Annotated in this window: 45 protein-coding genes and 2 tRNA genes; 19 read left to right on the top strand and 28 right to left on the bottom strand. The window is 56.2% G+C overall.

Going from position 1 to position 49882, the window contains the following annotated elements:
- Positions 1 to 136 precede the first annotated feature (136 nt).
- The gene (locus tag M7Q83_RS10590; RefSeq protein WP_298338349.1) at positions 137 to 352 is read left to right on the top strand and encodes a hypothetical protein; all 216 of its coding nucleotides are present in this window, start codon (positions 137 to 139) and stop codon (positions 350 to 352) included.
- A 128-nt stretch (positions 353 to 480) separates the two neighbouring features.
- On the opposite strand, the gene M7Q83_RS10585 is transcribed toward M7Q83_RS10590, so the two are convergent.
- Complete coding sequence (locus M7Q83_RS10585) at positions 481 to 1917, bottom strand: amidase (RefSeq protein ID WP_298338347.1); 1437 nt, start codon at positions 1915 to 1917, stop codon at positions 481 to 483.
- 425 nt (positions 1918 to 2342) lie between these two features.
- Here M7Q83_RS10585 and M7Q83_RS10580 point away from each other — a divergent pair, with 425 nt between their 5' ends.
- Positions 2343 to 2960 (top strand): PadR family transcriptional regulator, encoded by a 618-nt coding sequence (locus tag M7Q83_RS10580; protein WP_298338345.1) that lies wholly within the window; start codon positions 2343 to 2345, stop codon positions 2958 to 2960.
- 26 nt (positions 2961 to 2986) lie between these two features.
- Positions 2987 to 4060, top strand: coding sequence for an inositol-3-phosphate synthase (locus tag M7Q83_RS10575; RefSeq protein ID WP_298338343.1), 1074 nt, complete (start codon positions 2987 to 2989; stop codon positions 4058 to 4060).
- Here M7Q83_RS10575 and M7Q83_RS10570 read toward each other — a convergent pair.
- The 8 genes from M7Q83_RS10570 to M7Q83_RS10535 all read right to left on the bottom strand — a co-directional run bounded on the left by M7Q83_RS10570 (position 4057) and on the right by M7Q83_RS10535 (position 11899).
- Positions 4057 to 5052: a peptidoglycan-binding protein gene (locus M7Q83_RS10570; protein WP_298338341.1), complete on the bottom strand. Its 996-nt coding sequence runs from the start codon at positions 5050 to 5052 to the stop codon at positions 4057 to 4059. The two genes, M7Q83_RS10575 and M7Q83_RS10570, sit on opposite strands and share 4 nt — an antisense overlap.
- Positions 5049 to 5381, bottom strand: coding sequence for a thioredoxin (trxA, locus tag M7Q83_RS10565; RefSeq protein WP_298338339.1), 333 nt, complete (start codon positions 5379 to 5381; stop codon positions 5049 to 5051). The genes M7Q83_RS10570 and trxA overlap by 4 nt, the downstream gene beginning before the upstream one ends.
- 73 nt (positions 5382 to 5454) lie before the next feature.
- Complete coding sequence (gene trxB / locus M7Q83_RS10560) at positions 5455 to 6420, bottom strand: thioredoxin-disulfide reductase (protein ID WP_298338337.1); 966 nt, start codon at positions 6418 to 6420, stop codon at positions 5455 to 5457.
- A 154-nt stretch (positions 6421 to 6574) separates the two neighbouring features.
- The gene (locus M7Q83_RS10555; RefSeq protein ID WP_298338335.1) at positions 6575 to 6910 is read right to left on the bottom strand and encodes a hypothetical protein; all 336 of its coding nucleotides are present in this window, start codon (positions 6908 to 6910) and stop codon (positions 6575 to 6577) included.
- 25 nt (positions 6911 to 6935) lie between these two features.
- A complete protein-coding gene (locus tag M7Q83_RS10550; protein WP_298338333.1) occupies positions 6936 to 7775 on the bottom strand; it encodes a DegV family protein in 840 nt (279 codons plus the stop codon).
- A complete protein-coding gene (murJ, locus tag M7Q83_RS10545; RefSeq protein ID WP_298338331.1) occupies positions 7772 to 9373 on the bottom strand; it encodes a murein biosynthesis integral membrane protein MurJ in 1602 nt (533 codons plus the stop codon). Before murJ ends, M7Q83_RS10550 begins: the two co-directional genes overlap by 4 nt.
- On the bottom strand, positions 9370 to 11199 hold the full coding sequence (locus tag M7Q83_RS10540) for a DUF6049 family protein (protein ID WP_298338329.1): 1830 nt from the start codon (positions 11197 to 11199) through the stop codon (positions 9370 to 9372). Before M7Q83_RS10540 ends, murJ begins: the two co-directional genes overlap by 4 nt.
- The gene (locus M7Q83_RS10535; protein WP_298338326.1) at positions 11180 to 11899 is read right to left on the bottom strand and encodes a GNAT family N-acetyltransferase; all 720 of its coding nucleotides are present in this window, start codon (positions 11897 to 11899) and stop codon (positions 11180 to 11182) included. Before M7Q83_RS10535 ends, M7Q83_RS10540 begins: the two co-directional genes overlap by 20 nt.
- Before the next feature lie 120 nt (positions 11900 to 12019).
- Between M7Q83_RS10535 and M7Q83_RS10530 the strand changes: the two genes are divergently transcribed.
- Positions 12020 to 13054 carry a histone deacetylase gene (locus M7Q83_RS10530; protein ID WP_298338324.1) on the top strand — a complete coding sequence of 345 codons (1035 nt, stop codon included), beginning with the start codon at positions 12020 to 12022 and terminating at the stop codon, positions 13052 to 13054.
- A 56-nt stretch (positions 13055 to 13110) separates the two neighbouring features.
- On the top strand, positions 13111 to 14499 hold the full coding sequence (locus M7Q83_RS10525; RefSeq protein WP_298338322.1) for a CCA tRNA nucleotidyltransferase: 1389 nt from the start codon (positions 13111 to 13113) through the stop codon (positions 14497 to 14499).
- A 91-nt stretch (positions 14500 to 14590) separates the two neighbouring features.
- On the opposite strand, the gene M7Q83_RS10520 is transcribed toward M7Q83_RS10525, so the two are convergent.
- From M7Q83_RS10520 to rpmH, 9 genes are all read right to left on the bottom strand, one after another.
- A complete protein-coding gene (locus tag M7Q83_RS10520; protein ID WP_298338320.1) occupies positions 14591 to 15499 on the bottom strand; it encodes a ParB/RepB/Spo0J family partition protein in 909 nt (302 codons plus the stop codon).
- The gene (locus M7Q83_RS10515) at positions 15492 to 16259 is read right to left on the bottom strand and encodes an AAA family ATPase (RefSeq protein WP_298338318.1); all 768 of its coding nucleotides are present in this window, start codon (positions 16257 to 16259) and stop codon (positions 15492 to 15494) included. Before M7Q83_RS10515 ends, M7Q83_RS10520 begins: the two co-directional genes overlap by 8 nt.
- Before the next feature lie 432 nt (positions 16260 to 16691).
- Positions 16692 to 16883, bottom strand: a complete 192-nt coding sequence (locus tag M7Q83_RS10510) for a hypothetical protein (RefSeq protein WP_298338316.1) — start codon at positions 16881 to 16883, stop codon at positions 16692 to 16694.
- A 534-nt stretch (positions 16884 to 17417) separates the two neighbouring features.
- The gene (locus tag M7Q83_RS10505; protein WP_298338314.1) at positions 17418 to 18032 is read right to left on the bottom strand and encodes an RsmG family class I SAM-dependent methyltransferase; all 615 of its coding nucleotides are present in this window, start codon (positions 18030 to 18032) and stop codon (positions 17418 to 17420) included.
- Positions 18001 to 18900, bottom strand: a complete 900-nt coding sequence (gene jag, locus M7Q83_RS10500) for an RNA-binding cell elongation regulator Jag/EloR (RefSeq protein ID WP_298338312.1) — start codon at positions 18898 to 18900, stop codon at positions 18001 to 18003. The genes M7Q83_RS10505 and jag overlap by 32 nt, the downstream gene beginning before the upstream one ends.
- A gap of 66 nt (positions 18901 to 18966) precedes the next feature.
- Positions 18967 to 19962, bottom strand: a complete 996-nt coding sequence (locus M7Q83_RS10495; RefSeq protein ID WP_298338310.1) for a YidC/Oxa1 family membrane protein insertase — start codon at positions 19960 to 19962, stop codon at positions 18967 to 18969.
- Positions 19946 to 20194: a membrane protein insertion efficiency factor YidD gene (gene yidD, locus M7Q83_RS14310; protein ID WP_366526403.1), complete on the bottom strand. Its 249-nt coding sequence runs from the start codon at positions 20192 to 20194 to the stop codon at positions 19946 to 19948. The genes M7Q83_RS10495 and yidD overlap by 17 nt, the downstream gene beginning before the upstream one ends.
- A gap of 25 nt (positions 20195 to 20219) precedes the next feature.
- Positions 20220 to 20594, bottom strand: a complete 375-nt coding sequence (rnpA, locus tag M7Q83_RS14305; protein WP_366526402.1) for a ribonuclease P protein component — start codon at positions 20592 to 20594, stop codon at positions 20220 to 20222.
- A 3-nt stretch (positions 20595 to 20597) separates the two neighbouring features.
- Entirely contained in the window at positions 20598 to 20732 is a 135-nt protein-coding gene (gene rpmH / locus M7Q83_RS10490; protein ID WP_298338309.1) for a 50S ribosomal protein L34, read from the bottom strand.
- 241 nt (positions 20733 to 20973) lie between these two features.
- Between rpmH and dnaA the strand changes: the two genes are divergently transcribed.
- The 9 genes from dnaA to M7Q83_RS10445 all read left to right on the top strand — a co-directional run bounded on the left by dnaA (position 20974) and on the right by M7Q83_RS10445 (position 33234).
- Positions 20974 to 22374, top strand: coding sequence for a chromosomal replication initiator protein DnaA (gene dnaA / locus M7Q83_RS10485; protein ID WP_298338307.1), 1401 nt, complete (start codon positions 20974 to 20976; stop codon positions 22372 to 22374).
- Between the two features lie 221 nt (positions 22375 to 22595).
- Positions 22596 to 23702, top strand: a complete 1107-nt coding sequence (dnaN, locus tag M7Q83_RS10480) for a DNA polymerase III subunit beta (protein ID WP_298338305.1) — start codon at positions 22596 to 22598, stop codon at positions 23700 to 23702.
- 3 nt (positions 23703 to 23705) lie between these two features.
- On the top strand, positions 23706 to 24767 hold the full coding sequence (recF, locus tag M7Q83_RS10475) for a DNA replication and repair protein RecF (RefSeq protein WP_298338303.1): 1062 nt from the start codon (positions 23706 to 23708) through the stop codon (positions 24765 to 24767).
- A gap of 381 nt (positions 24768 to 25148) precedes the next feature.
- Positions 25149 to 27077, top strand: a complete 1929-nt coding sequence (locus tag M7Q83_RS10470; protein WP_298338301.1) for a DNA topoisomerase subunit B — start codon at positions 25149 to 25151, stop codon at positions 27075 to 27077.
- Between the two features lie 8 nt (positions 27078 to 27085).
- Positions 27086 to 29545 carry a DNA gyrase subunit A gene (gyrA, locus tag M7Q83_RS10465; protein ID WP_298338299.1) on the top strand — a complete coding sequence of 820 codons (2460 nt, stop codon included), beginning with the start codon at positions 27086 to 27088 and terminating at the stop codon, positions 29543 to 29545.
- 101 nt (positions 29546 to 29646) lie between these two features.
- Positions 29647 to 30423 carry a tyrosine-protein phosphatase gene (locus M7Q83_RS10460; RefSeq protein WP_298338297.1) on the top strand — a complete coding sequence of 259 codons (777 nt, stop codon included), beginning with the start codon at positions 29647 to 29649 and terminating at the stop codon, positions 30421 to 30423.
- 181 nt (positions 30424 to 30604) lie between these two features.
- Entirely contained in the window at positions 30605 to 31405 is an 801-nt protein-coding gene (locus M7Q83_RS10455) for a hypothetical protein (RefSeq protein WP_298338295.1), read from the top strand.
- Positions 31406 to 31930: 525 nt separating this feature from the next.
- Positions 31931 to 32449: a chromate transporter gene (locus M7Q83_RS10450; protein ID WP_298338293.1), complete on the top strand. Its 519-nt coding sequence runs from the start codon at positions 31931 to 31933 to the stop codon at positions 32447 to 32449.
- Positions 32450 to 32652: 203 nt separating this feature from the next.
- Entirely contained in the window at positions 32653 to 33234 is a 582-nt protein-coding gene (locus tag M7Q83_RS10445; protein WP_298338291.1) for a chromate transporter, read from the top strand.
- A 95-nt stretch (positions 33235 to 33329) separates the two neighbouring features.
- Here the strand turns inward: M7Q83_RS10445 and M7Q83_RS10440 are convergent, their stop codons facing one another.
- Positions 33330 to 34010, bottom strand: a complete 681-nt coding sequence (locus M7Q83_RS10440; RefSeq protein WP_298338289.1) for a response regulator transcription factor — start codon at positions 34008 to 34010, stop codon at positions 33330 to 33332.
- Positions 34007 to 35479: an ATP-binding protein gene (locus M7Q83_RS10435; RefSeq protein ID WP_298338287.1), complete on the bottom strand. Its 1473-nt coding sequence runs from the start codon at positions 35477 to 35479 to the stop codon at positions 34007 to 34009. The genes M7Q83_RS10440 and M7Q83_RS10435 overlap by 4 nt, the downstream gene beginning before the upstream one ends.
- A gap of 74 nt (positions 35480 to 35553) precedes the next feature.
- On the opposite strand from M7Q83_RS10435, the gene M7Q83_RS10430 reads away from it, so the two are divergent.
- Positions 35554 to 36696, top strand: coding sequence for a universal stress protein (locus tag M7Q83_RS10430; protein ID WP_298338285.1), 1143 nt, complete (start codon positions 35554 to 35556; stop codon positions 36694 to 36696).
- A gap of 75 nt (positions 36697 to 36771) precedes the next feature.
- On the opposite strand, the gene M7Q83_RS10425 is transcribed toward M7Q83_RS10430, so the two are convergent.
- From M7Q83_RS10425 to kdpA, 3 genes are read right to left on the bottom strand one after another with little or no spacing between them, the layout of a single operon-like run.
- Entirely contained in the window at positions 36772 to 37308 is a 537-nt protein-coding gene (locus M7Q83_RS10425) for a potassium-transporting ATPase subunit C (protein WP_298338283.1), read from the bottom strand.
- Positions 37308 to 39347, bottom strand: coding sequence for a potassium-transporting ATPase subunit KdpB (gene kdpB / locus M7Q83_RS10420; protein ID WP_298338281.1), 2040 nt, complete (start codon positions 39345 to 39347; stop codon positions 37308 to 37310). The genes M7Q83_RS10425 and kdpB overlap by 1 nt, the downstream gene beginning before the upstream one ends.
- Entirely contained in the window at positions 39348 to 41036 is a 1689-nt protein-coding gene (kdpA, locus tag M7Q83_RS10415) for a potassium-transporting ATPase subunit KdpA (RefSeq protein WP_298338279.1), read from the bottom strand. It lies immediately after the preceding gene.
- Between the two features lie 328 nt (positions 41037 to 41364).
- On the opposite strand from kdpA, the gene M7Q83_RS10410 reads away from it, so the two are divergent.
- The 3 genes from M7Q83_RS10410 (at position 41365) to M7Q83_RS10400 (ending at position 43034) form a co-directional block, all read left to right on the top strand.
- Positions 41365 to 41904: an RNA polymerase sigma factor gene (locus tag M7Q83_RS10410; RefSeq protein ID WP_298338277.1), complete on the top strand. Its 540-nt coding sequence runs from the start codon at positions 41365 to 41367 to the stop codon at positions 41902 to 41904.
- A gap of 52 nt (positions 41905 to 41956) precedes the next feature.
- Positions 41957 to 42880 (top strand): hypothetical protein, encoded by a 924-nt coding sequence (locus tag M7Q83_RS10405; RefSeq protein ID WP_298338275.1) that lies wholly within the window; start codon positions 41957 to 41959, stop codon positions 42878 to 42880.
- Positions 42881 to 42960: 80 nt separating this feature from the next.
- Positions 42961 to 43034: transfer RNA gene (locus M7Q83_RS10400), tRNA-Ile, on the top strand.
- Between the two features lie 640 nt (positions 43035 to 43674).
- Here the strand turns inward: M7Q83_RS10400 and M7Q83_RS10395 are convergent.
- The 4 genes from M7Q83_RS10395 to M7Q83_RS10380 form a co-directional block, all read right to left on the bottom strand.
- A complete protein-coding gene (locus tag M7Q83_RS10395) occupies positions 43675 to 45117 on the bottom strand; it encodes an MFS transporter (RefSeq protein WP_298338273.1) in 1443 nt (480 codons plus the stop codon).
- A 403-nt stretch (positions 45118 to 45520) separates the two neighbouring features.
- Positions 45521 to 46027 (bottom strand): GNAT family N-acetyltransferase, encoded by a 507-nt coding sequence (locus M7Q83_RS10390; protein WP_298338271.1) that lies wholly within the window; start codon positions 46025 to 46027, stop codon positions 45521 to 45523.
- Positions 46028 to 46082: 55 nt separating this feature from the next.
- The gene (locus M7Q83_RS10385) at positions 46083 to 47102 is read right to left on the bottom strand and encodes an acetamidase/formamidase family protein (RefSeq protein ID WP_298338269.1); all 1020 of its coding nucleotides are present in this window, start codon (positions 47100 to 47102) and stop codon (positions 46083 to 46085) included.
- Complete coding sequence (locus tag M7Q83_RS10380) at positions 47099 to 48571, bottom strand: APC family permease (RefSeq protein WP_298338267.1); 1473 nt, start codon at positions 48569 to 48571, stop codon at positions 47099 to 47101. Before M7Q83_RS10380 ends, M7Q83_RS10385 begins: the two co-directional genes overlap by 4 nt.
- Before the next feature lie 268 nt (positions 48572 to 48839).
- On the opposite strand from M7Q83_RS10380, the gene M7Q83_RS10375 reads away from it, so the two are divergent.
- Positions 48840 to 48915, top strand: a tRNA-Ala gene (locus tag M7Q83_RS10375).
- 203 nt (positions 48916 to 49118) lie between these two features.
- On the opposite strand, the gene M7Q83_RS10370 is transcribed toward M7Q83_RS10375, so the two are convergent.
- Positions 49119 to 49817: a hypothetical protein gene (locus M7Q83_RS10370; protein WP_298338265.1), complete on the bottom strand. Its 699-nt coding sequence runs from the start codon at positions 49815 to 49817 to the stop codon at positions 49119 to 49121.
- Positions 49818 to 49882: the final 65 nt, after the last annotated feature.

The following is a 49882-nucleotide window of genomic DNA, read 5'->3' as shown; positions in this document are numbered from 1 at the left end:
CATCAAAACTGCATGGCATTGGTGGGTTCCTAGGGGCCTAGGTACAGGCGGGTGCACATCCACAACAACAAGGCAGGCTCCCTATGGGCATACTGGTGATAGTTGTAGTCGCCAAACCCATAAGGAGCCCTCAACCATGAAGGATAGTAACCAAGCCATGAACATACTCGAGGCCTATGACCTCTACCAGTCCTACAATCAAGCAGCCAGAGAGTGCCACTGCTCTCCCAATACCGTGCGTTCCCTCGTCGCTGCAAGGCGGGAGGGAACCTTGGCCACGAGAGGTGAGCGCGAAGCCCGATCATCGCTCGTTGAAACTGAAACATCTGGTTCTTGTCACCTCTCTCGTTGAGACGTCCAGATCCCCGATGCAGTCCACCTCAAGAGTCGATCAGGGTGCTCCTGGCCGATCAACGCTCTGGCTTATGACCAGACTCTGATTCGCCAAACGGCAATTAAACGCCGGATCTACGTGGGTCGTTACCCCTGCGATGCTGAGAACGGGAGTCGACGTTCACGCCAGCCAAATGCTCGCTCGAGTTGCGCCGCTAAACCGAGCAGCGTGTACTCGTCCCAAGGACCCGCCACCAACTGGATACCCACCGGTATGCCAGTCGCAGTCACGTGAACCGGCAATGAGATTGCAGGCTGCCCCGTCATGTTAAACGCAGAGGTGAATACCGCCATCTGCAGGACGGTGAGCGAAGAGCTCGACGTCTCCCCAGATGCGTGCAGCTCCTCGAGTACGGCACCAGCGCGAGGAGGAAGAATCGCCATCGTCGGGCTGAGGAGGATATCGAAGTCACTCCCCCATCGACTGAGGAATCCGCGCGTCCAGCGCTGTAGGTCGGCGACGGATTGCACGTAGTCGAGGCTCGAGACCCCTAGAGCTGCCTCCCGGTTCCGCTGGATGTGAAGATCCGTCTTTGTCCAATCCACATCGCGATAGCCTGCGAGGCCTGTGTTCACGATGTTCAGAAATGGACCCAAGAAGTCATCGATATTGGGCAGTTCGAACGACTCGATTACGTGGCCGAGGGATTCAAGTGTTTGAGCCGTAGCCTCGACCGCCCCTAGACATGCGGCATCGACTGGTAGGCCAAAGGGGGAGGTCGTCACCATGCCGATTCGTAGACGTGCTGGCTCCGCACCAATGGCGGTCGCAAAGGGTTGTTCAGGCGCAGGAGCGTTATACCACTGCAGTGGATCGGGTCCGGCGATCTGATCGAGCACCGCCGCCACGTCCGCGACGTCGCGACCGAGGACACCCTCGACCGAGCCACCCTCCCACGAAAAGTTACGGGACGGGACCCTTCCGCGAGCCACCTTCAGACCGACAAGTCCACAACAGGAGGCGGGAATCCGGATCGAACCTCCACCATCATTGCCGTGAGCGATGGAGAACATCCCGGCCGCAACTGCCGCAGCCGCCCCTCCGCTCGATCCCCCGGGCGTGAGATCAAGATCCCATGGGTTGCGAGTGACCCCATAACGGAGATTCTCCGTCACTGGAATCGGGCCGAACTCAGGAGCGTTGGTGCGTCCAAAGAGCAGAAACCCCGCCCGTTCGAAGGCGCGCACCACCAACTCGCTCTCGAGCTTGGGTTCATCTGAGACCGCCAACGAACCGTAGGTCGCTGGCCACCCCGCCACCTCGGTGAGATCCTTGATTGGGAGTGGCACCCCAAAAAAAGGGGGGAGTTCCTCATCACTCGCATGAACGAGCACATCCGCCATCGCCGCTGCGCGCCGTCTCGCCTCCTCGTCATCGGACCAGACAATAGCATTCACCTGTGGGTTGAGCGCTTGAATCCGTTCGGCGGTATCGGTCAACACTTCCACTGGGCTGATCTGGCGCGACCGGATCAGCCCAGCGAGTTCGAGGGCCGTCGGCATCTGATTGAAGAGTTCGGGCATGCACAAAGGCTACCACTTGGCGCACCAGCCAACAGGACACCCACCGAGAACAGCCTCACGTTGACAGGTGCTCCCGACCACACGACAACATTCCTGCCAAGATCGTTCACCGTCGAGATCGTGTGCGCCAGAGGGTATCGGCGAACCCCATGACGATACACCATCGCACCTTGTCATCAAGGACCTTGCAGTGGTGCACTCCCGCTGCGACGAGGAACCTGCTCCAACCGCAACCCATGGTCAGCGGTGTCTTACGCTATGCAACAACGGAGCTCGGTGGGCCCAGAGTTCCACGGTCCACAACGGTTTGACGTTGTGCACCGGCGATCGCTCCGATCGAGGAGACCGGCTGACGAAATTGTTCGCGCAGTGATATAACACTTCGCTATATTGCATTGGTACTACGACCGGCTATACTACTTGTCATGCGAACGAGTAACCATTCCAGCGGCTCAGCCACAGAGCTGCTCCTACTCGGCCTTCTCGCAGACGAGGGCATGCACGGCTACGAACTCAAACGGCGTATCGACACCGCTTTTGGCGCCCTGATGACCATGTCATGGGGATCGCTCTACCCTGCATTGGCCAAGTTGGAGCGTCGCGGACTCATTCGCTCGGAGGCAACCAACAACCCTGCGTTCGATTCGCGTCAACTCTCTGGAGCTCTCGCGGCAGAACTCGCATTACTCCAGCGTGGCGAACAACCCGCCAATGGGCGTCGCAATCGGAAGGTCTATACCATCACCGCCGCTGGCCAGACCTCGCTACTCGAGCTGTTGCGTGGCATCGCCATTGACGATGATCGTACCTTCTGGTTCGTACTGGCGTTTTCGGACCATCTCACCGAGGCTGAGCGCATCCGACTCTTCGAGCGACGGGTTGGCCTCATCAATGAACGCATGCGTGCCCTTGGCGAACTGTCCCCACGTTCAGACAGTTTGGGCCAGGTCAAGCATGGTCTCGAGTATCGTCTCGACGCTGAACTCCAGTGGATCGAGCGTGAACTCAAGGATCTTCGAGAGCAACCTACGCTCTCGCGGTAAGCAGAAGAAAGGAAATGGGGAAACCGATGTCAAAAGTACGCGTAGCAATCGCTGGCGTGGGAAACTGCGCTAGCTCACTCATCCAAGGGGTGCATTACTATCAAGGAGCGAACCCAGAGGACGAAGTCCCTGGTCTTATGCATGTCCAGCTCGGCGATTACCACGTCAGCGACCTGGAGTTTGTTGCTGCCTTCGACGTCGATGCCACCAAGGTTGGTGTCCCGCTCTCCAAGGCGATCTTTGCCGGTCGCAATAACACCATCAAGTTTGCCGAAGTTCCTGAGAGTCAGGTGATGGTCCAACGTGGACCAACCTTTGATGGCCTTGGCAAGTACTATCGGGAATCTATCGAAGAGTCTCCGCTCGAACCAGTCGATATCGTAGAGGCGCTGCGAGCTGTGCAGGCAGACGTGCTGGTCGCGTACCTACCGGTCGGTTCTGAGAAGGCACAGAAGTTCTATGCCCAAGCCTGCATCGACGCCAAGGTGGCTTTTGTCAATGCCATCCCGGTCTTCATCGCTTCAGATCCAGAGTGGGCAGCCAAGTTCACGGCCGCTGGCGTTCCTATCGTTGGCGATGATATCAAGAGCCAGGTTGGCGCCACAATCGTGCACCGCACGCTCGCTCGCCTCTTTGAGGATCGTGGGCTTGTGATCGACCGCACCTACCAGCTCAACGTCGGCGGGAACATGGACTTTAAGAACATGCTTGAGCGCGAGCGACTGGAGTCGAAGAAGATCTCCAAGACGCAGTCCGTCACCAGCCAGATCGACAACGGCATCGAAGCCGACGATGTCCATATCGGTCCCTCTGATCACGTCCCGTGGCTTGAGGATCGTAAATGGGCGTACATTCGGCTTGAGGGTCGCAACTTCGGTGACGTTCCCTTAAACATCGAGCTCAAACTTGAGGTGTGGGACTCCCCCAACAGCGCAGGGGTCATTATCGACGCCGTTCGTTGTGCCAAGATCGCCCTTGATCGCGGCGAGGGCGGACCACTACTCGGGCCATCTGCCTATTTCATGAAGTCACCACCTCAGCAGTTCCGTGATGGAATCGCGCAAGAGATGGTCAATGAGTATGCGCGCTCCCGCTCTTAGCTAACCGTCGGCTGGCCGACTCCAGGAGTGCCAGACTCGGGGTTCACCAGAAACTCCTCAATGGAAGCTGCGACTGCCTCCACCACTTCAGGGCCCAAGATGAGCCAACGGTGGGGGTGGTCGATAGCGATCGAGACCGCAGGCATCCTCGTCTCACGAAGGATCGGCAAGGTCATCCCACGGAGGCTGATCATCACCGGCAGCTCGAGATGCGAGAGACCGTCAGCGACCATTTGGGCTAACAACATGCCCGCGGGCGAGGTGTAGCGAAATCCGGAGTAGTACGCCACCTGCAACCCCGAGGTCGAGAAGTCAAAATAGGTCACGAGATCGAGTTCCCGCGTGTTGACGATGGCGGCGAGACGTGACTGATCAGTGTCGGCGAGCGCCACCGCTTTTGCTCCTCTTGCGCGCAGCCGCTGGGCAAGCAGATCTGCCTGCTGTTCAAGTGGAAGGGCAGCAAGGATTGCAACAGAGGCCTCTGACAACGGCTTTGTCCGGACGCGAAGGCGCTGTCGCTCGCGGACCCCATGAATATGCTCAGTGCTGCGTCCAAAGACACGCCGCAACTCGTCGACGGTTGCTCCTCCACAGATTCCATCGGCAGGAAGCGCTACATTCGATTGAAAATCCTGTAGGGCATCTCGCGTTCTCGTACCAAAGATACCGTCGACTCTGCCCGGATCGAACCCTAAGTTACCGAGTCGCTCCTGCAACCAGGCCACATCCTCACCACGGAAACTGGGATTTCGCAGATACAGAACTCGATCCCCAAAGGCAAATCCAGCCTCAACCAGGCTTCTCCAGGTGATACGATCGCAATCCCCTGTCTCAGGGATTCCGCGAGAGGACTGGAAAGCAACAATCGCATCGGATAGGCCTGCCAACCCTAAATCGGGGGGCAGGAAACCAAGCCTGACCAGACGCATCTCTACATCCGCCAAGCTCGCCTCTGAATTAGGGATCAGCGCAGCGGCTTCCTCAGCGCTCACCCCGCTAGCGCTGGGTCCAGCTCCTTCAGCAGTGCCTTCTTGGACATCGCTCCAACGATACGCTTCACCGGTTCGCCGTCTCGAAACAGCATCAGCGTCGGGATGCTCATGATCTCGAACCTCCGTGCCACCTGCAGTGCGTTGTCCACATTCAACTTCCCGATCACCAGCTGACCATTTTTGTCCTGGGCTATCTCCTCGAGAATCGGAGCAATCATCTTGCACGGTCCACACCACTCTGCCCAGAAGTCTACTAGTACCGGTGTCTGCGACGCCTTGATACGCTCATCAAAATTCTGATCATTGAGTTCAATAATCTCTATGCTCATCTTCTTCTCCATTCACTCACTGTGTAAATACTTGCATGTGCAACTATCAACATCGTCATCGCCGAAGTATTCCTCAGGCCTCTTGCCCAGCAAGGTAGTGCTCGACATCGAGCGCCGCTTGACAACCAGAACCAGCCGCCGTGATCGCCTGGCGATAGATATGATCCTGTACATCGCCTGCGGCGAACACTCCCCTAACGCTGGTCGCGGTAGAACCCGGCTGCGTCGCGAGGTAGCCAAGGTCATCCATCTCGAGTTGTCCTTTGAAGACATCGGTATTGGGTGCATGGCCAATCGCCACAAAGAGACCGGTAAAGTCATGGCGCTCTTCGGCTCCACCCGCTGGGTCCTGCACGGTCACACCAGCGAGCGAACCACCCTCTTCATGCAGCGCCGTCACCTGACGATTCCACAGGAAGGAGATCTTCGGGTTAGCAAAGGCCCGATCCTGCATGATCTTCGAGGCCCGTAGCGCATCGCGACGGTGGATAATCGTCACTGACTCGGCGAACTTGGTGAGGAATAACGCCTCCTCCAACGCAGAGTCACCACCACCAACGACCGCGATACGATGGCCGCGAAAGAAGAAACCGTCACAGGTCGCACACGTCGAGACACCGTGGCCGACCAGCCGTAGTTCGTTGTCGAGTCCGAGCATCAATGAACGGGCACCAGTCGCCACAATCACGGCATCAGCAGTGTAGGTCGGCTCGTCAGAGGTCGCATCGGATGCCCAAATGGCGGCGCGCCCACCAGAGAGGTCGACTCGAGAAGCTTTGGCCCCGTGCATTCTTGCACCAAAGCGCTCCGCCTGACTGCGGAAGTTACCCATGAGCTCTGGGCCGAGAATGCCGTCGACAAACCCTGGGAAATTCTCGATCTCCGTGGTCAGCATCAGCTGCCCGCCAGGCTGATCAGAGGTCGACGACGGCTCGCCTTCGAGTACGACTGGGCTGAAGTCGGCTCGAGCCGCATAGATGGCCGCCGTCAGGCCAGCTGGCCCCGAACCAATAATCACTACCTTCACATGCTCTGTCATTGGAGTCCTTTCTCCTTCACCACCGAGTTCGTCCGGCTTACTTCATCCACGCAGTTCGTGTGGTCAAGATTCGCACTACCACAGGAGCTGTCCCATTACTGGCAGCAGTCAATACCGCCCTCTGTGTCCTACGTAAGCTCGCGCGGGCGCCCCATCACGCCGAAGCGCCGGTGACAAGGCGATACTTGCCCATCTTGCGCCAGGCATACAGCGATAGCAACAAGGCGAGCCCACCGATCACGAAGTACGTGATCCACACCCGTCCCGCAAAGAGATAGGCATCGAGTAGTTTGACCAAAGCATCGACAGCCAACACGCCAGCAACCACCGCCAGTGCTAGGCCCAAGAGGCCGAAGATGATAGCGCGTGCGACCCAGAACAACGGCGACACTGCCTTGCTCTGTAGAAACTTGGCGATCTCGTCAACCCACTCCGCCGCGCGAGCAGCTAGGTCTCGCTGACCTTCTGCTTCGCCGTGATAATCAGCCACGTACCCTACCTCCTTCCCTACCATCCTACTTGGGTTCATGCTTGAGCACCGAGATACCAAGGGCACCTGGGCCAGCGTGGGTCCCAATGGTAGCGCCCATGACCGAGATCACCACCTCATCCACACCGGTCACCTCACGTACACGCGCTAGTACAGCATCGAGGTCGTTCGCCATCGCGTGGACGAGACCGACCCGCTCATAGGGTCCACCACCAGCAAACTTCTCCAACAGCGAAGTGATGGCGCTCTTACGAGTGCGCACCCGCCCCGCCGCCTCGATGGCACCATCACGCACCTCAATAAGCGGTTTGAAGGACATGACGGTACCCAATAGGGCACTCGCCGCACCGATTCTTCCTCCCCGACGAAGGTTCTCGAGGGTATCGAGCATACCGAAGGTCACCACTCGCTCGATCGTCGCGCTTACGATCCGCTGGCACTCCTCTGTATCCGCCCCAGCCTGCGCGGCGGTTGCCGCACTCACCGCCACCAACCCTTCACCAACCGTTAAGCTGCGGGTGTCAAAAACTGAGACGCGGCCCGAGTAGGCGCTCGCTGCAGCCAGTGCCGCTTGATAGGTCGCCGACAGATCCTTGGTCATAGTGAGGCAAATGACGTGGTTCGCACCGGCGTCGAGTTCGCTACTGAAGGCGGCATCAAACTCTCCTGGCGACGGGGCTGCTGTCTTTGGTAGATCGCTCGCACGCTGAGCGAGTTCCCAAAACCGTTCCCGCGAGAGCTCGGTTCCGTCCTTATAGTCGACCCCATCAAGACTAATCGTCAAAGGTACACGACGGATCCCTAGGGCATCAGCCAATTCGTTCGGCAGGTCGGACGCCGAATCGACCACTACCGCGACACTCATCGATGGATCTCCCTTCCTTGGCGGCCCAGTCTAGTTGCGAGCGCATTGAGAACCACGAAAACACCTGCACAGATCAGTAGTGCTCCCAAGGTCTGAAGGAAGAAACCAACACTCCTTGGGGCAGCGATCGAAGGTAGGGTTCTCCACAACACCAGTGCCGCGACGGCACCAATCATCGCGAGCCGCAACCACACCCGTACGACCTCCCCGGGCGCACGAAGCGCGTGCATCCTCATCAACACGAAGAGACCCAGCAACGCCGCCACCGTGTAGGCGATGGACAAGGAAGTGGTCAATCCGACGATTCCATATCGGTTGACCAACGCAAAGGCAAGCACAATGTTGAGCCCATTCTCGACGAGGTAGAGGACAAAAACGACTCGGGCATTGCGAGTCGCCTGAAGACCCTGCACAATCGAGAGGAAGAGAGCGAATCCTGGCAAGCCCACCGCGAATCCCTGTAGTGCCGCGGCGGTCAGGTTTACTCCAGCCATGCCAACCGCTCCATAGCGAAGCACCAGATCGAGTCCCACCGGGGCGCCAACTAACATGATGGCCGCAAGCGGCAGTGTTATCGCCACACTCGCCCGAAGCGCGCGGGTGAGGTTGGCGGCGAAGCCCTGCCGGTCACTCGTGGCCCACAGTCGAGCCAGCCGGGGTTGGAGCGCCGTCATAATCGAGAGCGAGACGATCGCATAGGGCAATTGGAAAAACAGATAGGCGTAGTTGTACGCGCTGATAAACCCGGGTCGAGGATCAGCGATGGCCTGGACCACAAAGACGGCGATCTGGTTGGCGATCACAAAACCAATGGTCCACGATGAAAGGGAAAACATCTCACGAACCGCCGGATCACGAAGCGCAAAGGATGGGCGGAACTCGATGCCCAGCCGCAACATGACCGGTAGCAGAACGAGCATCTGCGCCGCTACACCCGCGGTCGAACCGAGACCCAAAATGAGCACGGCATCCGGGTGGGCTAACACAATGCTAAGATTTGCACCCGGATAGAGTGCGGCGAAGGTCACGAGTGAGGCAACCGAGACGATGTTGTTCGCGATCGGAGCGAATGCCGCTGAGGCAAAGTTGCCTCGGAGGTTTAAGACGGCAGTGAACAGCGAGATGGCACCATAAAAAAAGAGCTGCGGCGCAAACAGGCGTAGCAACTCCGTGGCTAATTCCCGTTGCGCTAGTGCATAGGCGTGATGGTTCGCGATCGTATAGAGCCCAATGATCGCCGGTGCCAATAGTTCGAAAATCATCGTCGCCACCAATAGGCCGACGATCCCAAGAGTCAAGATCGTAGCTTGGGACTTGGTGCCCAACCGACGCCCCGCCACGCTAAAACGCGCCGAGAGCACCGGCAACAGAGTCGCCGAAATGACACCTCCTAAGAGGAGGTCATAGAGCATATTTGGGGTATTGTTGCCAAGGTTATAGGCATCAGCAAGCGGACGGACGCCGAGCACGACGGCGAGCACGATAAGACGTACCAATCCGGTCAGGCGAGAGGTCAGTGTTCCCGCCGCCAGCAAGGCCGCATTTTGACTAGCCGATTCCCGCGTCCCAAAGAGAAGACGCTTGAGTTGTGCGATCACTCGGTGCTCGTCTTCTTGTGGTGTCGACGAGCGGTGCGTACCCACCATGAGAGTAAGACCAGAGCAGCTCCAATCGTCAACACGATACCGACCGTGGAGAATCCAGTGGAGTGGACCGTAAGGACGTCGGTGATAAGCACCTGTCCGTTGGGAGCCGATACCACCGCGGTCACCGCAAAGGTTCCTAGCGCTTTCACCACGACCGGCAGACCCACTGTGGCCGTCCCCTTCGTTAGGTCCACGTTACGCTTCGACCCCTTGGGGAACGAGATCTCCGACGACCGGATCGAGAGCTGAACACGGATAGGAAATGGTAACTTCGAGGAGAGGGTGAGCGGCACCGACACACTATGCGAGGTAAGTGTGATGGTTTTGGAACCAACCAACTGCACATCGTCGAGCAGCCCCTGCTCTTGTTTCCCAAGCACGGGCAATGCCTGTGTGGCCACATGCGAGTCGCTTGAGGTGGCGAGCTGAGCCAAGCTGATGATCCCCACTAAGCCATCTCGCGTTCCGCTATCAGCTGACGCAATGGCGCTTAACCGAGCCAATCGCCGACGCTGTGCTTTGGCGAGCGCGCTGCAGTGCTTTGGTGTGGGAGCTAGCGAAAGATTTGCAAGCGAGATCTGACTGCTTGGCAGGGAGGCTGCGGTTTCGATCGTCATGGTTTTGAGTAACGGGCTTGCCCCAAGATGGTCAAGTATGGTGGTGATGTCCTCGATCTGCCCAGGTGTCGTGAGGTTCACCTCCATCACCGCCACCCTTCCACTCTGGGCCGGTGCTTGAAAATAGAACTGGGCGAGATCTGCCACCAGCCGTTGATATCCCAACGGTGTGCCCGCGTTGGCAAATTCGTTACCGAGCTGTCCACTCGCACCCAAGATCGTAAGCCCATCGGTGTGGATGTGGGCTGGGTCTGACACCGAGAGCACCGAGGCGAGTTGGCTCAATACCCCATCGGGAACGACCACCGAATCGATCTGTTGTTGGCCCAGGACATTAAGGGCATGACGGGTAGGGTATTGATACAGGACCGCCGTCTTGGATCCCGTCCCGTTGATTTGACCAGAGAGTCGAAGCCGTGCACCTAGACCGATAAACGAGGAGAACGCCGAACGAGAGCAGCTTGTAGCCGCAGCAGCGTACGGTGAAACAATACGCTGGTGCAGGTCAGGCGGACCAATCAAGCTGGCATATTTCTTCTGGAGCGCGATGGAAGTGCCGACTGCACCACCCAATGAGATCGATGCAGCGGCTGGCGAACTCGACAGACGCGAGAGGGCCGCATCAACACGCTTTGAGGTTGTCGGCAGCTCCATATGGAGGACTGGCGCAACTCCAAGTGGTGTCGTGATCGCGGTGCTTGACGGAAGGAACGGGATCCCCAAAATCAGCTGATCGAGGGTGACTCCTGTTTGGCTGTTGGCGAGGCGAAGTTCAACCGGATAGACCCCTGCACAGTTCGTGCCACAGGAGAGGTCGGCAAAGATCCGCGACGTCAAGTCATAGTCGCCCGACGAGCCCAACGACGAGAGCGCGCGAGGCCTTGACAGGGCCAGCGGCGAGCCAGCCGGACCGAGTTTGAGGGTCTGGCGCAGCTGAGAACGTGAGGATGTGCTCGGGTAGACGACAACAAACGCCTCCACATTCGAGGAGGGACCAGTCCAGGTGAAGTGCAGCGAGAGTGGTTGCGGGTTCACCAGGACACCGACATCCTGGGTCAGGGTTACCTTCGCTCTCACGGCCGTTAGGTCCGATCCGCTTCGCGGCAGAAAACTCAACAAAATCAGGATGAAGACGAAGCTGCTACGGAGAAGCAGGCTCAAAAATCGAGATACCCTCCGCCTGTTGCTCAAAACCGAGCTTGAGGTAGAGTCTGAGGGCGTTCTCGTTACGTTGTTGTGTATTGACTCCAACTCGCCGTGTTCTCCACCTCTTGGCCCACCGTAGTCCGTCGACGATAAGTCGAGTAGCAAAGCCGCGGCCCTGCCATTGAGGATCAACGGCGATCCTCTGCAGGTAACCTTCTCCACCACCTAAGCCAAAGATAGCGTAGCCCGCGAGAACATCGGAGTCGCCTACTGTCATCACCCTAAACCGACTTCTTGGTGTTGCGGCTACCGCCTCAGAGAGTGCGAGCTGATTCATTGCCCAAAACGGCTCAAAGCAAGCGTTGTCAACCCGAATCACCTCCTCAATGTGGAGTGGACTGGCTCGATGAAGCCTGCCAATACTGGCAGAATCCGGCACCTTAGGGAGCGCAAGCGCACATCTTCGAAAGAGCACGTGCAGTCGATCCAACTCCCGGAATCCAGCGTTGAGCAAGACTTGTTTCTGCGTGGCTCCTGTCGCCTGCACCAAAAAATGAGAGTAACCCATCTGTCGACCCACGGCTATCGCGCGCATCAGGATCTCCGGATCGCGCATCCACACCTGTGTGGGCGCCGCCACAAGCACCGCCTGTAAATTCCCATACCACGGCGAATATCGAACTTGGATACCACCGACACTTCTCAGCGCAGCCAACTAGCGTCAACGGTCCTTTCTTCAGTTGCCCTCCATCGGCGAAGGATCACTCATCCAAACCTTAGTTGCCGACGTAGCCCTGCCTGCAAACTCGCTGGACCAACCCGGTATCATGGGATGATGACCGTACTGTTCGGAACACATCCCGAATACCTAGAACACGATACCGGTCTGTTCCATCCAGAGTCGGCAAGCCGACTCGAGGTCATCGCTTCGGTGCTTGATCGTTTTCGAGATGCCATCGTCACCTTCAAACCCACCCCAGCAAGTGCCGCCTCGGTTACTCGGGTGCACGACAGCACCCATGTCGCCGAGATTCGCCAGCTCTGCCTCATGGGCGGCGGACCCATCGATGCCGATACGCAAGTGGGTTATCAATCCTACGATATCGCCCTTCTCGCCGCTGGTGCTGGTCTCGACGCTATCACGCGTCTCCAGCGAGGAGAGGGTGACGCAGCTTTTGTCGCGGTGCGGCCTCCAGGACATCATGCAACCACTGATACATCGATGGGATTCTGCCTCTTTAACAACATCGCCATAGCGGCACAGCAACTCGTTGACCAGGGCGAAAAGGTACTCATCGTGGATATCGATGCCCATCATGGGAATGGTACACAAGACATTTTTTACTCGCAGCCCTCTGTCCTCTATGTATCGATCCACCAGTACCCTCTGTACCCTGGTACCGGCAAGGTATTCGAGGTCGGAGAGGGCGCAGCGATCGGGACTACCATCAATATCCCGTTACCACCGCGCACTACCGGAGCGACGGCTCTTGCTGCCCTCGACACGATCGCTGCGCCGGTGATCACTACATTTGCTCCAACCTGGCTGTTGATCTCAGCAGGTTTCGATGGCCACCGTGACGATCCGCTCACCGATCTCGGTTACGGAGCGAACGACTACTACCATCTGACTCAGTGGGCACTCCAATTCGTGCCGCATGGGAAAACGGTGGCTTTTCTCGAGGGTGGGTACGATCTCGCTGCCTTGGCAGAATCAACGGGGGCATCCATAGAGGCGTTACTTGGTGTCTCCAGACGCCCTGATCCAGCCGACCCGACGGGAATCGTTGAGAACGACCTCATCTCAACCCTGGCGAGGATGCGTCAAGAAACGCTCCTGGCCCGTGGCCACGACGTGCTACCGCGTTGATGCGCCATCCCTCCGATCAGACGAACCCATAGACCCACGATAGGAATGTCCGCTGAGTGATCCCTAACCGCTTCGAACCTGTTATTCACACACTTGAACCCATTGCAGCACGATTTACGGAGCGTGGCTTTCGGCTCTACCTCGTCGGCGGCATCATCCGTGACTTACTTCTTGGCACCGTCGATGACTTCACCGATGTCGACCTTACCACGGACGCTGAACCCGACGAGATACGTTCGGCCCTGGCGGGGTTGGTACACTCAGTCAATCGAGCCGGCGAGCGCTTCGGGACAATAGCCTGTTCGCTGCAGGATTTACGGTTAGAGATCACGACCCACCGAGCCGAAGCCTACGTCGACACGAGTCGCAAACCCCAGGTGACATTTTCGACCTCACTCCAAGACGACCTAGCGCGTAGAGACTTCACCATCAACGCGATGGCTCTCGAACTAACTGCGCAAGAACCACGCTTGATCGACCCCTACCATGGTCTTGAAGACCTCCTTGCCCACCGTTTGCGTACACCGGTATCCCCCACCACCTCTTTTAGCGAGGACCCACTCCGCATGCTCCGAGCCGCTCGATTCATCGCACGCTTCGATCTTGTGCCGGAATCAGAGCTCATCGCGACCATCGAACAGCTCGCGCCTCGTCTCGACATTCTTTCACGTGAGAGAATCCGCGATGAACTCAATCGCCTACTGACGATACCCAACCCCACGCCCGGTCTTCAATTCCTCGTCAACACTCCGCTTGCCAGCAACTTTTTGCCGGCGCTCGCCAACCTTCGCCTCGAGCAGGACCCAGTCCATCACCATAAAGACGTTCTTGCCCACACCATCGCCGTGGTACAAAAATGCTCACCTCGGCTCCGCCTGCGCCTGGCAGCTCTCCTCCATGACATCGCCAAACCCAAGACACGGGAGATAGGCCCCGATGGTGTCACCTTCCATTTTCACGACGTCGTCGGTGCGAGAATGGCGACCGCCATCATGACAGAACTCCGCTACCCAAAAGAACTCACCCAGGAGGTGGCGAAACTGGTCGCCCTCCACCTTCGTTTCCATGGTTATGAGAATGGCTGGACCGACTCCGCCGTTCGCCGCTACATCCGCGATGCCGGCGAACTCTACGACGACCTCAACGAGCTGACCGTCTGTGACGCTACGACTCGCAATCAACACAAGCTGCAAGCGATGACGAGGCGGATGGAGGAGTTCAAACAACGGGTGGTGCAGCTTCAGGAATCCGAGGCCCTCGCCTCGTTGCGCCCCCCATTGGATGGACTAGCCATCATGGAGTTGCTCCAGATCCCACCATCACCGACCGTCGGAAAGGCCATCGCTTTTCTCCTCGAGACCGAACTTGAAGAGGGTCCACTTCCGCGAGACCAAGCCATCGAGCGTCTCCTCATCTGGTGGCAGCGCCAGTCTCACGACGCCTAACTCAGGTTACACACAGACAAAGGGTGCTTCATCCACAACCTTATGCACAGCTGTGTACAACCCTCATCTTGAACCTCGATCAAACCCTCAATTAAGACTCAAACCCAGGGTCCACGATCGCGGAAGCAATCCGGTGCAGATCGGCCAAATCAGCAAACTCGATCTTCACCACCCCTGAGCCCGCCTTCTTGGCTTCAATCACCACCGAAGTCAATAACGTCTCAGAAAGCAATCGTTCTACCTCTACCACCACCGCAGGGCGAACACTGGCCGCTGGCTTACCTCCATCCGTGCGAGAGGTCCCTTGGACGACGCTAGGTCTCGTAGCTGGCTGATCTTCGCCAGTGCTGCGTCGGACAAGCTCCTCAGCTTCCCGAACACTAAGCGCACCATCGACAATGGTATCTGCCAACTGCTCCTGGAGCTTGCGATCTGGCGAACCGAGCAGTGCCCGCGCATGGCCTGCCGAAAGGGAACCGTCGACCAGACGGCGTTGTACACTAGCTGGGAGTTGCAAAAGACGCAGGGCGTTCGAGACCGCAGACCTACTCTTACCCACACGCTGGGCAACTACCTCATGGGTGAGACCGAAGTCATCGATCAACTGTCGATATGCAGCAGCCTCCTCCAGGGCGTTCAGATCCTCACGATGTAAATTCTCCACCACCGCCGCTTGGAGCGACGAAAGATCATCCCGATCCTGGATCACCGCAGGAATCGTCGTCAACCCCGCCCGTTGGGCTGCCTGCCAGCGGCGCTCTCCCGCTACCAATTCAAACCCATCGTCGTGCCTTCGCACAAGAATCGGTTGCAGCACTCCTAACTCCGCAATCGAGAGCGCAAGTGCCGCCAACCCCTCATCTGAGAATACTTTGCGCGGCTGAAAACGATTGGGGCGAACCATTCCGATAGGAATCTCTTGCAATCCCTCGGCAAATCGGTCGCTTGGTACCGGAATCAGCGCTCCAAGCCCTTTACCCAACCCTGACTGCCTAGCCATTGGTTACTTCCTTCGCTAGATGTCGGTAGGCGATAGCCCCTCGAGAACCAGGATCGAATACCGTGATCGGCTTACCAAAGGATGGCGCCTCAGAGAGACGAACAGTCCGTGGAATGATCGTGCTACAGACCTTATCACCACAGTATTCGCGCACCTCTCGTACCACTTGTTCAGCGAGATTCGTGCGCGCATCGTACATCGTCATTACCACATAATCAATCGTGAGGGAAGGATTGAGTGAGGCCTGGATCAATCCCACGTTGCGAAAGAGTTGCGAAAGCCCCTCGAGTGCGTAGTATTCACACTGAATGGGGACCATCACTGTATCTGCCGCTGACAGCGCATTGATGGTGAGCAAGCCCAACGATGGGGGACAGTCAATCACTACATAATCAAAGTCTTCACGTACCGCATCGAGTGCCCGACGAAGCCGCAGCTCGCGAGAGAACGCTGATACCAGCTCTATCTCCGCGCCGGCTAGATCGATGGTGGCCGGGCAAAGGAAGAGATTTGCCACCATCGTGGCCTCTACCACATTCTCCATCGGCTCGTCCTTCATCAGCACATCGTAGACAGAGTATTCGAGCTCCCTGGGGCTGACGCCCAATCCAGTGGTCGCGTTACCTTGTGGATCGAGGTCGAGAACGAGCACCCGATGGCCAAGCTCTGCGAGCGCAGCTGAGAGATTCACCGCTGTCGTCGTCTTGCCGACCCCTCCCTTTTGGTTCGCCAGCGCAATGACTCTTGCTCCCTCGCTCACGATGCAATCTCCCTCACTCTATCACCACGCCGTCCGGTTCGTTTCACGTGAAACCCACCACTAACTTTCGCCAAGCGTGCCTCCCCTACCTGTTCCACGTGGAACCGACCAAAAAGAATCCTTTGACCTACCCTAGCACCTCGAGTACTCGACGACCCCTCTCTAGAAACATAGGACTGGATACACTCCCTGGTTTGGTGGCAATACCTTTATCACTATTACTGAACCTCCCCACGCGTGGATCACGCCTGTCGTCTCGGAGTTTCCATCACGACGCGATCAACCTCACGCTTCTGGTGTCTTCGGCTAATGCCACTCCCGTTTACCCCATGCGTAATTATCTATCTACCTCGACAGCGACCCCATCGCCTCATTGCGCACCCAGATGAGAACTCGACCCTCCAGGCACCCACAGCAGGGGGTGCGCTGCCATTACTGCAGGAGGTGTGCACCGAGAACCCTCTCTGCGGTAGAGCCGTTACGACCAATTCTGACTCCCGACCCACCATCGTGGCGGCGTATGAGCGAATCCGAATTCCCTATGTCGTCATTGTCCAGAGCAGTTGCGCCATCACCGACAAGCAACCCGCCGCCATCCTCTGGAACAGTCCCAATGCTGCTCATAGCTCATACCCCTCCGATCACGAGAGCGTTCACATCGAACCCACCATCTGCAAGGCACAAAACTTGCATGGTGGAACCGCGCGGCCGCACCAGACAAGGGTCCCACACCCGCCTTTGCAAGCACGCCCCTCAATCGAAAGCGCGCCTGCACATCACCTTTGGGCATGCTCCCGCTGCGCATCCCAAGATATCCTCCCTTAGCGCGAACGCGTTGACGGCCTGTCTGCGAGGATAGTAGTCTTGCCGAGGAGGCGAATGCAGCTCCCGACTGGCAGAGCAGGTGGAGCAGGCAGAGCACTAGGGATCAACGAGGACCAACCTCGTCATCCACCAGTACCATCTACCACACGCCCAGCTCAGTCCCCTTGGTGCCTGGCTGACCTGAGGGACGACCAGGCAGCACAACTGCGAATATCCATGCGCTCTCAACCGCGAAGCATCTGCGACCGACAGAGACAAACAACCCGAGATGCAGGTACTAGCGATCTCTCAGGGTGGGGCAGTAGGGGAGTGAAACCTCTCTCCGCATCAGCATTAAAACAACGGCTGCTTCCAGGCCTTACCCGCTCGTCGCGGATAACGGCGATCGCACGCTTGGCTTTTGGAGAGTACCGCAAAACTATAACGGCCCTGATAGACCTGGGATAGGCTCAACCCTAGGAGACCAAGCCCGTCTGATGGCCATCGCCCGCCCGTTGATTCCGGTGGTTCAGAGACGATAACCTTACCACCAGGCCTCAAGAAACCAGCAGCGACTTCAGCGGTAATCGCTGGGCTGGCAAAACTGCGCGCGGTCACGAATGAATACCGCTCGCGATGCTCGGAATCGTGCGCCAGCTCCTCCGCCCGTCGTACGATGACGCGGGCCCGTGCTGCGAGGCCCGCTTCATCGATGGCAGCCTCTAGAAAGCTCGCTCTCTTGATCATCACTTCTACCAGCGTCAAATTGATGGATGGAAGCTCGGAGAGCAGGATCAGACTCGGTAGTCCACCGCCGCTACCAAGATCAACTCCTGACTCTTGCGCAAACCCCAAGCTCTGAAGCACTTCGGCAAAAGCGTGGGAGTGGTCGAGGTGGAGATCGATATCTCCACCAACAAAACCCCAGGCCTGGGCCTTACGAATCGACTCTTGCAGTCGCTCCATCATCATCAGATTCCTGACTCGTTGACCCCTCGCGATACATCACGACGTAGCGATGCGGCTCGTCACCCTCAGAACGGGTAGCGACCTCCGCGATTTCCGCAACCGTGTCATGAATAATCTTGCGATCCGGTGCGGACATCTCTTCAAAGACCAACTCTTCACCGGTCTCACGAACTTTCGCAGCCTGATCTCGTGCAAACTTTTCGAGAGCCTCGCGCCGTTTCTGGCGATAACCAGCGATATCCACGCCGACACGGCCAGCACCCTCGCCAGCCCGTGTCTGTACCACCGACCGCGTCACCTCTTGCACAGCGGTCAATACACTGCCTCGTGGGCCAACAAGCGAACCGAGCCCTTCCCCATTGATCTCAAGCTCCATGGACTCTTCATCGAGATGCGTTACCGTCACCTCACCGGAAAGCCCGAACTCATGCATGAGCCCGGCAAGAAATTCCTGAGCTGCGTTGGCGAGTTCGACCCGACTGACTTCCTCACGCTCAGCTCGCGGTGCGGCATTCTCCTCTGACTCCACTTTCTTTGACTCCTTTGGTCTCTCGGTTCGTGGCCTCTCAGCCCTGGGCTTTTCGATTCTATCGCTCGAAGCCTCGCTGTTTGATACAGGCGATGGTGACGAGGCGGTACCTGCACTTTGTTGCCTTGGTTTCCTCGGCTTGCGCTCACGTTTTGGATTGGGGAACGACGGGCGGAGTCGGGCTCGAATACGCGCTGACTTCCTGCCAAACCCTAGAAAACTAGAGCGTCCTTCATCCAGGACCTCAAACTCTATTTCACTCTCCTCGACACCTAAGTGCTCGAGGGCGAGTTCCTTCGCCTCATCGAGATCCTTACCAGTGGTTTCAATCCACTCCATTGCAGCAGTTAGCTCCTTGTCTCTCTATTTTTTTGGCCATCACAGCCCCATCAGCTAGAAGATAGACTAGCGACGCTTTTTCTTCTTATTGGAACGATTATCCCGAGGCGCTCGCGGCTTTGGTGGATCGATTGGGCTCGCGTTGCTATCCGTTGATAGCGCCGGGGTAGCTCCAGGCAGTAATCTCCGCAGAATGTTGCGTTGCGGCGACGGTCTGCGAACGACCTCCCTCGCTTCGATCACTTGATTTTGCTTTCCCTCGGATGCCTTCCTGCGGGCCTCCACTGAATGCGCTCGGAGGGTGGGATCGTGTCGCCACATCAACTCTTGCTGCACGACGCGGAAAATACCAGAGACGAGGAAGTACACAACAACACCGGCTGGGATGTCTAGGTAGATAAATCCAAACACCAATGTCGATATTTGCTGGGTCTTCGATGCCATCGGATTCGCTGCTGCGGCGGCGGGGTTCTTGCCGGTAATCTGTTTTATCTGCAGGTACTGCAGACCGACAGAGATAATGACCAAGAGATAATACGGCAAGGAGTCGAGAAACCCCAGATGCAGATGCAACGCCGTCAGCGTAAGGTTCAGTCCCAAGAACTTCATCACGCCATGGTTAATCACCAAGTGTTTGTAAAGCAAGCTGGAATGAATAATGTACTTCGGCGAGGCGACGATCCCATGAGCGGTCTTGACGGTGTTGGTCAGGCCTCTGATGACATCATACATCACGATCAGCAACGGGAACTGGAGCAACATCGGCAAACAGCCACCGGCAGGGGAGACTTTGTTTTCCTTAAAAAGAGCTTGCTGGGCCTCGGCCAGACCTTGGCGATCACCCTTGAACTGCTTCTGTAGCTCTTTGATTTTTGGCTGAATCGCTTGCATCTGTAGCATCGATTTCGTACTCTTGATGGTCAACGGCGAGATGGCCACCATAACCGTGATCGTTAGGAGTGATATCGCGATGCCATAGCTCGGTATCAGTGCATACCAGAATGTGATAATGCCTGCGAGCAGGTCAAAGATCGGGCGTAGAATATCACCGAGTATGTTCATGATTCAACTTTCTCCCATGTTTTGCGCCATGCGTCTTTGGAGGAACAGGGTCATAGCCACTTGACCCAAACGGATTACATCGAGCGACTCTGCGAACACCGAGCCACACCCCTCGTAGACCGCCATATTCTTGGATCGCTTCTTTGGTATACTCGGAACAACTTGGTAGGTAGCGGCAAGGGGATGGACGACCACGTCGAACAAACTGATACCCATCGATTACCTTCACCATGAGGACCTGTAGGGGTGAGAGCTTCTTAGCGCTCATGCGTCACCTTCTTCGTACGGCAGCCGAGTCCTTCGACACACAGCCTAGTGAAGTCGTCTCTCAAACCTGCAAACGACACAGCATCACAGGGCAAGCGCGGACTGACGAAGTAGCTTCCCGCTGGAAAATCTAACGTCCTCAGCACCTCTCGAACCCTGCGACGGAACCGATTCCGTTCCACCGCATTGCCAAAGCGACGCGCCACCGCTATACCCAGCCGAGGAGTTCCTAGGACATTTCGGTCAGTGTCGATGCAAGTGTCGACAAGGAAGACCACATTGATATAACGACCGCGCCACCTCTTGCCCTGGGCAAAGACGCTATCGAACTCTGCGCGGGTCCGCAATGACTCGAGTTCAACCACCCACTATGCGGAGAGACGCGCTCTTCCCTTAACACGACGGGCCTTGATGATGGCTCGACCAGCTCTCGTCGCCATTCGGTGACGGAAACCATGCTTTCGTGATCGCCGACGATTATTCGGCTGAAATGTCCTCTTCACACTAACTCCCTTACCGCCGTCCTACTCCGGACGGGTACTCAACCCGTACAGCATAGCTGCTCTCACCCAACACAGTGGTGATAGAGGCTTCTTACTGGCTATCGTGAGCAATGAAATACCGCGAAGTGCTCAACAGCCCTGCAAAACTCATCTATGATGGTGCGTTACTCTGGACAGCAACAGTTTTCCACAGGTTCATATCCACAGGTTGACAACTCTGTGGATAAGAGAGGAGGGCCTCTTGCCAGAGCATGAGGATCTATGGAACAGCATCTCAGAACGCTTCCGTGACCACGTCGGTGAGGCGGCGTGGAAGACGTGGTTCATCTCCATCACGCCAGTGATGATCACGACTGAGGAGGTCGTGCTAGCGACTCCTTCACCGTTGGCCAAGGAGCGGCTTGAGACCAAGTATCGCGAAGTCCTCGGAACCCTCTTCTCAGAGGCGATCGGCCATCACGTTCCGGTGAAGATCCAGGTTCGAGCAAACGAGAATCTCGCGTATCGCGCTGACCGCACAGACCCCGGTATCGTTGAGGAGGATCTCTTTGGACAGAACCGAGCTCCCGTACGACAATCAAACGCTAAGGCTCGCCTCTCGAGCGCTTTTGACCCCCGTTACACCTTTGAAGCTTTTGTGATCGGATCCTCCAACCGATTCGCCCATGCCGCATCCCTTGCGGTAGCCGAGACACCGGCTGCCTCCTACAACCCACTTTTTATTCATGGTGGTGCTGGACTGGGCAAGACACACCTTCTTCATGCTATTGGTAACTACCTTCGACACAACTACCGTGATAAGTATGTGAAATATGTCTCCACGGAGACCTTCCTTAATGAGTTCGTCGATGCCATTCAACGTAACAAAACCTCTGACTTCAAGGCGCGCTATCGCGAATGTGACGTACTCCTTGTCGATGACATCCAGTTCCTTCAGAACAAAGAGGCTATTCAGGAGGAGTTCTTCCACACCTTCAACTACCTGTACGGCGCGCAAAAACAGATCGTCCTCACCTCTGATCGATCACCTAAAGCCATCGCCACCCTCGAAGAGCGTCTACGCAGTCGATTTGCGATGGGGCTCATCACCGATGTCCAACCGCCTGACCTTGAGACGCGATCCGCAATTCTCCAACGTAAGGCTGAAGACTCCGGATTCCGCCTCGACCCCTCCGTGATCGAGCTCATCGCCACCAATATCACCGACAACATTCGAGAACTCGAGGGGGCTCTTACTCGCCTCTCCGCGTACTCGAGCCTTAATCAGGTCCCTGTCACCCTCGATCTCGCCCAAATCGTCCTCTCCGATCTCATCACCAGCTCACAACGTCTGCAACCACGCGACCCCCGAGAGATCATCACCGTTACCGCGACCTTTTTCAATACCACCCCCACAGAACTGCTCGGACAGTCACGCAAGCGACCTATTGCGATGGCTCGCCAGATCGCCATGTACATCATGCGCGAACTCACTGAGTTGAGCTATCCCGAGATCGGTAGAGAGTTTGGAGGGCGCGACCACACCACCGTCATCCATGCTGTTCAAAAAGTACAGAGTGTGATGCAGACCTCAATAGAGACTTTTGAACAGGTGGATCAACTTTTCAAACTTCTTCGCGATCCCTCTCGACAACGTGGATAACTATGTGGATGCCGTGTGCACAACCCAGAAGTTTTCAACATCCCACCATGGTGGACTTCACTATAAAGGGAGACGCACTAGGATTCTCCACATTGCTGTGGATGACACACGAGAACCTGTGTATAACAAAACCGCCTCTCAACAGGGGTAATTGAGTTTCATCCACAATCCAGAACCCCTATTACTACTATTACCTTTATATCAACTAGAAAGGATGGCCTGTGCAATTCATCTCCGACCGTGAGCCGCTCACCGAGGCTCTCGCCAATGCCTCGAGAGCATTGAGTTCTCGAGGGTCGATAACTGGTCTGCGCTGGACAGTTGCAGCTGGTCTACTAGAGATCGAAGGGCGTGAGAGCGATCTTTCGATTCGGGCAACCGTGCCAGTTGATGGGGGCGACACCCGTTTCACTACCCCGGCATCACTCGCAGTCGATCTCATGAAGTCGTTACCGGGTGATCGCGTGGAGATTGTCGTGGAAGACGCTACCGTCTCCTTCCGCTCGGGTCGGGCTGAAGTATCATTGAACTTGCTCAATGAGTTCGAAGTTCCCCCTCTTGGAGTTGAGGATCATGCGGGAGTTACCGTACCCTCCGCTGAGTTGGCGAGCGGCATCTCACAGGTGGCGATCGCTGCCAGTCGTGACGATACCAGAGATCTGATCTATTCAGGCATGTTGTTTGCTTCATCACCAGAGGGTCTGCGATTAGTAGCGACAGATGGGATTCGACTCGCACTTCGGGATATCGCCGGCATCAATATGTTGAGTGACTCTGACAATGGCGAGGTGGTTATCCCCACGAGAGCAGTGCGCGAGCTTGAACGCATCCTCTCGAGCTCGGCATCCGATCAACTGCTCAACGTCAAGATCGGTGCACGAGAGGCGGTTTTCTCAGTTGGGGCAACGACACTTGCTACCCGCCTCATCGATGAACCATTTCGTGACTATCGACGACTAGTCGATGTTTCCTACTCGCGGGTTATGCTCGCTGATCGGTCACAACTTATCTCTGCGCTACGAACCTTACGTCGAATGGCGAAAGAGGCACGCAACTCTTCGATGCTCAGGATGACCATCACAGGAACTTCGTGCGAGCTGAGTGTGAAGATTCCTCAAATCGGTCAGGTTCATGAGGTCATCGATGTGAACTTCTCAGACGAGGAGTTCACCATCAGTTTTGATCCAGACCTTCTCGCAGAGGGTATCGACGGAGTCGAGTCGGAAGTGGTTCGTTTCGAGTTTCTCGAGTCGAATCGCGCCGCTAGCATTACCAACTCCGATTCCCGATCATTCATTTACCTCTTAATGCCTATCGTACAAAAGTAAGTCGTGAAGGTACTGAGTGTAGCGATCGAGCACTTTCGTAACCTCTCCTTCACTGAACTCAACTTTGCCCAGAGGAACTTACTCGTTGGGCCGAACGGAGCAGGCAAGACGAGTGTAGCTGAGGCGGTAGTGGTAGCGCTCAACGGTCGTTCCTTTCGCACCTTCGATAATCAAAGCTTCCTCCAACGAGGTAGCGAGTATTGGCGAACGCGTGCCCTAGTGAAGGTCGCAGACCACCTACCCCATCAGGTCATTATGGTTGGCAGTTCCCAACAACGCGAGCGCGTTCTGCTCGATGATCAACGGGTGAGAATCGCTCAGCTTGGAGCGATGTTTCCAGTGGTCAGTTTCGTACCTGAGGACCGCGATCTCGTCGTCGGTCTCCCGACAGTACGGCGAGAGTATTTAGATAGCATTCTGGCGCGATCGAGTCAAGCGATGCAACGGACATTATTAAGAGCGAACAAAATCCTAAAGCAACGACAGAATCTTATTAGGTCGAGTCAACCCGACATGGTAAGCCTCGATTTCTTCGATCAAGAACTGGCAAAATCGTCAACAATCATCGCAGATGAGCGAGAACGGATGTTGGGTTTTCTGTGCACGATGGTAGCGGGTTTTAATGCTAATATTTCGGGTACCAGCGAGGATCTAGATTTTCATTATGTAAGGAGTTGGAAGAACGAACCCCTCCAGGATCTCATAGAGGCTCGATCCGAAGATCTTCGAAAGGGAACAACAAGTGTTGGTTTCCATCGTGACGACTTCTCAATCGAACTCAACGGACTCCAGGCGAAATCAACGGCATCCCAGGGTCAGATTCGCTCGCTTGCTATCGCGCTACGGATAGGGAGTGCGCAGTTGTTGGAGCGAGAGATTGGTGAGTCGCCAATTCTCATACTCGACGACGTCTTCGCCGAATTTGATCAGCACAGATCAGCGAGGTTGCTCGATCTGGTTGGGCACTATCAGACGTTCGCCACAACCACTGACAGGTTGGCCGATGCTGATGGATGGACCGTCTTTGACATACAAGGAGGGAGTGTTGTATCTCACGCCCATTAACCACAGGCAGGCAAAGAACCCTGCTTCGATTCGAGCCGTTCTTCTAGCGGTAGTAGACGACTTACAACTCATCGATCCTGCTAAGTTGGTCGAGGTTCAGAGTATTCTTGAGGGTTTATTCGGCGCCGATGTAGCTCAGAGTATCGCTATCGACCTAGGAAGAAAAGGAGATATTCTAGTCACGACAACAAAGGAAATAGTGCCACTAGTGAAACTGCGATCCTCGCAGTTGGCGACACAACTAGAAGGCCATGGTTTCGGTGGACAAGTGCGTATCGTTGCTGTTCAAAAGGCACCTTGACGCCCCTCACCTAGTAGAATGATTACAAGCGATTTTTCTTGACTAGACAGTCGTGCAAGTTGAAGAAGTGAGGTGAGTGGGTGAGCGACACGGATAGCTCTAACTACACAGCGAAGGACATCATCGTCCTCGAAGGGTTGGAGCACGTTCGGATGCGTCCGGGAATGTATATCGGTTCGACAGGACCGAGTGGGCTCCATCACCTCGTCTGGGAGGTCGTCGATAATTCGGTCGACGAAGCGATGGCGGGCCAGTGTACAAAGATCGATGTCACAATCCTGGCTGACGGAGGATGTCGTGTGATCGATGATGGTCGTGGCATTCCAACGGATGCTCATCCATCTGATCCATCGAAGTCAGCCGCTGAGGTAGCGCTTACCCAGTTGAACGCAGGCGGTAAGTTCGGATCCGGCGGTTACAAAGTGAGCGGTGGTCTCCATGGGGTCGGCGTTTCGGTGGTCAATGCTTTGTCGCAACGTTTACTGCTTGAGATCGATCGGGATGGCAAGCACTTCGAGATGGAGTTTGTCGATGGTGGGAAGCCAACCGGTCCACTCAAGGAGATTGGTCCAGCGAAGCGGGGTCGTCGAGGAACGACTGTGACCTTCTGGCCGGATGTCTCTATCTTTGATGAGGTGGAGTTGCAGGCGCATCGGATCATCGAGCGGCTCCAGATCATCGCCTTCCTTAACAAGGGTGTGGAGGTTCGGTTTAGGGATGAACGTGTCGGTAAGGATACCGCCGATGTGGTGCTTAAATACGACGGTGGCATTGTCGACTTCGTCTCGCATCTCAATACCCCTAAAGACCCTCTCTTCAAGAAAGTGGGTTACTACGCAGCCTCCGAGGATGAACAGGAGGTGGAGGTCGCCTTCTCCTGGAATACTGGTTACTACGAAGCGATTCACTCCTACGCCAATGGGATCTCCACAGAGGAGGGTGGGACCCATACCGAGGGTCTCAAGAAGGCACTTACCCAAGTGGTCAACAAGTATGCAAGAGCAAAGAACCTCCTCAAGGAGAAGGATGACAACCTCGCTGGTGAGGATATTCGCGAGGGAGTAACCGCTATCGTTTCAGTGCGGCTCACCAACCCGCAGTTTGAAGGCCAGACGAAAACCAAGTTGGGAAATGTTTCCATTCGATCTTTGGTCGAAAAGGTAACGAATGAAAAGATGGCTGAGTGGTTCGAGGAGAATCCTCGAGAAGCTGGGGCGGTGGTCCAAAAGGCGATCTTGGCGGCACGAGCACGCGCGGCAGCTCGACAGGCTCGTGATCTCACGCGTCGCAAGTCGGGACTCGAAGGAGCTGGCTTACCAGGCAAGTTGACCGACTGCACCTCGAAGGACCCGAAGGAGTCAGAGCTGTTCATCGTCGAAGGCAACTCGGCGGGGGGCACCGCTATCAAAGGTCGAGATCCAAAAACCCAAGCCATCCTTCCTATTCGCGGAAAGATCCTTAATGTTGAACGGGCGCGTTTGGATAAGATGCTCGGAAATCAGGAGATTCAATCACTGATCGCGGCGATCGGTGCTGGGGTAGGGGAAGAATTCGACATCAAGAAGGCGAGATATCACAAGATCATTATTCTTGCTGATGCTGATCCAGATGGTTCTCATATCCGGACACTGCTCCTCACCTTCTTCTTCCGGCAGATGCGACCGTTGGTAGAGGAGGGAATGGTCTATGCTGCCCAACCTCCTCTGTACTCCACGCTCATTGGCAATGAGAAGACCTATATCAAGAACGAAGTGGAACGTCAACAGTTTCTTGCGGGCCGACCCAATCATAAGCAACCCTTCCTCCGGTTGAAGGGTCTCGGGGAGATGGACTTCGACGAGCTGAACGTCACCACGATGGCGAAGGAGCATCGTTCCCTTCTCCAAATCAATGTCGAACAGGCCAGTATCGCTGATGAAGTGTGTTCAGTGTTGATGGGTGACGATGTAGAGCTTCGTCGCCGTTTCATTCAAGAGAACGCCGACGATGTTCGGTTCCTAGACTTTTAAGGAGCGGTATGCCAGAGGATCCAGAGGGTTTCGAATCCACTCAAGTTCAATTAGTAGAGTTACAGGAGGAGATGGAGCGTTCGTTCCTTGAATACTCCATGTCGGTCATCATTTCGCGTGCGTTGCCCGATGCCCGTGACGGTCTGAAGCCGGTTCACCGACGGATCCTCTACTCCATGTTTGATAACGGTTATCGACCTGATCGACCACACGTCAAGTGCGCCAAGGTTGTTGGCGATGTGATGGGTAAGTTTCACCCCCATGGTGACGCAGCGATCTACGATGCCTTGGCTCGTATGGTACAGGACTTCTCGTTACTCCATCCACTGATCGATGGACACGGTAATTTTGGAGCCCCTGATCCCTCGACAGGACCCGCTGCTTCCCGCTATACCGAATGTCGATTAGCTCCGATCGCACTCCAGATGCTAGCCAGCATCGACGAGGAGACGGTTGACTTCGTACCGAACTACGACTCCCAATCCGTTGAGCCCTCCGTGCTTCCAGCGAGGTTCCCCAACCTCCTCGTGAATGGGTCGCAAGGGATCGCGGTTGGAATGGCGACACAGATTCCGTCGCACAACTTGGCCGAAGTCGTGCAGGCAGTGATCTATGTGATTGACCATCCAGATGCGGTGGTTGACGATCTTTTAAGCATCGTGCCGGGACCTGACTTTCCTACAGGTGGTCAGATACTTGGACGCGAGGGTATTGTGGCAGCCTATCGAACAGGAAGAGGGTCGGTTCGCCTTCGAGCGGTAGCAGAGATTGAGGAGGTAAAGAATCGTTCACAGATTGTCGTAACCGATATCCCATTCCAGACCTCCTTCGAGCAGATCGCTGAGCGCATCAAGAAGCTCGTCGAGGACAAGCTGATCGATGGTATCTCCGATGTTCAGAACTACTCCTCCGGGCGAGAGAGTCGTTTTGTGATTGAGCTCAAGCGCGATGCGAACCCAAATGTAGTCCTCAATAATCTCTATAAGCTCACCCCATTGCAATCGAGTTTTGCGATCAATATGCTCGCCATCGTCGATGGTGTCCCGCGAACGCTCAACCTGCTCCAAGCGATTCAGGTGTACATCGATCATCAGCGTGAAGTAGTGACACGCCGGTCGGAGTATCGACTGCGAAAGGCACGCGAGCGGCTCCACATCGTCGATGGATTGTTACGCTGCATCGATCAACTCGATGCGGTGATTCAAGCAATTCGAGGATCAGCGGACCGTCGAGAGGCTCGTGAGGTGTTGATGGCGAGCCCATTCGACTTCTCCGAGCTGCAGGCTAACCACATCCTCGATATGACACTCGGGCGATTGACTCGCCTGGGCCGGTCCGAACTTGAGGAGGAGTCGGTACAACTCCACCTGTCGATCGCTGATTTAGAGGCCATCCTCGGTGATCGGGTGCGTCTTGATACGATCGTCAAGGAGGAGTTGGTCGAAGCGTCGCAACCCTATGAGCAGCCGCGGCGATCGCAGTTTGTCATCGACCCAGGTGAATTCTCAGCAGAGGACCTGATCGAAGATGAGAACTTGGTGGTGATGATCTCTCGATCGGGGTACATCAAGGCGGTGCCGGAGGCCTCGTTTCGTGCGCAAAACCGCGGAGGCCGAGGAGTGGTTGGTGCCAAGGTGAAGGAGGAGGATGGTATCAGCCACCTCATTCCTTCCTCCATGCTCTCGAAGATTCTTATCTTTTCATCGAGAGGTAAGGTCTATCAGCTCCGTGGCTACGAGCTTCCAAGGCTTGAGCGCAGCGCTCGTGGGACAGCAATGGTCAATCTGATCCCTCTCCAGGATGGGGAATCCATCGCCGCGGTGATGGGAACAAAGGATTTTCCGGAGATGACCGACCTTGTGTTCATCACTGAACAGGGGATGATTAAGCGGACACCCATGCCCGAGTATGCTCGGTCGCGACGCGATGGATTGATAGCGATTGATCTACGTGAAAGCGATAGCCTCGTCAAGGTGATGACGGCCCACGCCGAACAGGAGGCCATGATCTTCTCGAAGGACGGGATGGTGATCCGCTTCTCCATTGAAGAGGTGAGATCGACTGGACGCGCGACAGCTGGGGTTAAAGCGATGCGTATGCGACCTAATGATCGGGTGATCGGGGGAGACATGATTGATGACGATCGTGAAGTAGTCCTGGTCACCTCCAACGGCTATGGCAAACGCATCAGTCCTCACTATTTCTCCGCACAGAAGCGTGGTGGCGCTGGTGTCCACGGGATGAAGCTGACGGCCCAGAAGGGCCATCTCGTCGCAGCGGAATTCGTATCCAAGGACGAACAGCTGATTATCGTGAGCTCTAATGGACAGACAATTCGAGTACGGGCGAAATCGATCTCCGCGCAAGGAAAAATCGCTACCGGGGTCAAGTTAATGACCCTCCAGGGCTCCGAGGTGATCTCTTCGGTAGGGGTTGTGCAGGATTCAGAGATAGAGGATGAGACCTAGGTTCGCACCTTGAACGTACCACCGGGTTCCTGGCCAAGCTGCGAGCACGTGTGGGTAGTAAGCCAGGCGAGGACGGCGATAGAGAGACACAAGGAGCGAAGATGATGGGAGAACTCGATCCTCGGATCCAGTTACAGGGTCCATTGAACTTTCGTGACCTTGGCGGTTACCCAACCATTACCGAGCGACGTGTTCGCTCCGGTCTGGTGTATCGTTCTGACAACTTAGCGCAGTTGACAGGCTCTGATGTCGATCGCCTCGGTGCGCTTGGTCTCCATACCGTGATCGACCTGCGTAGCAGTGAAGAGGTTGACCGACTCGGTCGTTTTCCCGTTGACGAGTACCCGTCACCAGTCACCTATGCCCATCTCTCGTTAGTAGAGGACGTGGTTGGTGTGCGCAGTCCCAGTGTGGATGACCAAACGTACATCAATACTCGCTATGAGCATCTGTTGGACCGCGGTGCGGATGCTATTGTAGCGAGTTTCCACCTCTTTGCGCTTCCTACGAGCTACCCGCTCGTCTTCCACTGCGTTGCTGGCAAGGATCGGACCGGACTGATTGCAGCCTTGCTGCTGGACCTCCTTGGCGTACCAGATGAGAGTATCGCACGGGACTATCAGTTGACGGATAGGGCGACCAAGGAATGGTTTGATCGCATGCGAAGCACACGGCCGCAAGAGCTCGAGGTCATACAGCAGATCCCTGCAGTGCTGTTTTCGTCCAATCCAGAGACGATCCTCGCATTGCTGGAGCGGATTCGAGGTTTAGCTGGCTCGACCGAGGAGTGGTTGCGGGCCCATGGAATCACAGATGATGAGATTGATTCGATTCGCAAGCTACTGTTGACTGAGGAAGAGGAGAGACCTTATCACTGAGCCTCCATCAGTAGCTTCCCGTATAGCAATCGATCATCGAGCTCGATAGGGCACTAGCCGCATGATAGATAGGGTAAGCAACACCGGGCTGTTTACCGTTCGTTCTCTGGAGGCAAGGTAACGAACAACCGTTCCCTATGGGCCCAACATCCAGAGACCGCTCGTGGAACGAAGGAATGATATGCCAGTATCTAGTCATTCTATTATCGGGCGTTCGGCTCGAGTCGATCTTGAGGGAATCGATTTTAGCTCCTTCGAGACGCAACCGTTAGCACCAGAGACGCTCCGTTGTCTCCGTTATATGTGCGATGTTGAGAGTCATACGATCTGTTATCTACGGGAGATCTTGGCCACGAGTGCTCATCGCGATCCTGATATCACTGCCTTCCTCGCCTGTTGGAACTACGAGGAGTTTTGGCATGGTGAAGCACTCGGTCAAGTGCTCGAACTGCACCGATTGCCCGGGTCAAAAGAATCAGCTCAGGACCTTCGTCGTGAGCGAAAATGGCGTGATGAAGTACGACTATTAACCTTCAATATTGGTTCGTTGATCGCAGACGATTTTGTCGCAATTCAGATGTGTTGGGGTGCGATCAATGAGTTGACTGCTCAGGCGGCGTACGCAAGAATGATCGCCAAAGCCCAGCACCCGGAGCTCTCTGAACTCGTTCGTCGGGTTATGAAGCAGGAGGGTAGACATCTCGATTTCTATGAGGGTGAGGCGCGGAGACGCCTCTCGAAGAGTAGGCGCGCCCAGCGTCTGGCTCGATTCGCCCTCACCAAGTTCTGGGCTCCGGTAGGTAGTGGAGTCGTCTCTAACAGCGAAGTCGCTCATATGGCCTCCTATCTGTTCGGTGATGAAGAAGGTCTGGTAGCCGCACAAAGGGTAGATCGGAAATTTTCGCGACTGCCAGGTCTTGGAGGGCTCACTTTGCTCGAGACCGCTGCGCGCCACGGTACGAAAGCAACAGCGCTCCGTTAGTGGTGCGTGCGTTCAAGCGGTGCCCAACCGTTGGAGATGACTAGGGGCACCCAAGCTCCACCGCAGCAAAGTGATCACTCCAAGACGAAGAGTACCTACCTAACCGGTGGTGCAACCATTCGGGGTGTGCATCGATGCGATGTCCATGGCGCTTGAATGAGCGGATGTCAAGTAGTGCTAGTGCCTTGCATAGACCTCCTTGCTAGCAGCGCAGCTCGTGCGCATAGTGTGGCGATCGCAAAATCGTTGTTGTGAAATCCCCTGCGTATCGCGAGAGACTTTGTATCGCCATTGGAAACCTGAAGGTTCACTTGGCATCGCCGGTTTGGCACGATGCAACCTGTAGTCAGGAATCACTAGACCACGGTTGGTAAGGTCGTCGCGGACGACGCCGAGATCTGCCCGAGGTTGTTAGTGACTGGTGTGAAGATCGAAGGAGTCACCAACTTGGTGCTGTCCGGGCAAGCGTAGCTGCTAGAAGTGGTAGATGCTGGTGCTCAGAATACTGCTCCAAAGGAGGCACGCTTGTTCGTCGCGATTGATCTTTTTGTAACGTTTCTGTGGATAGGGGCCCTCGCCTTTGGGGGAGGTTTCGGGATGATACCGTTGATGCGCTCGGCTGTTCTCGCTCATCATTGGTTGAAGATAGGCCCCTTCGATCAAGCGATCGCCATGGGGCAGATCACTCCCGGCCCAGTTGCCATATCAGCGACGTTTATTGGTGAACGAGTGGATGGGATCGTCGGTGCAGCCGTGGCGACCATTGCAGTTTTTATCCCCTCCTTGGTCATCATCGCGGCGCTAACCCACTTGTATCCGCGCCTCAAGAAGATACCGTCGGTCAAGAACGTTATGGTCGTGACGTTGGCGGCGGTGACCGGACTCATCGCTGGGGTCTCCTTCCTTCTCGGGAGGACGATTATCACCTCATGGGAGGAAGCGGTCCTCGCGGTCTTGGTCCTCGCGATTGCCTTGAAGTGGAAAGCTCCCTATTGGGCGATGATCCTTGGAAGCGGGGTGATCGGTGCCCTGCTCTTTCGTTAAGCCTTGGTCGACTGCAGATGCCCGTTTGTTGTATGTGTCGATCAAACCTGGCCAATGGTCGGTCGCTTGGAAATCCGGATCGGATGAACGTCGAATCTCCCCGCAATCGGGTGCAGCAGGAATTGGAACATGTGGCCAACAGGCACCATTGTCACCGCTGCTGCGAAGTCGTGTAACGGTGAAGACTGAAGGGAGCAAAGCTGTTGTCAGATGAGCAACCGAAGAAACAGGTATCACTCCTCTCATTGGTAGGTGTCTACACAAAGATTGGCACACTAGGTTTCGGCGGTGGATATGCCGTGCTGTCCTTTATCCGATCCGAGGTGGTTGAAAAGCATGCTTGGATCACTTCGGCTCAGTTCGATCAGATCGTCGAGATGTCCGCCTTCGCCCCTGGGCCGACCACCACCAATGTTTTGGCGGCTATTGCGATGCGGGTCAAAGGAACGAAAGGACTGCTAGCTGGCTTTATCGCTGCCATCTGGCCCTCCTTTCTTCTGATTCTCGGCCTAGCCGATGCTACGGCGGTACTCCATAACCCGTACCTGACTGGCGCATTGCACGGGATCGAAGTAGCGGTGATAGGTCTCTTGCTGGACGTTGTTTGGACCCTCTGGCAAGACGTTCCCCATATATTCCTGACGGTTTTGATCGCAGTGATGGCGGTTGGGCTGACGATCTTGGGTGTCAGTCCGATCATCACTATTGTGCTCGCATCGGCGATTGCCTTAGCAGACTATGCGATTAGGAAGACCCCGCTGGAGATCAGGAGAAGACAGAAGTAGCCCTGCTAGATTGAGCGAACGGCATCGACGAAGGTATCGCATGGCCCGTAGAGCTTGTTGCTAGTGACCGAGAGGGGATCCATGGGTGATCGTTGTTACGGAGGCTCGCTCTCCCATAAGTAACCCAGTCCAGCTCTGGATCGGAGGTACTGGCTGGATGGACCTAACTTGGTTCGCAGGCGATTGACGTACACGCGTACGTGGTGCGGGTCGTCATAGCCTTCTCCCCAGAGGGTCGTCAGGAGGAGCTGATGCGTGCAGAGACGCCGTTGATTTTCAACCAAGAACCGTAGGAGATCAAATTCTCGAGGCGTGAGTCGGATCTCACCCTGGACATCGTCGATCACGCGACGTTTTGCTAGGTCGATCACCAATCCTGGCGCAGCGGTTATCTCGGTCACCACTGGAGCGGACTGGTCCATGCGGCGCTCCAGTGCACGCAGCCGAGCTTCGAACTCGCTCAATCCGAAAGGCTTGGTGACATAGTCATCGGCACCACGGTCGAGGGCTTTGACTTTGGTGTGCTCGTCGCCCGCCGCTGAGAGGACAACTAGGCCCTTCTTGTGATAGCGACGTAGCTCTGCGACGAGAGTCACGCCATCGATGTCCGGAAGACCAAGGTCAACGACCAAAAGATCCGGGTGATCCTGGATGGCCCGAGCCAGTCCATCCAGACCCCGCAGGGCAACGGTGACGTCATAGCCCGCGGCGCTCAATCCAATGCGGAGCACTCTACTGAGTGCTGGGTCATCGTCGATGATAAGAATGGAGGTCATTGTTGCCTCGGAAGCGTGAAGGTGAAGGTTGTTCCGTCCTCCGCCGTATGGACTGAGAGCTGACCGTGGTGGGCCTCGATGAAGGATCGCGCAATGGCAAGGCCTAATCCAGCGCGCCCACTTTTACCTACGGCATGGAACCATTCAAAGAGCCGGATCTGATCTGCGCCCTCGACGAGTCGGCCGGTATCGTGGATATGGACGACAAAGAACGCCTTGTCGAGTTCGATCTTCACTTGGATCACCTCACCGATTGGTGAGTGGCGGACGGCGTTATCGAGCAGATTCCAGATCACCTCGCGTACCAACCCAACATCAGCCCAGGCCAGCGGTAGCTCAGAGGGGGTGGAGAGGTCAAGCTTTGATTCGACCGAGAGAAAATCGATACCCGTCGCAACCTCTTGGATTAGCTCGATCAGGTTCACCGATCGATATTGGAGATGAAAGGCACCGGCCTCGATGCGTGTGACGTTGAGCAGATCGCTGACCAACTGAATCGATCGGTCGATTTGGCTGAGCGCGGTATCCAGGAGCTGTTCACGTTCGTGTGGTTCGAGACCATCACCGAATTCGTTGAGCGCGGTGGTGGCGGTCTTGATGCCGGCAAGCGGTGTCAACAGGTCATGCGATACCGTTCTCAGGAGGGATGCGCGCCAGCCGTCGATCTGTTGGAGTGTATCGAGTTTGAGGCGCGTCTCGTGGAGCTGTGTTCGCTCAAGGGCGGCGGATATCTGGTTGGCTACCACATTGAGTGCCTGCACGAGGCTATCAGGCAGGTCATCGTTCCAGATCACCAGGAACCCGAAGTTGTCACTGAGCGTCGATAAGGCAAAGGAGCGGACTCGGACTCCCGCAATGGTGATCTCCCCACTCCGAGCCATGCCGTTTGATCCAACAAAGGCGTTTGCTATCGTGGTTGCCATCTGGCGGTCGCCGACAATGTTCGCTGGTCGGAGCAGGTTGTCTGTTGGGCGCAATGCCATCACCCCCTGGAGATCCAGGAGCTGTACGATCTGTTCAGTGGCGTTTCGCCACACACCCTCAAGGGAGCGTTCGCTGATGAGCGTAGCGGGAAGATTGGCTAGTTGTTCGAGAATATGTGCCTGGTAGAGCGCGCGCTCTCTCTGGAGTCGGAAGCGACGGTCAATCAGGACGGTGACGAGACCGACCAAAGCATAGACACCAAGGGGTATCCAATTTGACGCTACCCCCACAGCGAGGGTGCCATACGGAGGGATAAAAAAGAGATCGTAGGCGCCAAAACCAGCAAGGGTGGCAACGACTCCGGCCGAGATGCCGCCAACGGCGATGCTGGCCACCAGAGGGACGACAAGAATGAGCGCGATGGACGCGGGTGGGAGATGCGTGCGCAGTGGTATGAGCAGCGCGGAAAACACACCGATCATGAGAATACTGAGGCCCGATCCAAGCAACGCGGATCGGTCGTGTGCTGTGAACTCCCTACCCATCATATTCTGCCCATCGCCCCTAGTATAGAGATCGTATCATCGTCGACTTGGAGATAGACCGAGGTAGGTCGAGCGTGGAACAATCCGCAAGCAATGAGGTTGAGGCTGCTGGTCGATTTCGTATCTATTTGGGGGCGATGGCGGGGGTGGGGAAGACCTGCGCCATGTTGGACGAGGGATGGCGACGGATGCAGCGCGGGGCCGATGTGGTGATCGGGTTGGTTGAGACCCATGGGCGGGTCCACACCCAGGAACTGATCCGCGAGATACCCGTGATTCCCCAACGGGTGGTGACCTACCAAGGGCGTCAATTCATGGAGATGGATACCGCAGCGGTTGTGGCTCGTCATCCTGATGTGGTGCTGGTCGATGAGCTCGCTCACACAAATATTCCAGGATCCGGACCACACGAAAAGCGCTATGAGGACGTGCTCGATCTGTTGAATGCGGGAATCGATGTCATTGCAACGCTGAACGTGCAACATATCGAGAGTATCGCTGGTGCGGTCGAGGAGATGCTCGGGGTCCGCATCTCCGAACGGGTACCGGACTGGGTGGTACGCCAAGCCGATCAGCTCGAGCTGATCGACTCCTCCCCGCAGCAGCTGCGGCGGCGAATGCTTCACGGCAACATCTACCCCGAGTCGAAGATCCAGTCGGCACTTGACAACTTCTTCACCACACAGAATCTGACCGCCTTGCGAGAGTTGGCCTTGCGTTTTGTGGCTGACGAAGCGGACGAAGATCTGCTCTTGTCGTTCGCAAACCGACAGGGTCGGAGAGTTTTTGAGACGAGAGAGCGTTACTTGGTGGGATTGAGCCTCTCGCCGGAGACCCCACGAGTTCTTCGCCGGGCGGCGAGGATGGCGGCGCGCTCTAAGGCGGACCTGCGCTCGTTGTTGATCATGCCCGACACCGACATATCGGAGTCGGCCTCCAGAGAGATCGAGGCGCTCAGGAAGTTGAGCCATGATCTTGGGGTTGTCTTCTTGGAGAAGTACGGCATCAAGGTGGCCGATGTCATGGTTGAGACCGCGCTCGAGCATCAGATCACCCAGATTGTCATCGGTGCCTCAAAGCGTTCTCGACGCGATGAACTGTTGAAGGGGTCTATCGTCAATCAGGTCCTTCGCAAGGTCGGTCCGATGGGCATTGATGTCCATGTGATCGGGATCCGCGACTACGACCCAGGACTCGCTGAGATTGACGACAACTAGGCGAGGTCGCCTAGTTGTCGTCCGTGGGTCACGCATTGCTTGCTGCCTGATTCCACCCACCGTGACGCGAGCCAGCTAGCGCCCTTCGATCGCCGCGAGTGCACGATTCAGGCTCAGGACGTTCACGTAGCCATCGCCAAAGATGCCGTATTCAGGCCCGGTGGTCTGCGCGTCGATGAGCTGGCGTAGACGGCTTGCTGAGATGCCAGTCGATCGTTGGATCATTGGGATCTGAACAAGAGCGCTCTTTTGGGAGATGTCGGGGTCGACCTCGCTTCCCGACGTGGTGACCAGTTCTTGGGTGGGGTCGACACCTTGGGCATGCCAGAACGCCACGAGTGCTTTGGTGTTGTCGAGCAGTTGCTTGGAGCGAGGGCCAAGATTGGTGCCTCCCGTCTCGGTGTCATTGTCGAGATCTGGCCGACCGTGAAACCAACGGTCTCCAGTCCAATGCTGGCCTATCTCGGTGGAGCCGTACGGGGTGAGTGAACCTTTTGCCCGGGCGGGAAAGAGGACGTTGGCCAGCCCAGTCTCAACGAGTGGATAGGCAAGACCGAGGATGATGGCGAAGAAGAGGGCAAGAACGATTGAGCGGCGGATTTGAGTAAGCATTAGTACAACCTCGTGACCGTGAGAAGAATATCGATGAGTTTGATGCCGATGAAGGGGAGGATCACTCCACCCACTCCATAGATGAATACGTTTCTTCGTATGATCTCTCCGGCAGCGGCGGGTCGAAACTTCACCCCCCGCAGCGCGAGTGGGATCAGGACGATGATGATCAGCGCGTTAAAGATCACTGCCGAGAGGATCGCGGTGATCGGGGAGTGAAGGTGCATGACGTTGAGCACCTTCAACTGTGGATAGGCCGCAATGAAGAGTGCGGGGATAATGGCGAAGTACTTCGCAAGGTCATTGGCGATCGAGAAGGTGGTGAGCGCCCCTCGGGTGATGAGGAGTTGCTTACCAACCTCGACGATCTCGATCAGTTTGGTGGGACTTGAATCGAGATCGACCATGTTGCCTGCCTCCTTGGCAGCGACCGTTCCTGAGTTCATCGCAACCCCGACATCTGCCTGGGCGAGCGCCGGGGCATCGTTGGTGCCGTCACCGGTCATCGCAACGAGTTTGCCCCCCTCCTGCTCCTCCTTGATGAGTTCGAGTTTGCGCTCTGGTGTCGCCTCAGCGAGGTAGTCATCGACACCCGCCTCTGAGGCGATCGCGGCGGCAGTAAGAGGGTTATCGCCGGTGATCATCACGGTACGAATGCCCATCTTACGCAACTGGGCGAAGCGTTCTTTGATACCGGGCTTGACGACGTCCTTGAGTTCGACAACACCGAGCACTCTTTTGTTCTCAGCTACCACCAGCGGCGTAGAGCCAGCGTTGGCGATCTCCTTGGTGAGATCGTCAACTTCAGCGGGAACCTCTCCGCCCTGGTCAATCACCCACCGTTTAACTGCTTCGGTCGCCCCTTTGCGAATCTGGGTGTCATTGATGTTCACGCCAGACATTCGGGTGGTAGCTGAGAAGGGAACGAACTCGTAATCGGTACCGACTTCGTTGTCACGGATACCGTACTCGTTTTTCGCCAGCACCACGATCGAACGACCCTCGGGTGTCTCATCGGCCATCGAGGCGAGCCGAGCCACTCGAGCCATCTCCTCATCGGAGGTGCCGCCGACGCCGACAAAGCGCGACGCCATTCGGTTGCCAAAGGTGATCGTTCCGGTCTTGTCGAGCAAAAGGGTCGAGACGTCGCCGGCGGCCTCAACGGCTCGGCCAGACATGGCCAGCACGTTTTTTTGAACCATTCGGTCCATTCCGGCGATCCCGATCGCCGAGAGGAGGGCGCCGATCGTCGTCGGGATGAGACAGACGAGGAGAGCGACAAGGGTGACGATCGCGATCCCCGTGTGCGAGAAGTGGGCGAAGTACTCCAAGCTCACCACCACGGGAACAAAGATCACCGTCAACGCGATCAGGAGAATGGAGAGCGCTACCTCGTTGGGCGTCTTTTTGCGGTTCGCACCCTCGACCAGTGAGATCATTCGATCGAGGAAGGAGTTGCCCGGTGTCGCGGTGATCTTGATCACGATGCGATCCGAAAGCACCATGGTGCCACCCGTCACCGACGACCGATCACCCCCAGCCTCGCGGATGACCGGTGCTGACTCTCCTGTGATAGCGGACTCGTCGACGGAGGCAACGCCGTCGACGATCTCTCCATCGGAGGGGATGACGTCGTTGGCTTCGCAGACGACGAGGTCCCCGGTCTGGAGTTGATTCGCGGCCACGACCTCCTCGGATCCATCGGAGTTAAGCCTCCGTGCCTCAGTCTCGGTTCGGGTTCGACGAAGGGTGTCGGCCTGGGCCTTGCCGCGGCCCTCAGCCATTGCCTCTGCAAAGTTGGCAAACAGCACGGTAAAGGCGAGGACGATCGTGACCATCCACGAAAAGAGTGAGGTGTGGACAATCGATGCGACGAGAGTCACCACGGTCCCGAGGTAGACCACGAACATGACAGGATTGCGTACCTGGACCCGGGGGTCGAGTTTGACGAATGACGCCTTGATGGCGGTGCTGAGGATATCGCGGTCAAAGAGCGACTTCGACCCCGCGACACCCTTGGTTCGAACGCTGGTAGCCATTTAGAAAAACCTCCCATGTGAGACGGCTTCCGCAATGGGTCCAAGCGCCACTGCCGGAAAGAAATTAAGAGCACCAACCAGTAAAATCACTCCGACCAGGAGACCGGTGAACATTGGGGTAGCAGTCAAGAACGTGCCGGCGGTTACTGGGACCTCCTCTTTGGCGGCCAAGGAGCCAGCGAGCGCCATCACGGGTATGATCACGCCAAATCTTCCAATCAGCATGGCGATGGCACCGGTGATGTTGAAGTAGGCGGTGTTGCTTGAGAGACCGGCGAAGGCCGAGCCATTGTTGTTGCCCTGTGAGGTGAAGGCATAAAGGATCTCGGAGAATCCATGAGGTCCGTGGTTCAAGATGGCAGTTCGTCCATCAGGGAGGGCAACGGTGATCGCTGTCAGGACTAGTACGGTGATGGGCATCACCAGCACCCCAATCGATGCCCAGATGATCTCGGTTTTCTGGATCTTCTTCCGCACATACTCCGGTGTTCTCCCCACCATCAGGCCGGCGATGAAGACGGTGAGGATAGCGAAGATCAAGATGGTGTAGATACCGCTACCGATACCTCCGGGGGAGACCTCGCCGTACATCATGCCAGCCAGCATGCCAAGGCCGCCGATCGGCGTGTAGGAATCAGCGGAGGAGTTGACTGATCCGGTCGATGTCTGTGTTGATGTCACGTTAAAGAGCACCGAATTGTCGACTCCAAAGCGCGATTCTTTGCCGACCATATTGCCGCGGGTGCTGGTGATGCCGGCTGCGTGGATGGCGGGATTGCCACCATTCTCGGCAGCGAGTGTGAAGGCGAAGGTACCGGCGAAGAGGATAATCATCGCCATGAGCACCGCCACACCCTCCTTGATGTTGCCGACCATCTTGCCAAAAGTGTACGTTAGGGCAACGGGGACGCAGAGGATCAGAACGATCTCCAGGAAATTCGTGAATCCGGTCGGGTTCTCAAAGGGGTGTGCAGCGTTGGCGTTGAAGAAACCACCGCCGTTGGTACCGAGTTGCTTGATCACCTCTTGGGAGGCCACCGGTCCTCGAAGGATGGTTTGGTGAACACCGTTCAAGACATCATGGATGTGCGCTGGGCCAAGGAGCGTCTGGGGAGCTCCTTGCCAGACGAAGACGAGCGTCATGACGATCGAGATTGGGAGAAGAACGTAGAACACTCCACGAATGGTGTCGATCCAGAAGTTGCCAAGGGTACTCGATCGCTTGCGAGAAAAGCCGCGGATCACCGCGATCGCGACGGCAAGACCAACGGCGGCCGAGACGAAGTTTTGTGTCGCCAGGGCGACCATCTGCGAGAGATACGACATTGTTGTCCCACCGGCGTAGTTTTGCCAGTCGGTGTTGGTGATAAACGACACCGCTGTGTTGAAGGCGAGTGCTGGTGTCACGTCACCAAGATGCTCAGGGTTCAGCGGGAGATGTCCCTGGAGAGCCAGCAGTAGGTAGGTGATCACCAAGGAGACGAGAGAGAAGACGAGCAAGGACCGGAGATACCGACGCCAGCTCTGCTCCGCGCCCGGTTGGATCCCGAGGAGACGAAGGAGGGGTAACTCGATCCAGTCCAGAAAGTGGACTCGCCCAGTGAACACCGCCGTCAGATATGAGCCCAGATATCGCCAGATCAGGCCGAGCACGACCAGCAGAACAATGACTTCGATTACAAACGCCATGCAGACTCCCAGTTCCAGAACACGGGCTCATCCTATGGCCGCGCACTGGTCCGGCTTGGAGATTGCCCCCAACGTTGAGAGTCTGTTGACACGGCACAAGAGAGGTATCAAGAACTGTTGACACGGTTTGCCTGAAACGCTGACGGGGTGTGCAGGAGTGACACTTTGAGCATCGGACCCCGATTGTTGAGGTGCATGCCTGGCGAGAATGGATTCGGGCTTACCTTCATCGGGATCTATGCCTGAGTTCTCGGGGTGGGCTGTAGAGTCGTTCCAGGACTATTACCGATATAGCCGCAATTCGCGTTAACACATATCGAGGAGCCGGTTGAGTCAATTTGAAATTGAAGACTTCCCAGAGGTTCTCCAACAGGCGCAACGGGGAGATGAAGTAGCTTTTCGGGTTATCTATCGGACCTATCACCCTGGTCTGCTGCGATTCTTGCGGGGTCGCCTTGGAGGTGATGCCGAAGACGTCGCTGCCGAGGTCTGGATCTCAGTTACCAAAGGATTGTCCAAGTTTGTTGGTGACGAGCTCGCCTTTCGTGCCTGGATCTTTGCCACCGCGCGACGCCGTACGATCGACCTCTACCGACGCCGGGCTGTTCGACCCCAAATCGCACGGGATGCAGATGTGCACGAATTGTCAGAGGTTGCTCCACCTGAGCAATTGGAGATCGACGAGGCAGTCGCTGCGCTGGTGGAGGGGCTTAATGACGAGCAAGCCGAGATCGTGCTATTAAGGGTGCTCGGAGGATTTAGCGCGAAGGAGGTGGGCGACCTCTTGGGTAAGAGCGAGGCATCGGTACGCGTCGCGCAACACCGAGCGCTCGCAAAACTCGCTGAAAATCTGAAGGATAAGGCGTAACGTACGCAGTCTTCACTGCGTTTAATTTGGCAAGGTAAGGAGTACAAGAGCGTTGGATCCGGACGAGATCGAAGACATTTTGGGCGGTCATGGCGCCACGAGTTCTAATGGCCATCTCGCACGGCTTGTCCGCGCCGCTCAAGCTCCAGCGACTATCCACGAGTTGGCCGCCGAGGATGTGGCTGTTGCCGCGTTCCGACGATCGGTGGTGGTTGGGTCAGCACAACAGCGACGAGCGTTCTCACGTTTTACCCCGCTCAAGGTAGCAGCCGCGGCAGCCGCGTTCGTGGTGGTGGGAGGCGGATTCACTGCCGCGTTGACGCACGCGTTTACGCATCCAGCAGCGACTACCAAGCCGTCGGCTACACAAGCAACGCAATCTAAGGCACAAGTGAGTCCCTCGCGCCAACAGGTCGCTCCGTCGAAGAAGGACAACGGTCAAAACAGTAAGAAGACACCATCTGGGTCGGAACATTCAACAAAGGTGGCGGAGTCTGGTCAGACCAAGAACCAAGACAAGCAAAACGGCCAGGGACAGGGCAAGCAAAACGGCCAGGGACAGGGCACGCTTGTCGCGCCAGGCCAGGTGGGAAGCGTGATACCTGCGAGTTATCACGGTCTGTGTCTGTCGTACAGCAAGGCGATCAGTGAACGACAAAGTTCCTCTGCTGTGACAACAAAAGTGTCGAAGTTACAGTCGTCCAAGCAGTTTCTACGATTGGCAGAGAGTGCACTGAATCGTGGATTGACCGTCCCTGAGTTTTGTTCAACGATTCTCGGGACAAAGCTACCAAGCCCGAGTGTCCCGGGGTTTGGTTTGAATCCCACCTCTTCTTCGGGTAATGGCAATGCTTCGGGGTCATATTCCAATACGGGAGACCAACCCACCGGAGCGGGATCGGGTTCTTCTGGCTCTGGACAGAGCAGTGGTGGAGGCGGAATCGTTTCCGCAGGCGTGCCAGCGCGGCTCCCGTAGTCCAGTGGAGATCACAATCTCGGTTCCAGGAGATAAACCGGCGGACGCCGACCCTTGCGGCTGTTAAAGTGGATGTTTCTGGGGCTATAGCTCAGTTGGTTAGAGCGCAGCACTGATAATGCTGAGGTCCCTGGTTCGAGTCCAGGTAGCCCCACTCGCTTGCCAGAGCTGTGTTTGCGGGCGCGGTGTTGCGAACGCCACAACCCTTTTTTGGTTGCAGCCATGCATAATGCGTACTCGTGAGAGACCGGTAGGAGTTGGATCGCGAAGCTCATCCAAGATCGGGGTAGGGCTTGCGGGCTACGGTGGCCCAGGCTCGCGGATGGCTTTGAACTGCTTGCTGGCCATATTGGTGTTGACATCGTCGAGCACCTTCGACCCCAGTCATCTTCTGACTCCATGGTCTCTCCTTCGTGATGCCCGCGCTGCTGTCCTAGTCGAGATCGCTTGTGTGATGAACGGCGATTAGACCAGTCCGAGAGGATTGCAGCTCTGGAGTCGGTGGTGCTCTGCGGGGATCAGAGATCCGCAATGCAGCGCGAATCGTCCTCCATCCGAGCCAAAAGGAAAATACTAAGGACCGCTGGTTGGAGCCGGAACAGTGGCGATCCTCTGAAGCCTATTACCTAGATGTTGACAAAGGGTACCATCGGCTGAATGCTCGAGCCCGCCAAGAAAGTGCTGGTCGCTTTCGCGCCCCTCTGATGAGCAACGGATTCGTTTTATCCGTGAGTCAAAACGAACTCGTCACTCTCGCGACATGCGCGGCATGACGAGGCGTCGATGGCAATCAGTTAACTGGCACTTGCGGTGGGGGATGAGCTGGTAGTCGATTCGTGCTCAAAGAGTACCGGCGTCTCATCCGACGCGTCTTCGAGCGAACGTCCGCGTGGCTCAGGGAGTGCAACGATGGTGAGCAGAACCCCGACAACAGACACGCCAGCCATGATTCCCATGACGCCACTGATCCCCACCGATTGGAGCAGATGCGGAACGAGTAGCGCACCAAGGAAACCACCAAACTTCCCCATTCCTGCCGAGATGCCGTCGCCAGTGCCACGTATTGACGTTGGGAAGACTTCAGCTGGGTAGACAAAAGTAGTGACGTTTGGACCGAACTCGGTAAAGAAATAGCTGATCGCAAAGAGTGGTAGGAAAATTGCCACTGAACTCGCACCGTCCGGGATCAACCAGATCAGGGCGAAGGCCGCGGCCATGACGGCAAACCCTTGCCACTGAATACGCCGTCGACCAATTCGATCCATCAAGAAGACCGCCAGCCAGTAGCCAGGGAAGGCGGCCACTGCGAAGATCAGGAGAGAGAGCAATGTGTGGGAGAGCAACGACCCCTTCGGCTGGAGCAATTTCAAAATCAATGGCGAAGAGACTGAGTTGCCGTAGAAGGCGATGTCGAGCAAGAACCAACCACCCGCGGTCCCTATGAGCCTGAGCAAGAAGGGCTTCTGGGTCAGTTTGGCAATCGGGCGAGGGCGCATTTTCGCGCTGGTGGCACTTTGTTCATCCGGTGTGACGGAGGCATGTTCACCTGTGACCCATTCGACGGTTTGCGCCGTCGCAGCGATATCGCCCTTGATCCCCAGGGTATAACGGGGGGTCTCGCGGATCTTGCGGCGAAGGTAGATTACCGAGGCGGCCGGAATCGCTCCGATGGCGAGCATGATTCGCCAGGAAAGATCAGAGGGAACACCACTGCTGAGGAAAATGGTGGCGATTGCTGGGCCCGCAACAAGGCCAAGAGCTTGCATTGAGAAGACGGTGCCGATCAGCTTGCCTCGAGATTGACGGTTCGAATATTCGGAGGTGATGACCGCAGAGGTCGCGTAGTCTCCACCAACGCCATATCCAACGATGATTCGAAAAATCAGCAGGGAAGTGAAGTTCCAAGCGAAAGCGCTCAGGATCGCGCCAACGACCAAAATGGCTACCTCGACCCCGTACATGCGCTTTCGACCGAGTTTGTCCATCAATCGGCCGAAGGTGAGCGCACCGGCCACCGATGCCAGGAGCGATATGGAGTTCAACAACGAGATCTGGTCGGTGTTGAGGTGAAAGATTGGTGTGAGCAGGACTGTCACTGTACCGATGATGAAGAGATCATACGCGTCGGTGAAGAACCCCATCCCCGAGGTGAACACCGTCACCCAATGCTTACGTCCAACCTTCGCCTCGTCGAGCGAGTGATAGAGGTTGCTAATCGACGCCTCTGAATCTTCCATTGTCGGGACCCTCCTGACCGCGAAGGTAATGCACTCTTCGACTCTCAAGCTAGCAACCGATTGCGAGCATAAAGAAAACAAAAGGTTGCGCGTAGGTAATGGAACTGTGAACGAAAGGTAAACAAAACGCTTGGGAGGAAGGAGGGTTCGTTGGGAGGTTGGTGCCTACGATGCGGGATCTTCACGAGGATTCCAGACTGGTGATCTGGAGCAGTAGTGGGCGTTGTGCGCGGTTGATCGGTTGAAGAGGCTTTGATTGGCGAGGAGTACGGCCCCAGTCTGTCTCAACAGGAGTATCCCGGTTCTCGCCGAACACTTCCTGTCCATGGCGTTCATGACCATCTGGTTCGAGCCCTCGGGCTCGTTTTTGCGGGTAGCTCAATCCTGACTCACCTGCACCAGGTTATGGTTGGCGCAGAACCCGGAGCATGCTCACTTCGCACATGCCATCCATCTCATCACATCGCTCACCGGTGTCAACAAATCCATGTCGCTCATAGAGCGCTATGGCTGCCCTGTTCATCTCGCGGACGTAGAGACGCACCTGGGCGAGATCACGTTCGCTCGCCCAGCGCAACACCTCACCAATCAGCCGATCACCAACTCCTCGACCCCGAAATTCGGGAGCGACCCATAGGGACACCAGTTCCGTTTCGCGATCGGTCGGCGTCGTTGTTGCCACCATCCCAGCGGGTTGGTGGTCGAAGAGACAGATCAGCGAGAGAGCCGAGTTACGCAAGCGGTCGCGCCACCGCGACTCTTGATCGTATTTCCCACTCCATTGTTCGAGGGTAGATCCAAAGGCGTAGGGCGCATCGGCAAGGGCCTGTAGACGAAGAGACCGCCACAGTTGCCACTCCGCCTCGGTCACGATGGAAATTGAAATCTTCTCGATGGCCCTGTCTTCCATTGGTACAGAGCCTAGCTGGGTAGGAAATTCGCGTCTTTTGGTGCGCTAGCTGGGATCAACGAGCCTTCAAGTAATCGAGACCTACCTGTCTCGCGAGTTGATGCGCGTTCTGATATGGCGCGGTGATATCACCAAGGTAGCGGCGATCAACCTTGGCAACTGAGGTGTAGTTGGTGTCACAGACGTTTGCTAACGGAGACTCAACGAGCTGTGAGACCAGCTGGTAGGAGTCCATCCGTCCTATCCCACAAAGGGATGCGACCCAGTCCACCATCTCCACCTGAGCAATCCTGAAGGCATCCTCTAGCGGACGTGCTGATCCGGTGGTCATCAGGTACTTGGCAGACTCTAATTTGGGCCAAGGCGTAGGAGTGCCTTTGATGAGGTCAAGATAGACGACGGTGTTCATCGCGCATTCAACCGCTACGCCACAACTTTCTCCCTCGCCTTGCCGCGCGTGTCCGTCACCGAGAGAAAAGAGCGCTCCCTCGACGTTGACACCGAAGTAGCAGGTGACCCCGGCACGTAGTTCGGGAGTGTCCATATTGCCGCCGTGTGCATCAGGCACCAACGCAGAGCGTACCTCGAGATTCGCTGGCGCAACGCCTACGGTGCCGTGCATGGGATCCATTGGGAGTTCGACTGAGAATTCACCAACATCAGAACGAAATCGGCATTGTCGGGTTTGTCGATCAAGTTCCCAGATCCAGACGATTTCGGGGAGTGGGTCCTGTAGCGTTGCCGTGAGGTGGGTCGAGGTGAGCGCACCGAAGAGCGGGACGGTAGTGGAAACCGCCCAATCTCGGGCTGGTTCGATCTCGATGAAGTGGGCTACGACTGTATCACCAACCTCGGCGCCCTTGAGGTAAAAAGGTCCAGTCTGTGGATTGAGGAACGGGAACTCACAAACCTCCGAGACAAGGTCAGTTTTGGCTCGAACTTTGCCAGCAAAGCAATCCTCGGTAAAGACCTCCAAGATCGTTCCCGGGTCGATCTCCATAACGGGGTCTCGACCCCCAAACGTCCAGCAAAGCTGTTCTTCAGTAGGAGTGAAGGTGATAACAGGGTTCTTCATGATGGTGCTCCAGACTCATCGACAATCTCTTCGAGGAAGACTTCGGAGATGCGGTTCACTGCACCCGGAGAGGCTGATCGAAGACGAAGAAATACTATCACACCAAGAATCAGCCAGACTGCGACGATGGGTCCGGCATAGGATGCGGGTGCGGTGAGAGGGGAGATGAACGAGAATGCCGCGATTCCAGCCCCTGCGAGAAGAGCAGGGAACAGAAAGGCGATGGCAAGCAAAGGCACGAGACCGTGGGAGAAGAAATTGAAGCGATCCTCGGAGATTGACCTCGCGAAGTAAACCATTGAGGAGAGATTCATCAGGATGTAAACCGCGACGACAACAATCGTGATAAGGGTGCCATCGAGAGCAAATCCGTTCTCTGGTCCGAAGGCTAGCCCTAGAAGCAGCGTTGCTGCTGCCGAGACGATGATCTGCGAGTAGACAGCGAACTGAGGAACCTTGGTTTTGGCATGAACCTTGCCAAGCACACCAGGGAAAACTCCTATTCGTCCCAAGGCGAAAGCCATGCGAGTAGAGACCGAAGTACCAGCATTTGCATTCCCAATGGTCGAATTAATGATTGCCAAGAAGATCAAGATCCAGAAGAGGCCATAGAAGTCTCGGCTCAGGCCAATCCAGGACGCCGCCCCGGCGCCAGCGAAAGAGCTAAAACGAGCTGGACCATAGGCGACAGAGGCTGCATAGGTGGTGAAGACATAGATTAAGCCAATCGCCAAGGTTGATCCGAGGATCGCGAAGCGGATCGTACGTTTAGGATCCTTCGCCTCTTCTGCGAGCGGTGCGGCTGCTTCGAACCCTGCGAAAGCGAGGAGGCTGTAGACCGAGCCAGCAAAGACACCCGAGATCCCGTGGAACCCCTTCGGGGTGTATTTGGTAGTGAAGACGGAGAGTGTGTTGTGCGAGCCAGCGTGCACCACGAAGAGGATGCCCGCTGCGAGAAAGATGACAATCTCGATGCTCCCAAGGATCGTGCCTGTTTTCGCCGAGGTCGTGATGCCTAGGAGTGCGAGAGCACCGACGAGGGCGATGCCGACGAGTGACCATGGCCACCAAAGGCTGCTTGGATAACCGAACTCAGAATTGAAGGTACCGGCGATGGTGAAACCGAGCTGCAGAAAGAGGAGAGCCGGGACTAACGCATAGACAAATACGTATCCCCAACCGACGAAAAACCCAACGATTGGATGGAGAGCCCGCGAGGCGTAGGTCGCGAATGAGCCGGCTGATGGAATTCGGGAAGCGAGCTCACTGATGGAGTAGGCGGTCAGCAGGCTACCGATGAGCGCAACGATCACCGCCAGCGTGAGTGCGCCGCCGGCAAATCCTGCTCCTGCGGGAATCGATGCTGCAATTGCTGCCCCTGGGGCCATTGCGGTGATACTTTGGAAGAGTACCTCGCGCCGTCCAATCGCACCCGCTTTTAGCCGACCAGAATCTGATGTTGCTGACATTTGCCCCCCTTGGCTTCACAGTGACCAATGTTGGGTCGATACTATCTGAACTAGAAGGCACTAGAGGCAGATTTTATGAAAAGTTTATTACAGATGAGTCTCTTTACGTTTCTGTTTCAAGGCGCCACTGGCGGTATCCAAGTACGACAGTCGAGGAGGAGTGCTGAGCGACAACGATTCATTCGATCTAAGCGGCTAAGATCAGTCGGCACTTTCTGAGAGACGGTTAGACTCTTGAGGTCAACTCAAATCATCATGCTCGGATTGAGGGGGCGTAGCTCAGCTGGAAGAGCGCCTGCTTTGCACGCAGGAGGTCAGGGGTTCGAGTCCCCTCGTCTCCACCAAGGGCCGTTTGTGAAACTGCCCCATCCATGTTTGTGAAACTCCCCAGAGTGACCTTCAGTAGGCAAAATCTCCTCCATGAAGGCTTAAGTTCCATGATTGCGATGAGTTGGCGTGAAACTCTGGCCTAAAAACAAGAAAGTCCCTCGCCGAGGGCGTGATCGGTGAGGGACTTGTCGTTGTCGAGACTTACGGGGAAGACGAGCTATGTTTTCGGCGGAGTTTCCTTGATAGTGATCACATCACTCAGGCGGTCGCGCCGACGTGGCTTTCGGCTCCGAGGTGTTGGATCGACCTTGGTCTCTTGGGCTTCGATGAAACTCATAATCTTTCGGATGTTTGATGCTGCCACGATGAGGGTGGTAAACAGGAACTGATTGGTGAATCCTGCTGCCCGCCTTCGTCCGGGATCGCCGAGTGCCCCATGATCTGAGTCCTTTACGTACCCATTGAAGCCCTCGATGGTGTTGCGGGCAGATGCATAGAGCTGGTGCCACTCTTGACTTCCATAGAGAAGCTTCTGGGCGTACTTGGCCCCAGCTGTGGGCTTAAAGGTGACTGAGGTCTTATTCGTACAGATGATATCGGGGTGTTCGGGTGGGTTCACAATGTTAGGGAGACCGGCGGTTGATTTGCGTTCGGCAATCTTGAGCGGACACGTGAGTGTCGCGGAAGGACCAGCTGCCGGGCACATCATCTGAACATACCCGTCAACGTCAGGTCTTCCCTTGGGGCGCAAGCGATACGCCCTGCGTGCCTCGATCCTCGCTTGATAGGTGTCATCGTCTATTGTCTCTGCTCGATGGTCTTTGGTTGCGTCGACGAGCACCTTGTAGCTATTCTCGTACCCTGGACCACGGTTTCGCGCAACCTTGGACCACTCGTTCGCGTAACTTTGGACCACTGTTTCGCGTTACTTTGGACCACAGTATCGTCTAACTCTGGACCACTCGTTCGCGTCACTTTGGA

The organism is Ferrimicrobium sp. (assembly GCF_027364955.1).
Lineage (GTDB): Bacteria > Actinomycetota > Acidimicrobiia > Acidimicrobiales > Acidimicrobiaceae > Ferrimicrobium.
Note: the sequence above shows the minus strand (reverse complement) of the source record. Positions and strands in the feature narration are given on the sequence as shown.

Coding starts and splice junctions, on each gene's coding strand:
- M7Q83_RS10575 (WP_298338343.1), top strand. CDS start 2,987: ATGTCAAAAGTACGCGTAGCAATCGCTGGCGTGGGAAACTGCGCTAGC.
- M7Q83_RS10495 (WP_298338310.1), bottom strand. CDS start 19,962: ATGAACATACTCGGTGATATTCTACGCCCGATCTTTGACCTGCTCGCA.
- M7Q83_RS10455 (WP_298338295.1), top strand. CDS start 30,605: ATGCCAGTATCTAGTCATTCTATTATCGGGCGTTCGGCTCGAGTCGAT.
- kdpB (WP_298338281.1), bottom strand. CDS start 39,347: ATGGCTACCAGCGTTCGAACCAAGGGTGTCGCGGGGTCGAAGTCGCTC.
- M7Q83_RS10395 (WP_298338273.1), bottom strand. CDS start 45,117: ATGGAAGATTCAGAGGCGTCGATTAGCAACCTCTATCACTCGCTCGAC.
- M7Q83_RS10425 (WP_298338283.1), bottom strand. CDS start 37,308: ATGCTTACTCAAATCCGCCGCTCAATCGTTCTTGCCCTCTTCTTCGCC.
- jag (WP_298338312.1), bottom strand. CDS start 18,900: ATGGAGTGGATTGAAACCACTGGTAAGGATCTCGATGAGGCGAAGGAA.
- trxA (WP_298338339.1), bottom strand. CDS start 5,381: ATGAGCATAGAGATTATTGAACTCAATGATCAGAATTTTGATGAGCGT.
- kdpA (WP_298338279.1), bottom strand. CDS start 41,036: ATGGCGTTTGTAATCGAAGTCATTGTTCTGCTGGTCGTGCTCGGCCTG.
- M7Q83_RS10380 (WP_298338267.1), bottom strand. CDS start 48,571: ATGTCAGCAACATCAGATTCTGGTCGGCTAAAAGCGGGTGCGATTGGA.
- M7Q83_RS10385 (WP_298338269.1), bottom strand. CDS start 47,102: ATGAAGAACCCTGTTATCACCTTCACTCCTACTGAAGAACAGCTTTGC.
- M7Q83_RS10460 (WP_298338297.1), top strand. CDS start 29,647: ATGATGGGAGAACTCGATCCTCGGATCCAGTTACAGGGTCCATTGAAC.
- M7Q83_RS10520 (WP_298338320.1), bottom strand. CDS start 15,499: ATGGCTAGGCAGTCAGGGTTGGGTAAAGGGCTTGGAGCGCTGATTCCG.
- M7Q83_RS10505 (WP_298338314.1), bottom strand. CDS start 18,032: ATGATGGAGCGACTGCAAGAGTCGATTCGTAAGGCCCAGGCCTGGGGT.
- M7Q83_RS10530 (WP_298338324.1), top strand. CDS start 12,020: ATGACCGTACTGTTCGGAACACATCCCGAATACCTAGAACACGATACC.
- M7Q83_RS10550 (WP_298338333.1), bottom strand. CDS start 7,775: ATGAGTGTCGCGGTAGTGGTCGATTCGGCGTCCGACCTGCCGAACGAA.
- trxB (WP_298338337.1), bottom strand. CDS start 6,420: ATGACAGAGCATGTGAAGGTAGTGATTATTGGTTCGGGGCCAGCTGGC.
- M7Q83_RS10440 (WP_298338289.1), bottom strand. CDS start 34,010: ATGACCTCCATTCTTATCATCGACGATGACCCAGCACTCAGTAGAGTG.
- gyrA (WP_298338299.1), top strand. CDS start 27,086: ATGCCAGAGGATCCAGAGGGTTTCGAATCCACTCAAGTTCAATTAGTA.
- M7Q83_RS10585 (WP_298338347.1), bottom strand. CDS start 1,917: ATGCCCGAACTCTTCAATCAGATGCCGACGGCCCTCGAACTCGCTGGG.
- M7Q83_RS10435 (WP_298338287.1), bottom strand. CDS start 35,479: ATGGGTAGGGAGTTCACAGCACACGACCGATCCGCGTTGCTTGGATCG.
- M7Q83_RS10580 (WP_298338345.1), top strand. CDS start 2,343: ATGCGAACGAGTAACCATTCCAGCGGCTCAGCCACAGAGCTGCTCCTA.
- M7Q83_RS10590 (WP_298338349.1), top strand. CDS start 137: ATGAAGGATAGTAACCAAGCCATGAACATACTCGAGGCCTATGACCTC.
- yidD (WP_366526403.1), bottom strand. CDS start 20,194: ATGGTGAAGGTAATCGATGGGTATCAGTTTGTTCGACGTGGTCGTCCA.
- M7Q83_RS10390 (WP_298338271.1), bottom strand. CDS start 46,027: ATGGAAGACAGGGCCATCGAGAAGATTTCAATTTCCATCGTGACCGAG.
- M7Q83_RS10510 (WP_298338316.1), bottom strand. CDS start 16,883: ATGAGCAGCATTGGGACTGTTCCAGAGGATGGCGGCGGGTTGCTTGTC.